The organism is Mucilaginibacter aquariorum (assembly GCF_024498135.1).
Lineage (GTDB): Bacteria > Bacteroidota > Bacteroidia > Sphingobacteriales > Sphingobacteriaceae > Mucilaginibacter > Mucilaginibacter aquariorum.
In genome coordinates, this window is record NZ_JANHOH010000001.1 from 1,210,384 (window position 1) to 1,268,054 (window position 57,671).

General features: G+C 42.3%; 49 protein-coding genes and 1 pseudogene (2 of these 50 only partly in view). 27 read left to right on the plus strand and 23 right to left on the minus strand.

Annotated features, from left to right (window positions below):
• Positions 1 to 858: the 5' portion of a 3'-5' exonuclease gene (locus NPE20_RS05300; RefSeq protein WP_256537565.1), read on the minus strand. 162 nt of this gene lie to the left of the window's left edge; the window shows 858 of its 1,020 coding nt (coding positions 1-858); the start codon lies at positions 856 to 858; its stop codon lies off the left edge, out of view.
• Between the two features lie 119 nt (positions 859 to 977).
• Between NPE20_RS05300 and NPE20_RS05305 the strand changes: the two genes are divergently transcribed.
• Together NPE20_RS05305 and NPE20_RS05310 are read left to right on the plus strand one after the other, a co-directional pair.
• A complete protein-coding gene (locus NPE20_RS05305) occupies positions 978 to 2,948 on the plus strand; it encodes a DUF3858 domain-containing protein (protein WP_256537566.1) in 1,971 nt (656 codons plus the stop codon).
• Positions 2,948 to 4,849, plus strand: coding sequence for a DUF3857 domain-containing protein (locus NPE20_RS05310; protein ID WP_256537567.1), 1,902 nt, complete (start codon positions 2,948 to 2,950; stop codon positions 4,847 to 4,849). Before NPE20_RS05305 ends, NPE20_RS05310 begins: the two co-directional genes overlap by 1 nt.
• On the opposite strand, the gene NPE20_RS05315 is transcribed toward NPE20_RS05310, so the two are convergent.
• Positions 4,850 to 4,972 carry a hypothetical protein gene (locus tag NPE20_RS05315; protein ID WP_256537568.1) on the minus strand — a complete coding sequence of 41 codons (123 nt, stop codon included), beginning with the start codon at positions 4,970 to 4,972 and terminating at the stop codon, positions 4,850 to 4,852.
• A 30-nt stretch (positions 4,973 to 5,002) separates the two neighbouring features.
• Between NPE20_RS05315 and NPE20_RS05320 the strand changes: the two genes are divergently transcribed.
• Complete coding sequence (locus NPE20_RS05320; protein WP_256537569.1) at positions 5,003 to 5,746, plus strand: TMEM175 family protein; 744 nt, start codon at positions 5,003 to 5,005, stop codon at positions 5,744 to 5,746.
• On the opposite strand, the gene NPE20_RS05325 is transcribed toward NPE20_RS05320, so the two are convergent.
• From NPE20_RS05325 to NPE20_RS05335, 3 genes are all read right to left on the minus strand, one after another.
• On the minus strand, positions 5,743 to 6,318 hold the full coding sequence (locus NPE20_RS05325; protein ID WP_256537570.1) for a C40 family peptidase: 576 nt from the start codon (positions 6,316 to 6,318) through the stop codon (positions 5,743 to 5,745). The genes NPE20_RS05320 and NPE20_RS05325 overlap by 4 nt on opposite strands.
• Positions 6,319 to 6,461: 143 nt before the next feature.
• A complete protein-coding gene (gene mutS / locus NPE20_RS05330) occupies positions 6,462 to 9,071 on the minus strand; it encodes a DNA mismatch repair protein MutS (RefSeq protein WP_256537571.1) in 2,610 nt (869 codons plus the stop codon).
• 197 nt (positions 9,072 to 9,268) lie between these two features.
• Positions 9,269 to 10,582 carry a hypothetical protein gene (locus NPE20_RS05335; protein WP_256537572.1) on the minus strand — a complete coding sequence of 438 codons (1,314 nt, stop codon included), beginning with the start codon at positions 10,580 to 10,582 and terminating at the stop codon, positions 9,269 to 9,271.
• A 135-nt stretch (positions 10,583 to 10,717) separates the two neighbouring features.
• On the opposite strand from NPE20_RS05335, the gene NPE20_RS05340 reads away from it, so the two are divergent.
• From NPE20_RS05340 to NPE20_RS05370, 7 genes and pseudogenes are all read left to right on the plus strand, one after another.
• The gene (locus NPE20_RS05340; protein WP_256537573.1) at positions 10,718 to 11,797 is read left to right on the plus strand and encodes a winged helix DNA-binding domain-containing protein; all 1,080 of its coding nucleotides are present in this window, start codon (positions 10,718 to 10,720) and stop codon (positions 11,795 to 11,797) included.
• A gap of 256 nt (positions 11,798 to 12,053) precedes the next feature.
• Positions 12,054 to 12,737 (plus strand): annotated as a pseudogene (locus NPE20_RS05345) (cytochrome c biogenesis protein); the annotation flags it as partial.
• Between the two features lies 1 nt (position 12,738).
• Positions 12,739 to 12,939, plus strand: coding sequence for a CcmD family protein (locus NPE20_RS05350; protein ID WP_256537574.1), 201 nt, complete (start codon positions 12,739 to 12,741; stop codon positions 12,937 to 12,939).
• Positions 12,940 to 13,096: 157 nt separating this feature from the next.
• Positions 13,097 to 14,533: a Glu/Leu/Phe/Val family dehydrogenase gene (locus NPE20_RS05355; protein ID WP_256537575.1), complete on the plus strand. Its 1,437-nt coding sequence runs from the start codon at positions 13,097 to 13,099 to the stop codon at positions 14,531 to 14,533.
• A 155-nt stretch (positions 14,534 to 14,688) separates the two neighbouring features.
• Positions 14,689 to 15,414 (plus strand): XAC2610-related protein, encoded by a 726-nt coding sequence (locus NPE20_RS05360; RefSeq protein WP_256537576.1) that lies wholly within the window; start codon positions 14,689 to 14,691, stop codon positions 15,412 to 15,414.
• A gap of 126 nt (positions 15,415 to 15,540) precedes the next feature.
• Entirely contained in the window at positions 15,541 to 17,115 is a 1,575-nt protein-coding gene (locus NPE20_RS05365; RefSeq protein WP_256537577.1) for a sensor histidine kinase, read from the plus strand.
• On the plus strand, positions 17,108 to 17,797 hold the full coding sequence (locus NPE20_RS05370) for a response regulator transcription factor (protein WP_256537578.1): 690 nt from the start codon (positions 17,108 to 17,110) through the stop codon (positions 17,795 to 17,797). The genes NPE20_RS05365 and NPE20_RS05370 overlap by 8 nt, the downstream gene beginning before the upstream one ends.
• Positions 17,798 to 18,018: 221 nt before the next feature.
• Here the strand turns inward: NPE20_RS05370 and NPE20_RS05375 are convergent, their stop codons facing one another.
• Positions 18,019 to 18,657: an NAD(P)-dependent oxidoreductase gene (locus NPE20_RS05375; protein WP_256537579.1), complete on the minus strand. Its 639-nt coding sequence runs from the start codon at positions 18,655 to 18,657 to the stop codon at positions 18,019 to 18,021.
• 838 nt (positions 18,658 to 19,495) lie between these two features.
• Here NPE20_RS05375 and NPE20_RS05380 point away from each other — a divergent pair.
• Positions 19,496 to 19,909: a cytochrome c maturation protein CcmE domain-containing protein gene (locus tag NPE20_RS05380; RefSeq protein WP_256537580.1), complete on the plus strand. Its 414-nt coding sequence runs from the start codon at positions 19,496 to 19,498 to the stop codon at positions 19,907 to 19,909.
• Positions 19,910 to 19,922: 13 nt separating this feature from the next.
• The gene (ccsA, locus tag NPE20_RS05385; RefSeq protein ID WP_256537581.1) at positions 19,923 to 22,388 is read left to right on the plus strand and encodes a cytochrome c biogenesis protein CcsA; all 2,466 of its coding nucleotides are present in this window, start codon (positions 19,923 to 19,925) and stop codon (positions 22,386 to 22,388) included.
• A 98-nt stretch (positions 22,389 to 22,486) separates the two neighbouring features.
• Here ccsA and NPE20_RS05390 read toward each other — a convergent pair whose 3' ends face one another.
• On the minus strand, positions 22,487 to 23,677 hold the full coding sequence (locus NPE20_RS05390; RefSeq protein ID WP_256537582.1) for a carboxypeptidase-like regulatory domain-containing protein: 1,191 nt from the start codon (positions 23,675 to 23,677) through the stop codon (positions 22,487 to 22,489).
• Positions 23,678 to 23,706: 29 nt separating this feature from the next.
• Positions 23,707 to 24,390 carry a heme exporter protein CcmB gene (locus NPE20_RS05395; RefSeq protein WP_256537583.1) on the minus strand — a complete coding sequence of 228 codons (684 nt, stop codon included), beginning with the start codon at positions 24,388 to 24,390 and terminating at the stop codon, positions 23,707 to 23,709.
• A 143-nt stretch (positions 24,391 to 24,533) separates the two neighbouring features.
• On the opposite strand from NPE20_RS05395, the gene NPE20_RS05400 reads away from it, so the two are divergent.
• Both NPE20_RS05400 and NPE20_RS05405 read left to right on the plus strand, forming a co-directional pair.
• Positions 24,534 to 25,343 carry an SDR family NAD(P)-dependent oxidoreductase gene (locus NPE20_RS05400; RefSeq protein ID WP_256537584.1) on the plus strand — a complete coding sequence of 270 codons (810 nt, stop codon included), beginning with the start codon at positions 24,534 to 24,536 and terminating at the stop codon, positions 25,341 to 25,343.
• 5 nt (positions 25,344 to 25,348) lie between these two features.
• Complete coding sequence (locus NPE20_RS05405; protein ID WP_256537585.1) at positions 25,349 to 25,834, plus strand: methylated-DNA--[protein]-cysteine S-methyltransferase; 486 nt, start codon at positions 25,349 to 25,351, stop codon at positions 25,832 to 25,834.
• Here the strand turns inward: NPE20_RS05405 and NPE20_RS05410 are convergent.
• The 8 genes from NPE20_RS05410 to NPE20_RS05445 form a co-directional block, all read right to left on the minus strand.
• Positions 25,818 to 27,764, minus strand: coding sequence for a response regulator (locus NPE20_RS05410; protein ID WP_256537586.1), 1,947 nt, complete (start codon positions 27,762 to 27,764; stop codon positions 25,818 to 25,820). The genes NPE20_RS05405 and NPE20_RS05410 overlap by 17 nt on opposite strands.
• Positions 27,765 to 27,786: 22 nt before the next feature.
• Complete coding sequence (locus tag NPE20_RS05415; RefSeq protein WP_256537587.1) at positions 27,787 to 28,380, minus strand: chemotaxis protein CheB; 594 nt, start codon at positions 28,378 to 28,380, stop codon at positions 27,787 to 27,789.
• On the minus strand, positions 28,370 to 29,206 hold the full coding sequence (locus NPE20_RS05420; protein WP_256537588.1) for a CheR family methyltransferase: 837 nt from the start codon (positions 29,204 to 29,206) through the stop codon (positions 28,370 to 28,372). Before NPE20_RS05420 ends, NPE20_RS05415 begins: the two co-directional genes overlap by 11 nt.
• 3 nt (positions 29,207 to 29,209) lie before the next feature.
• Positions 29,210 to 32,638, minus strand: a complete 3,429-nt coding sequence (locus tag NPE20_RS05425; RefSeq protein ID WP_256537589.1) for a response regulator — start codon at positions 32,636 to 32,638, stop codon at positions 29,210 to 29,212.
• A 99-nt stretch (positions 32,639 to 32,737) separates the two neighbouring features.
• Complete coding sequence (locus tag NPE20_RS05430; protein ID WP_256537590.1) at positions 32,738 to 33,154, minus strand: hypothetical protein; 417 nt, start codon at positions 33,152 to 33,154, stop codon at positions 32,738 to 32,740.
• Between the two features lie 3 nt (positions 33,155 to 33,157).
• Entirely contained in the window at positions 33,158 to 33,487 is a 330-nt protein-coding gene (gldC, locus tag NPE20_RS05435) for a gliding motility protein GldC (protein WP_256537591.1), read from the minus strand.
• Positions 33,488 to 33,494: 7 nt separating this feature from the next.
• Positions 33,495 to 33,806 carry a hypothetical protein gene (locus NPE20_RS05440; protein WP_256537592.1) on the minus strand — a complete coding sequence of 104 codons (312 nt, stop codon included), beginning with the start codon at positions 33,804 to 33,806 and terminating at the stop codon, positions 33,495 to 33,497.
• The gene (locus tag NPE20_RS05445) at positions 33,766 to 35,130 is read right to left on the minus strand and encodes a DEAD/DEAH box helicase (protein WP_256537593.1); all 1,365 of its coding nucleotides are present in this window, start codon (positions 35,128 to 35,130) and stop codon (positions 33,766 to 33,768) included. The genes NPE20_RS05440 and NPE20_RS05445 overlap by 41 nt, the downstream gene beginning before the upstream one ends.
• Positions 35,131 to 35,367: 237 nt before the next feature.
• On the opposite strand from NPE20_RS05445, the gene NPE20_RS05450 reads away from it, so the two are divergent.
• Positions 35,368 to 36,006, plus strand: a complete 639-nt coding sequence (locus NPE20_RS05450; RefSeq protein WP_256537594.1) for a hypothetical protein — start codon at positions 35,368 to 35,370, stop codon at positions 36,004 to 36,006.
• 75 nt (positions 36,007 to 36,081) lie between these two features.
• Here the strand turns inward: NPE20_RS05450 and NPE20_RS05455 are convergent, their stop codons facing one another.
• Positions 36,082 to 36,882, minus strand: coding sequence for a hypothetical protein (locus NPE20_RS05455; protein WP_256537595.1), 801 nt, complete (start codon positions 36,880 to 36,882; stop codon positions 36,082 to 36,084).
• A gap of 159 nt (positions 36,883 to 37,041) precedes the next feature.
• Between NPE20_RS05455 and NPE20_RS05460 the strand changes: the two genes are divergently transcribed.
• A complete protein-coding gene (locus tag NPE20_RS05460; protein WP_256537596.1) occupies positions 37,042 to 38,376 on the plus strand; it encodes a dihydroorotase in 1,335 nt (444 codons plus the stop codon).
• Between the two features lie 116 nt (positions 38,377 to 38,492).
• Here the strand turns inward: NPE20_RS05460 and NPE20_RS05465 are convergent, their stop codons facing one another.
• The 4 genes from NPE20_RS05465 to NPE20_RS05480 all read right to left on the minus strand — a co-directional run bounded on the left by NPE20_RS05465 (position 38,493) and on the right by NPE20_RS05480 (position 41,028).
• Positions 38,493 to 38,954: a GyrI-like domain-containing protein gene (locus NPE20_RS05465; protein WP_256537597.1), complete on the minus strand. Its 462-nt coding sequence runs from the start codon at positions 38,952 to 38,954 to the stop codon at positions 38,493 to 38,495.
• A gap of 56 nt (positions 38,955 to 39,010) precedes the next feature.
• Entirely contained in the window at positions 39,011 to 39,448 is a 438-nt protein-coding gene (locus NPE20_RS05470) for an SRPBCC family protein (protein WP_256537598.1), read from the minus strand.
• A 12-nt stretch (positions 39,449 to 39,460) separates the two neighbouring features.
• Positions 39,461 to 39,907: an EVE domain-containing protein gene (locus NPE20_RS05475; RefSeq protein ID WP_256537599.1), complete on the minus strand. Its 447-nt coding sequence runs from the start codon at positions 39,905 to 39,907 to the stop codon at positions 39,461 to 39,463.
• 164 nt (positions 39,908 to 40,071) lie between these two features.
• Entirely contained in the window at positions 40,072 to 41,028 is a 957-nt protein-coding gene (locus NPE20_RS05480; RefSeq protein ID WP_256537600.1) for a helix-turn-helix transcriptional regulator, read from the minus strand.
• A gap of 53 nt (positions 41,029 to 41,081) precedes the next feature.
• Between NPE20_RS05480 and NPE20_RS05485 the strand changes: the two genes are divergently transcribed.
• The 9 genes from NPE20_RS05485 to NPE20_RS05525 all read left to right on the plus strand — a co-directional run bounded on the left by NPE20_RS05485 (position 41,082) and on the right by NPE20_RS05525 (position 51,032).
• A complete protein-coding gene (locus tag NPE20_RS05485) occupies positions 41,082 to 41,522 on the plus strand; it encodes a putative signal transducing protein (RefSeq protein WP_256537601.1) in 441 nt (146 codons plus the stop codon).
• Between the two features lie 85 nt (positions 41,523 to 41,607).
• Positions 41,608 to 42,627, plus strand: a complete 1,020-nt coding sequence (locus NPE20_RS05490; RefSeq protein ID WP_256537602.1) for a glycosylasparaginase — start codon at positions 41,608 to 41,610, stop codon at positions 42,625 to 42,627.
• Between the two features lie 54 nt (positions 42,628 to 42,681).
• On the plus strand, positions 42,682 to 43,443 hold the full coding sequence (locus NPE20_RS05495; protein ID WP_256537603.1) for a copper homeostasis protein CutC: 762 nt from the start codon (positions 42,682 to 42,684) through the stop codon (positions 43,441 to 43,443).
• Between the two features lie 248 nt (positions 43,444 to 43,691).
• Positions 43,692 to 45,785: a ferredoxin-like domain-containing protein gene (locus tag NPE20_RS05500; RefSeq protein WP_256537604.1), complete on the plus strand. Its 2,094-nt coding sequence runs from the start codon at positions 43,692 to 43,694 to the stop codon at positions 45,783 to 45,785.
• Positions 45,782 to 46,570 (plus strand): uroporphyrinogen-III C-methyltransferase, encoded by a 789-nt coding sequence (cobA, locus tag NPE20_RS05505; RefSeq protein ID WP_256537605.1) that lies wholly within the window; start codon positions 45,782 to 45,784, stop codon positions 46,568 to 46,570. The genes NPE20_RS05500 and cobA overlap by 4 nt, the downstream gene beginning before the upstream one ends.
• Entirely contained in the window at positions 46,548 to 48,059 is a 1,512-nt protein-coding gene (locus tag NPE20_RS05510; protein ID WP_256537606.1) for a TSUP family transporter, read from the plus strand. Before cobA ends, NPE20_RS05510 begins: the two co-directional genes overlap by 23 nt.
• Positions 48,059 to 48,778, plus strand: a complete 720-nt coding sequence (locus NPE20_RS05515; protein WP_256537607.1) for a phosphoadenylyl-sulfate reductase — start codon at positions 48,059 to 48,061, stop codon at positions 48,776 to 48,778. The genes NPE20_RS05510 and NPE20_RS05515 overlap by 1 nt, the downstream gene beginning before the upstream one ends.
• Positions 48,775 to 49,680 (plus strand): sulfate adenylyltransferase subunit CysD, encoded by a 906-nt coding sequence (gene cysD / locus NPE20_RS05520; RefSeq protein ID WP_256537608.1) that lies wholly within the window; start codon positions 48,775 to 48,777, stop codon positions 49,678 to 49,680. Before NPE20_RS05515 ends, cysD begins: the two co-directional genes overlap by 4 nt.
• Before the next feature lie 101 nt (positions 49,681 to 49,781).
• Positions 49,782 to 51,032 (plus strand): sulfate adenylyltransferase subunit 1, encoded by a 1,251-nt coding sequence (locus tag NPE20_RS05525; RefSeq protein ID WP_256537609.1) that lies wholly within the window; start codon positions 49,782 to 49,784, stop codon positions 51,030 to 51,032.
• Between the two features lie 530 nt (positions 51,033 to 51,562).
• Here the strand turns inward: NPE20_RS05525 and NPE20_RS05530 are convergent.
• Positions 51,563 to 52,147, minus strand: a complete 585-nt coding sequence (locus NPE20_RS05530; protein ID WP_256537610.1) for a hypothetical protein — start codon at positions 52,145 to 52,147, stop codon at positions 51,563 to 51,565.
• A 116-nt stretch (positions 52,148 to 52,263) separates the two neighbouring features.
• Positions 52,264 to 55,218, minus strand: coding sequence for a TonB-dependent receptor (locus NPE20_RS05535; RefSeq protein ID WP_256537611.1), 2,955 nt, complete (start codon positions 55,216 to 55,218; stop codon positions 52,264 to 52,266).
• A 557-nt stretch (positions 55,219 to 55,775) separates the two neighbouring features.
• Between NPE20_RS05535 and proB the strand changes: the two genes are divergently transcribed.
• Entirely contained in the window at positions 55,776 to 56,855 is a 1,080-nt protein-coding gene (gene proB, locus NPE20_RS05540; protein ID WP_256537612.1) for a glutamate 5-kinase, read from the plus strand.
• Between the two features lie 2 nt (positions 56,856 to 56,857).
• Positions 56,858 to 57,671 carry the 5' portion of a glutamate-5-semialdehyde dehydrogenase gene (locus tag NPE20_RS05545; protein ID WP_256537613.1) on the plus strand. The gene runs 431 nt beyond the window's last position, so the window shows 814 of its 1,245 coding nt (coding positions 1-814); it begins with the start codon at positions 56,858 to 56,860; the stop codon falls past the right edge of the window.

Sequence of the window (57,671 nt, forward strand, 5' to 3'; positions counted from 1 at the left end):
ATTTGAAGGTGCTGCAGGCTGTGCAGGTCGGGCTTGTTGGCGTTCGGCTACTTTTTTGGCGTTCCAGCGTTTGTAGATCTCTTCCAGCTTACGTTTGGTGTATAAAGGGAAATCGCCCTGCATCATCCACGAATAATAGCTTGGCTCTACATTTAATACATCTTCTACCCTTTTACCTTTGTGTTTTCCAAAGTTTATCAGCTCTTCGCCTTGTTCATTGTAAACCATGCGGCCCGCAAAATCAACCGGGCGGCTCAGGTTAGTAAATTTATGTAAGGCCTCCACATCACCTACTACCGGGATGCTTTTGTTGCCTTTTTTGTCTTCCCATTCCTGGTTTTCGTAACGCTCTATCTGCGCCAGTAAAACTTCCATGGTAGCACGGGTATCTGCCTCGGCCGAGTGCGCGTTAATTATACTTTTATCGCAATAAAACTGGTAAGCAGCTTTTAAGGTACGTTGCTCCATTTGGTGAAAAATGTTCTGTACATCTACAAAATGGCGGTTATCCAGATCAAATTGCACACCGGCGCGCAAAAATTCTTCCATCAGCATAGGGATATCAAACTTATTGGAATTGTATCCCGCAAGATCGCTTTCATGTATAAAATCGGCTATTTCCTGCCCAAGCTCATGGAAACGTTTCTCGTCCTTTATATGCTCATCGTAAATACCGTGTACTAATGACGATTCCAACGGAATAGGTATCCCCGGATGCACACGCCAGGTTTTAACTTCCTCGCTGCCATCGGGGTTAAGTTTTATAACAGATATCTCTACTATGCGGTCGGCGCCAATATTGGTACCGGTAGTTTCAAGGTCGAAAAAGGCAAGAGGCCGCTTTAATTGTAATTTCATTTTTGTTTATCAGTATTACAAAGGTCGGAAAACTCTCAAAATTATCGGCACACTATTTTATGTATAGAATGTCGTGATAATTTTATATTTTCATAGCTATTGATTACACCCTAAACCACATGCATAAATTTTTACTTAACCTACTGGTATTCATCTCTTTTACAACACTGGTACAAGCTCAAAATTTCCAATACGGCAAATTCACCGTTGAAGAAATGCAGCAAAAAAATTATAAGAACGATACATCAGCCCATGCCTTTGTGCTGGAAGAATTTGGTTCTACCCGGATAGACGTTGGCGCTGATGACGCTATTAAAACCTCTTTTAAATATCACGTACGGATCAAAATTTTAGATAGCAAAGGTTTTGATAAAGGGACTATTAAAATCCCGTTCTATGATAGCGAAGATACACATGATGAAGTTACAGATATAAAAGGCGTAACTACCTATATGGAAAATGACGGATCCATTAAAAAAGCTGAGCTTGAGAGTTCAAAAATCTTCACCACAACCGAAAATAAATATTGGAAACAGATAAAGTTTGCCATGCCTAATCTGCGCAATGGCTGTATTATTGAATATACTTACACTAAAATTATACCGGGTTTCTGGAGGTTTCCATCATGGGAGTTCCAGGATGATATCCCTAAGGCCTACTCCGAATACGAGGTGCACATCCCCGCTTTCTGGACTTATAACGCCATGATACGTGGCAGCCTTAAACTTACCAAAAACAAAGCCGACATTGAAAAGGAGTGTTTTAACAGCCATGGCTCAAAAAGCGATTGTTCTTTTTTAACCTATGGCATGGCCGATATTCCTGCTTTTATTGAAGAGGATAATATGACATCGCCAAAAAATTTTTTATCAGCCATATACTTTAACCTGGAAAGCTGGACCAACCCTTATACAAGCGTTAAAAAGAAGGAAACCAAAGAATGGAAGGATATAGATTATAATCTAAAACATTCCGAGTATTTTGGTTCGCAAATTAAGAAAGATCTGCTTAAACCATACATTGCACCTGTAATTGTGGGCAAAACCACCGAAATGGAAAAAGCCATAGCGGTTTATACTTATATCCAAAAAACTATTAAGTGGAACGAAATACACTCTAAGTATAGTGATGGTGTGCGAAAGGCTCTTGATAAACACACCGGCGACGTAGCCGATATTAATTTATGCTTAGTTGCGGCGTTAAATTCTGCCGGGGTAAAAACCGAGGCCGTTTTACTTTCAACACGTAATAATGGATTAATAAACAGGTTATATCCTGTAGAGAATGAATTTAATTATATAATTGCCAAAGCTAATATTGGCACCGAAGTTTACCTGCTTGATGCCACCGACCCTATGCTGCCATTTGGTATGTTACCCCTAAAATGCCTTAACGACCAGGGGCGGGTAATGAGTTTTGACAAACCATCGTACTGGATAGATCTTGTAGCCAATCAAAAAAGATCAAGCACAAGTGCGCTTGATCTTACCCTACAACCCAATGGTAAGTTAAAAGGGACCATCACTACTTATTCCATGGGTTACGAAGCCTATGAAAAGCGAAAAGCCATTAAAAAGTTTAATACTCTTGATGAATTTATTGAGAACCTAGACGAAAAACTGGGCAAAATAAAGATCCTTAAATCAAACATCACTAACCTGGATAGCCTTGATAAGCCGCTTGGCGAACAATATGAAGTAGAGATTGATGTTTTTGATAATTTAAACCATAACAGGTTAGCCTTTAACCCTGTAATTGTTAACAGATACGTAACAAATCCTTTTAAACTTGAAGAACGCAATTATCCGGTAGATTGGGGCATGCCATCAAGCAGCCGTTATATGTTAGTAATGCACCTGCCCGAAGGATATGGCATTGAAAGTTCGCCGCAAGGCGCTGCTATAAGCTTGCCTAATAAAGGTGGTAAATTTATTACTGAATTTACGGGTGATGGCAGCACTTTCACCTACTCTAACGTGATACAGCTCGATAAATCTATTTACGCGCCCGAGGAGTACCCCTATTTAAAAGAATTATACAACAAAATAATAGCTTCTGAAAAAGCTGAAATAGTGTTCAAGAAAAAGTGATGAGAAAAGTTTTTACAGTTTTACTATTACTGGTGACAACCCTGGCAAATGCCCAGGTTAATTATGATATAAGCCTGATATCAAAAGAGCTGCTACCCTACGCAAGCGCGGTAATAAGGAATCAAAGCGTATATACCGAAGTAAAAGATAACAACACGTTATACCATATAAAAACCGCTATAACTGTACTAAACAAAAACGGCGATGACATTGCACACATTGCGGTTTGGTATGATAAAAGCAATGTTATAAAAAGTATAAAAGGTACCACCTATAACGAGTTTGGTAAACTTACAGGCAAATTTTCAGAAAAGGATTTTGAGGATGTGAATGCCGCCAATGATTTTTCTTTATTTGAAGATTCGCGGGTGAAGCATTTTATACCATCAATAGGTTCGTACCCTTATACTATAGAGTATGAGTATGATGTCAAATCAAAGCAAACCTTGAACTTCAGAGATTGGGAACCTAATCCATATACCGGCCTGGCTGTTGAAAAAAGCTCTTTCACGTTTGCCTGCAAGCCCGATTTCAACATCAGGTACAAAGAGATAAATATGCCCGCAAAGGTTAACACTGGTACAAACAAAGATGGCCTTAAAACTTACACCTGGCAGGTAAGCAACCTTAAAGCTTTAAGGTCTGAGCCATATAGCCCGCTTAGCGAAACTTACCTGAGCAGGGTAAAAATAGCCCCTCAAAACTTTGTGTATGCCGGTATAGCCGGCTCTTTTACCAACTGGAACCAACTTGGCCACTGGAGTTATGATAAGCTGTTAGCCAACCGGCAGGCACTCCCGCCACAAACTATTGAACAGGTAAAAGTATTAACTGCCGGTATTACCGATGTTAAGCAAAAGGCTAAAAAAATATATGAATATATGCAGGGTAAAACCCGGTATATAAGCGTACAGGTGGGTATTGGCGGGTATCAACCCTTTTTAGCTGCAGATGTAGATAAGCTTAATTATGGCGATTGCAAGGCGCTGGTAAATTATACCCAGGCTTTATTAAAAGCTGTAAATATCGATTCCTGGTATTGTGTGGTTTACGGTGATAACAGCAAGGTAAGTATGCTTCATGATTTTGCCAGTATGAACCAGGGTAATCATGTGATACTTTGCCTGCCTATAAAAAATGATACTACTTATTTAGAATGTACCAGCCAAAAAATCCCCTTTGGCTTTTTAAGTGATTTTACTGATGACCGTACAGTACTGGCGTGCACCCCAGAAGGTGGCAAATTATTACATACTCCAAAATATACCTCGCAAGATAACCTGCAAATACGTAAGGCTGGTTTTATCATTGATAAAGATGGTGCCCTTAGCGGTGATATGGTTACCACCTATAAAGGTACACAGTATGATAACCCTGAAGAGTTAGTTGGCGAGCCCTTAACAGAACAGGTTAAAACCTTGCAAAAAATGTATACAAATATCAGTAACCTTAGTATAGAGAAGCTTGATATTAAACAGGATAAAAAGCAAATACCTATTGCTACCGAAAGTATAAAGCTAAGTGCGCGTGATTTTGCATCGGCAGATAACGGTAAACTTTATTTTACTTTAAACCCTGTAAACAAGCAACGAAGCATTCGCGATGTACGCAACCGCACAAACCCTGTTTACATAAACCGGGGCTATACCGATGAAGATGAAATTGTTTATACCCTACCTGCCGGTTACCACCCGGATATGGAACCTTTAAATATAAACCTTACTAAACCATTTGGGAAATTTAAAGTGAGCGCCACTATAAGCGATGGCAAATTGATATATAAACGCAGAATGGAATTGATTGATGGCACTTATGATAAAGATAGCTACCATGACCTGGTTGAGTTTTACCAGACAGCTGCCGATGCTGATAGCTATAATGTAACGCTGGTGAAAAATTGATCAGCTAAAAATGATGATACCCAGTATAATACCAACTATCATGATCACGTACAGCATTATTTCGTTGCCGGCATAACGCTTATATTTAGTCCAGAAAGAGTAATCGTTTTTTTGCTTTGACATCGACACAAAATTATAAATTATATTTAAGTAATGGATATTAAAGAAGAACAGGATATTAAAAGGGAATTTCAGCTGGAAAGGGTAATACTATTCAGTGATGCCGTTTTTGCTATCATTATTACCATTATGGTGTTAGAGATAAAACTCCCTGAAGGTATGCGCCATGCCAGCACGGAAAAGCTTGAGGGATCGTTCATAGAATTATTACCCAAGCTGGCCGCTTATATATTCGCGTTTTTTATAACCGGCATGTTTTGGGCAAAACACCTTAAACTATTCAGTTACTTAAAAGACTACACCAAACAACTCATTATATACAACCTTATTTTCCTGTTTTTTATTACCCTGTTCCCGTTTGGGGTATCTGTAATGGCAGAAACCTTAAGCCCTAAAAATTATGAAGGATTTTACGTTTATCTCACAGTAATTATGCTGGCTTTATTTGCCCATACGCTTCTAACGGGTTATTTAGTGCGTAATGCCCAACAACTCTGCATTAAACCCAACCAGATTAAAATAAACCTGGAATGGAAAGCTCAAAAGTTTAATTTCATAGCAATACCGGCTCTATTTATCTATGCCATTGCCGGGATTCACTACAAATTCAATCCAGAAGTATTTTCTTATGGTTTTTTGTTGTGGGCTATAGCATTTGGTGTTATACGTAAAAGGCTTAATCCAAATCCTCAAAAAGATGGGCCATTGATAGCCCGGATCTTTAAATCAAGAAAAAGGAAACCTGCGAAAGTAGTGGTAGCTGAACCTGCTGATTAATCGGTCTGTGATGAATACACCGGATCGATGATTGATCCCCCGCGCGAGAAAAATTTATAGATACCATTATCATGCAGCCTGGCAATCATAACACCTTTACGTGTACTGGCATGTACAAAGTAACCGTTTTGCAGGTACACCCCAACATGACTAAATTGCTTACCATCAAAATCGAAGAACACCAGATCGCCTTCTTTTAGTTCTTCCTCATACTTACGTTTTATAACCAAAATCTGTTTACTGGTCATACGCGGAATAGTAATACCATATACCTGTTGTTCAAGTAAGGAAGTAAGACCCGAGCAATCTATACCGTTTTTATCTAAACCACCAAAGCGGTAAGGTGTGCCATACCATTCTTCAATAAAGCTATATAGCCTGCCGTTTTGTATTTCGTTACGGTTCACCTCCATTAAAGCAGAATATTTTTCGGCGATATCCTTATCGGGCTTAACCATGGCATATGAGCCACTCCCCCCGTTCCTAACCGTTAATTTTTTTGAATGACAGGATGATAATATAATGGCTACGGCAAAAAATAGCAGTAAGCGTAAATAGCGAGGTATTAGCATACGCTAAAGATATTTGTTAACGCTTAAATGTTACAACAGATGTTTTAAACATTTCAACATAAACCAGATGTGCAGATTTCAAATGTGCAAATATGCAGATGATTGGCGTGCTTCATCTGCACATCTGAAAATCTGCACATCTACTAACCTTTTATCACCCTTTGTATCTCGTCCAGCTTCATTAAAGCTTCAACAGGCGTTAGGGTATTTACATCAAGGTTATTCAGAGTGTCCCGAATTTTAACCAGTACCGGATCATCTATTGAGAACATTTGCATTTGTACGGCCTGCTTCTGAACCTTACGGATGCTTTCTTTTATATGCTCGCCGCCTGTTCGTTCGTTCTCCAGTTTCTTCAAGATCTCATTAGCCCTGCTCAATACTTTCTGCGGCATACCGGCCAATTTGGCCACATGGATACCAAAGCTATGCTCGCTGCCACCAGGAACCAACTTACGCAGGAATATGATCTGCTGGCCAACTTCCTTAACCGATACGTTATAGTTTTTGATCCGGTTAAAACTGTTGCTTAATTCGTTCAGCTCGTGATAGTGGGTTGCAAAAAGTGTTTTAGCCTTTGCTGATGGGTGGTTATGCAGGTATTCACCTATCGACCAGGCAATAGAAATACCATCATAAGTTGAGGTACCGCGACCAATTTCGTCCAGTAAAATCAAACTTCTGTCGCTTAAGTTATTGAGGATGCTGGCCGTTTCGTTCATTTCCACCATAAAGGTAGATTCGCCCGACGACAGGTTATCTGATGCCCCCACCCTGGTAAATATCTTGTCAACCAAACCTATAGAAGCAGCCTTGGCCGGTACAAAACAACCCATTTGCGCCATCAGCACAATAAGGCCGGTTTGCCTCAGCAATGCCGATTTACCAGCCATGTTAGGGCCTGTTATGATAATGATCTGCTGCGACTCCGAATCCAGGAAAACATCGTTGGTGATGTATTCCTCGCCCAACGGAAGGTTCTTTTCTATTACGGGGTGTCGGCCACCTTTTATATCCAGCACACGGCTATCGTTTACATCCGGTTTAACGTAGTAGTTTTTGATGGATATGGTGGCAAAATTCAACAACACATCCAAACGGGCTATCAGGATAGCATTCAGTTGGATAGGCTTGATATATTCGGCAAGGGCGTATAGCAGGTCGTTATAAAGCTTGGTTTCCAGCACCAATATCTTTTCTTCGGCACCCAAGATCTGCTCTTCGTATTCTTTTAATTCGGGAGTAATATAGCGCTCGGCATTTACCAGCGTTTGCTTACGGATCCACTCACTAGGCACTTTATCGCGGTGACTATGAGTTACTTCCAGATAATACCCAAACACATTATTGAACGATACTTTAAGCGATGGGATGCCGGTAGCTTCCGCCTCGCGTTTTTGGATCTCCAGCAGGTAACCTTTACCACCGAAAGCTATTTTACGCAGCCTGTCCAGCTCCTCGTTTATCCCCTCGTTCATCACCGAACCTTTTACCATCATAACAGGTGGTTCGGGGTGCAGTTCGCGGGCAATTCTTTCGCTGATAGATACGCATGGATTTAGCTGTTCACCAATGGCTCTCATTGGTTCGCTGGCCGAACCTTCAGTTAGTTTCTTGATGCTTTCTATAGCAATTAAAGCTTTTTTCAACTGGCAAACCTCGCGGGGGTTAGCTTTTTGCAGGCCAATTTTTGAGATCAGCCTTTCCAGGTCACCAATCTGGCGGATCTGGTTTTGCAGTGTTTCGCGCAGTTCCTCCTGCTCTATCAGGTATTCAACCACACCAAGGCGGTCGTTAATAGGTTTAATCTCTTTAAGCGGCATTACAATCCACCTGCGCAGCATACGTGCGCCCATGGGCGAACAGGTATGATCCAGCACATCAACAAGGGTTAATGCGTTCTCGTTATTAGAACCAACCAGTTCCAGATTGCGGATGCTGAACCTATCCAGCCACAGGTACCTGTCCTCTTCTATCCGGCCAATGGCCGATATATGCTGCAGGTTGCGATGTTCGGTCTCATTCAGGTAATGCAGTGCCACACCGGCCGCTACAATGCCCAGGTTAAGCTTATCAATACCAAAACCTTTTAATGATTTTACACCGAAATGCTTTAGCAGCGTTTCGTAAGCATAATCGCCGCTGTAGGGCCATTCATCAAGGGTGTAGGTGTAAAAGCGGTCGCCGTAGGTATCCTTAAAATCGTGCTGGCGGCTTTTGGGAAATATTACTTCACTGGGTGCATAACTTTGCAGCAGTTTATCTATATAACTTGTACTGCCCTGCGCGGCAATGAACTCGCCCGTAGAAATATCCAGCAAGGCTATACCCACGCTATTTTTTTCAAAATATAGCGAAGCCAAATAGTTATTGCTTTTTTGCTGCAGTATGTTATCGCTGGTGGCAACGCCCGGCGTAACCAGCTCGGTAACACCACGTTTAACAATTGTTTTGGTGGTTTTGGGGTCTTCAAGCTGATCGCAGATAGCTACACGCTGACCTGCACGCACCAGTTTAGACAGGTAGGTATCCAGCGAGTGGTGCGGGAAACCGGCCAGTTCAATATGTGTACCTACCCCATTACCACGGCGTGTAAGTACAATACCTAATATGCCCGAAGCCTTAATGGCATCCTGACCAAAGGTTTCATAAAAATCGCCCACGCGAAACAGCAGCAAAGCACCGGGGTACTTAGCCTTAATAGTATTATACTGCTGCATTAAAGGGGTTTCTTTCGTTTCGCTCTTAGCCAAGGGATTTGCTGTAATTAATAATCGGCTAATTTAATTGATTGAATGCGAATTACAGGGATTGTGGAAAAGTTAAGATTTGTGGATTGCATTTTAGCGCATATGTTCTGGTTATTCCACTTTTTGTTTAAATGGAGCGCCAAAAAAAGGCAAATTTAGGCCTGTAAACGACTTTGAAACGACCTATAAACGACGTATTTCTACTTCACAAACTCCACCAAGTACTCAGATACATAATCGTTCTTTGCATTGTCATTATCTTTATAAAACAACCTTGCATGCTGCCCTAATTTTAACGACGAGTACTCGTTATCTTTATTAGCTGCCGAATTAATAGGCTGCAGAGACGGGTACCATAGCGTATGCCCCTCCTTTTTTGCCAGCAGCTTAGGCTTGCTCCATTGCTGCGAATTATCTGCCAACCCAAGGTCTTTGTTTTTGTTGAACGAGATATAAACGCTATTCCCTTTCCATGATGGCCCTTCGGCTTTTGCCATTAGCATTACCCAGCAATTTAAATAAGTGTTCCAACTTACCGATGGGCCCCAGTAATATTTAGCCGTTGGGGATGATGTTGGTCCGCCGCCTTCTGCAAGCGGGATCTGTAATGATGATACAGGTTTTCCCGCGCCGTTATAAGGTACATTAAACCCTTTGCCATCCCATCTTTTAGCTTTCCCTTCGGGATGATCCAGATCTGTTAATAATATGCGTGCCATGCTAATGCACTGCCCTTTCCATTCATTTTTGGGATTATAAGTAGCCTCATCATAGGTGCCCGGGTAACCGTATTCACCATAAAAAAGGTAAAGATATTTGCCGCCGGCAACCGCCGACGGGTCGCCGGTACCGCCCGCAAAATTGATAGCCGTATTATTGGGCTTAAGTATCATCCGGGGTTGTTCATCTTCAATAAAGATCCCACGGTTAACCCAGCTTTTGCCACCATTTACCGATCTCATTATCCCTATGCGGCACACTGCCGAAGCTGTTGCCGGCCCTCTTAGCCCCTCGGGCCATTTTTCATTTTTATATCCTTTACCGCTGCGTTCATCATAAGGCAATGTTGCCGGGTAATTTTCATTGTGATACAAGGCATAAAGCGTTTGGCCGGTTTGGTCTTTAACATCCTTATAAATAGATTCGAACCATACCGCGCCGTGGAGCCCCGGCTGGCCAGGCGGCACATTGGGTGGTAGCTGTGGCTCAACAAAATCTTTTTCGGCTGTGCCAAAGGCTTCATCTACGGTATTACCCGTGGCGTATTTTAAGTTATTTGATGGCCCCCAAACTGGGTCTTCGCCATACTTACCCGGAAATATCATAAATTTATTGCCAACCCAAACTTCAGACATGTTGCAATCAACAAATGATTTAAACACAAACCTTTTAACCGGGGTAAGCTTTACTGAGGGATGGGAGTCTGCTGTTTTGAGCAGCCAGTTAAAGGAATAAAAAATAACGGACACTGTTAAAACAGCAATAGACAAAAATTGTACTCGTTTTTTTAACATTGTATAAATTATGATACTGTGTTATAGGTATAACAGCTTAGGTTAGTGCAATATACAGTTTTGTACCTGCTTTCACTTTATTGCTTTACGTTAAGCCGCATAATTAATAAATAATTCCAACAGCAAAATATTCAGATGATGGATTTTGATCTTTCTAACCTTCGTTTACAAAACCAGCACCTGGCTAAGCCCGCGTTTAGCAACCCTGCCGATGTGGTTAAATATCTGGGGGCTGTACAATCGCAAGATTATACCGGTGCCAAATGGGCGTTGGGTATGCGGCTGATAAATGGCACTGATGACGGGATAGAACAAGCTTTTGCCAAAGGCGATATCATTCGCACACATGTAATGCGGCCCACCTGGCATTTTGTACACCCCGATGATCTAAGATGGATGCTGGACCTAACGGCTTCGCGAATACAGGCCCTTGCCAAAGGCAGGCATAAACAATTAGAAATAGACCAGGCCGTACTAACAAAAAGCGAGAACATTATAAGCAAAGCCCTAAAAGGCGGTAACCAAATTGCACGCGATAAATTATCGGCCCTGCTTAAGCATAACGGTATCAACACCGATGAACAGCGCTTTGTGCACATTTTGATGCACCTGGAACTCGAACAGTCCATATGCAGCGGCGGCCGCGAGGGCAAGCAATTTACCTACGCGTTATTTGACGACCGCATCCCCCAAAGCAAAAAGCTCGACCATGATGAAGCGGTTGTTAACCTGATGGAACGGTATTTTATATCCCACGGCCCGGCAACACTGGCCGACTTTGTTTGGTGGAGCGGACTTACCATTACCGATGCCCGCGCCGGAATAGATACCCTGAAAGATAAATTTGAAAGCTATGTGTTTGAGAATAATACATACTGGTTTACCGGCAGTCACTCATCCGAAAAGCCCGCAGCAGCCTACCTCCTGCCCAATTACGACGAATACATTGTGAGTTATAAAGACCGCAGCTTTGCTATCAACGCAAACGACATTAGCAAGGCCGACCCGCGTGGTACCATCTTTAACCATACCATCATCCTCAACGGCAAAATTGAGGGCATCTGGAAACGCGCGATTAAAAAGGACACGCTTGAGGTAGAGCTAACACCTTTTAAAAAGTTAAGCCAGTTAAATTTAAAAGCCATTGAAAAAGCCGCGAAAGATTATGCGGAGTTTTTGCAGTTGAAGGATGTATTAATAAAACAAGTATCTTAGTTTATCTAACCCACCATACCATCATGAAGAAAATCGCAAACACCCCTACTTTGTCTTTATTCCGTCATTAAGTAATTCTGTTGGTACCAAAAGTCATTAAATTATTATTGATAGCGTCTTTTAACAAAAGAATTAACAACGTATTAAATGCATCAATGAAACATTGGTAATTTGTGCTAAAAATGCCTTTAATTGTTACTTTGAGGGCTAAATAATGATCACCAATACATAAGTAAATTATTACCTTTGCTGCCATAATTTATATATGAAATTCATTTATCAAACCTGGTGGAAGGTATTAGCCGTTGTAATTATATTTTACACGCTTGTAGCCGGGTTTCTGCTGGGTGTGCCAAGATTGCCCATATTGCACGAAACCATAAGAAATACATATTTCCACGTCCCAATGTGGATTGCCATGTTCACGGTGTTCACTATATCGGTTATTTACAGTATCAAATACCTGCAATCGGGTAAGGAAGAGCACGACCTGATAGCCGTTGAGGCTGCAAATACGGGAATCTTCTTTTTTGTTTTAGGGCTGATAACCGGCATGCTTTGGGCCAAATATGCCTGGGGCGAATACTGGAGTAACGACCCAAAACAGAATAGTGCCGCTATTGCCTTTTTGCTTTACTGCGCCTACCTGGTGCTGCGCAACTCGATAGACGAAGAACAGAAACGAGCGAAGATCTCGGCTATATATAACATTTTTGCCTTCCCCGTTATGGTGGTGCTGATAATGGTACTACCCCGTTTAACCGACTCATTACACCCCGGTAACGGCGGTAACCCTGCATTTGGCAAACTGGATATGGACGACCGCATGCGTATAGTGCTTTACCCGGCTTTTATTGCCTGGGCGCTTATGGCCGTTTGGATCGCAACTATCCGTTACCGTATCCGTTTAATTGAATATAAAAAGAACGCTATCAACTAAGATGAAAAAACTTGTTTCCTTAATACTTATGCTGCTATGTTTTGTTGCCGTTAAAGCACAAGCCGTTGAAATGGCAGACGAAATGCGCAGCTCGGGCAAAATATACGTGGTGATAGGCACTATTGTAATTGTATTTGCAGGGCTGGCCATTTACCTGTTCAGCATTGACAGAAGATTGAAAAAAATAGAGAAAGAAAAATAAATAAAAGAACGGCCTATGTTATTTAAACATTGATTTTGGGCCTAATTTACCACGGGTGTAACGGATACACTAACTTTTAAAATTTGCATTATTGATAAAAAATATACCAAATTTGTGCACTTTTTTAAGGAATTAATTATTTATCCAATTCTAAATTATGAATATCAATAATCCGACTGCTGATCAGGATACCCACTTTTTTGGTGATGTATGTAAAAACTTTGATCATGCAGCACAGTTCACCCACCACGATGCAGGCTTGTTAGACCAGATCAAATCTTGCAACAGTGTTTACCGCTTTCGTTTCCCAATACGCAAAGGCAATGGCTTTGAAGTAATTGATGCCTGGCGTGTAGAACACTCGCACCACCAGTCGCCAACCAAGGGCGGTATCCGCTACAGCGAAATGGTTAACGAGGATGAGGTTATGGCACTTGCAGCCCTTATGACCTACAAATGTGCTATTGTAAACGTACCGTTTGGCGGTGCAAAGGGTGGTATCAAAATAAACCCAAAAAACTACACTGTTGGTGAACTGGAAAACATAACCCGCCGTTACACAGTAGAATTGATCAAAAAGAACTTTATAGGCCCCAGCATTGACGTACCTGCACCAGATTATGGATCGGGCGAGCGTGAGATGGGCTGGATCGCTGATACCTATGCAACCATGAACCCGGGCCAGCTTGATGCTTTAGGTGCGGTTACAGGTAAACCAATTTCATTACACGGTATTGCAGGCCGCCGCGAGGCTACCGGCCGTGGTGTGGCTATTGCTGTACGCGAATGTGTAAGCGTTGCCGAGGATATGCAAAAAATAGGTTTAACTACAGGCCTATCGGGCAAAAAGGTAATTGTACAGGGTTTAGGTAACGTGGGTTACTATTCAGCAAAATTCTTATCAGAGTTTGGCGCGGTGATAGTTGGACTTTGCGAATTTGAAGGCGCTATTTATAACGCTGATGGTTTAGATGTAGAGGCTGTATTCCAGCACCGCAAATCAACCGGCTCTATATTGGGTTATGCCGGTGCTAAGCAAGAGTTTAAAAACACTATGGACGGCCTGGAGCAGCCATGCGATATTTTAGTGCCTGCTGCATTAGAAAACCAGATAACAGCAGAAAACATTGCCAACATCAAAGCAAAAATTATTGCTGAAGGTGCAAACGGCCCAACTTCGCCGGAAGCGGAAGAAGCGTTTTACAAAGCTGGTGGTATGATCATCCCGGATATGTATGCTAATGCCGGTGGTGTTACTGTGTCATACTTTGAGTGGTTAAAAAACCTGAGCCACGTAGCATTTGGCCGTATCAACCGCAGGTTCGAAGAAAACTCAAACCTTAACCTGGTGAATATGGTAGAAGGTATTACCGGTGTGCCATTAACGCCAATACAGCGTGCAACTATCGTTAAAGGTGCATCAGAGCTTGAACTGGTAAACTCTGGTTTAGAAGATACCATGATCCGCTCTTACCACGAAATAAGAGAGATCTACAAAAGCAACCCGGCTATAGGTACCCTGCGTAATGCAGCTATGGTGGGCGCTATCAACAAAATAGCAGTATCATACCAAAACCTTGGTGTTTGGCCGTGATTTATTTTAGAGATTAGAGGGTGGAGATTAGAGATTAGTTTCCATCTTAATATTACAAAGAGCGCCCAAAAAGGCGCTCTTTTTGTTTAAATTCTTTTTTTTACTGATCATTCTATCGCATAATTAATATGTATATTGATGCCAAATTTATTGCTATGCCTAAGGCTTTTTTTCTGGTTTTTATGATGCTGATTATTTCCTGTAAACAAAAGGAAACCGGGAATCAAAGAGTAGTGAAAACTAAAACAGTTAAGCATAAAGCTTTAATTAGTAAAGTAATGCCTGTACCAAAAGTTGTTGATACAATACTTGATATAACCAGGGATGTTGTAGATGGTCAGCATTTTACAATTCAGAGAACTATGCAGGTTGGCCTGTATGTGTTCAATTCAAAAAACGATACTATTTTCCGCGATTCGTCTTACATAAGCAACGCTAAGTTTAAGGATTTTAACAATGACGGCTACAAAGATATCTGGATAGTACATTCAGAGAATGTGCCGGGCATAAGAGGTTTATTGCTGTATAATAAAGCCAGCAAAACCTATCAGGAAGTTATTGGCTTTGAAGCTTTCCCGGCACCCGAGGCAATAGCCAACACAAAATATTACTATTCCTACCATCGCAGTGGATGTGCCGACATGAACTGGACGAGCGACCTGTTCTATATTGATAATTATAAGCCTGTAAAAATTGGCACTATTGAAGGATACGAATGTGCCGACACCGACATTAAAGATGGCGTATATATTTATAAAAAGCGCGGCAAAAAGGAAACCGAAATACGTCGGCTATCTATAAATATCATTAACAATTACGAAGAGAATAAATGGGGCTTTATACAAAGTTACTGGCATAAAAATTATAAGCTGTTTTTATAAATAGTACACCCATAACTTACAGCCCCCAATTTCCCCTACCCATCCTTATTTTACCTTAACGAATGTTAACAGATACCTATGCTTGTATTTGGGCAGATTACTTTTATCTTAAACAACCCAAACAACATGAAAAGGAAACTCATTATTGTATTATTTTTAACCACTTTACTGCTCCTTGGCATTATAGCCATACAGGCCTACTGGAGCTTTAGCGCTTACAAGCTGAACAAAGAAAAATTCGACGGTGATATCAATACCGCTATGCAGCGTGCACTGGATAGCTGTAAAAAGGACTATTTCGACTCGATACGGGTGGTAATGATTAGGCGACTATCGGATACGGGCACGCATATCAAAATAGACACTATGCGTGGTGTGGATACGGCCCATATGCCATTACATATATCCATAACTAATAAATATACGGATCCGGGCAACCCTTACATTACCAGCATCCCCATATATAATTTTTACCTAAAAAAAATAAACCACAAAGCCACAGTGCCCGAATTATTAACAGAAATGTCGTTCTATGTACCCAACTTAAACGATAAATTAATGATGCTATTAGGTATGGAAGATGCTATAAATGACCTAAGGCGTAAACAAGCCTTTCATAGCGGCACCTTTGAACTTCCCAAAAATTACAGGCAGGCCGATAGTATTAAGATTGAACACTATTACCGGGCCGAACTGCATAAATTACACCCCAAGGCAAACTTTGAGCTCCGTTTTTCAGATAAGCCCATCCCTGCAACACCAGCCGATCCACACCATGTTAAGGAGCTTAGATACAGCGAAACCGACCAGTACGCTTATAAATACCATGGTTTTTTGTTTTTACAACATAACGAGAGGAACACCCTATTTGTACGGGCTATTTTTGACAGGGCACAGGTTGGTGTGTTAAAAGAAATGTTAGTAGCGTTATTATTGTCGGGCTTACTCATCGTGTTTACCATTTTTTGCTTTTACTACATCATCCATACTATCATCCAGCAAAAAAAGCTAACGGAGCTAAAAGATGATTTCATCAACAATATGACGCACGAGCTAAAAACCCCCATAGCCACCATAACCGTTGCCATAGAGGGGTTACAGAAATATAATGCACTAAACGATCCCGAAAAAACGCAGCGTTACCTGCAAACCTCCCGCAATGAGCTAACCCGCCTGAATGACCTTGTAGGCAAAGTACTGAATGTAGCTGCCTTTGAAAATAAGGAGGTCCGGCTGAATAAAGAGCGGGTTGATATTGATGAACTTGTGAACGACCTGGTTGCATCAGAGACCTTGAAAACCGACAAAAAGGTAAACGTTAGTTATGACAATAAAGGAAGCATTAAATATATTGAGGCCGATAAACTGCATTTGCGAAACGTATTGGCCAACATAATAGATAATGCCATTAAGTACTGCGATGAGCCTGTGGATATCAATATAAACCTGTACAAACACAATAACAACGCTGTGTTCTCAATAAAAGATAATGGCATTGGCATCCCTACAGCACACGTTAAGCATATATTTGATAAGTTTCATCGTGTACCCACCGGTAATGTGCACAATGTAAAAGGTACGGGCCTGGGCCTAAACTATGTTAAGTATATTGTACAGGCGCATGGTGGTAATGTATCGGTAAAAAGCGAACCCGGTGCAGGCAGCGAGTTTATTATTACTTTACCTTTAAAAAATGGATAAGATCCGCGTTTTACTTGCCGAAGACGAACTTTCGCTGGCGCACATTGTACGCGAAAGCCTGGAAGAAACCGGTTTTGAAGTGATACTTTGCGCTAATGGTGAGCAGGCCCTGCTAAAATATCGCGAGAAAAAACCCGACATTTTAGCGCTTGATGTGATGATGCCCAAGATGGATGGTTTTGAAGTAGCCCGGCATATCCGCGAAACGGATAAACTTACCCCTATCATTTTCCTCACGGCCCGTTCGCAGCCTAAAGATGTGGTTACAGGTTTTGAAAGCGGTGCGAACGATTACCTGAAGAAACCCTTTAGCGTAGAAGAATTGGTTATCAGGATAAGGGTTTTGCTAAGCCATAACCGCTTGCTGGAACGGCCAAAACCGGTGAACGAAAACTACCAGATAAGTAACCTCATTTTCAACTCGGGTAAGAACACACTTCAGCAAGGGATAAATACCTGGCCCATAACCGCCCGCGAAAGTGATATATTAAAAATGCTGTGCAAACATCAGCATGAGGTTATCCCCCGTAAATTATTGCTTACAACCATTTGGGGCGATGACAGCTTTTTTAATGCCCGCAGTCTGGATGTATTCATCACCAAGCTCCGCCGGCACTTACAGGCCGATCCTAATATCCAGATCATTAATATAAGGGGTGTTGGGTATAAATTGGTATGGTAGGTTGGTGATTAGAGGTTAGTTTCATAAAAAAAGAGCGCCTTCTGGCGCTCTTTTTTTATCTCCACCTGTCATTTCGAACGAGCAAGCGTGGGACGGAGCCAGAGGCGCGAGGAGAAATCTTTTACTCCTTGCATCCGGCTACGCATGTGGTTAACTTATCGCTTGTAAAAGATTTCTCCTCGCTATCGCTCGTTCGAAATGACAAGTTTGTTATTTGTGGATTATTTATCCGCAATAAATGGAGCCTGGTTCACAAGCTCTGCACTATTCAGCTGCGCGATCATGAATAAGGCCAGATTAGTGGCGCTAATGTTGTTGCCCGGGCAGTCTGTCAGGCTTACTATAATTTCACCCACATCGTCTGTTTGAATAATAAGCGGTAGGCGCACCATGGTCCAGTTGGTATGGCTATCCGTTAATAGCTGGTATTCTACCTGCCTGTCGGCTGTTGTTGTGGGGAAGTTTTCGTACATCCACCTGGTGCCGAATTGGGTTTGCTCGCTTTTTTGATCGAATGGCGTATCAACGTTTAAACCTGCCGTGGTAATGTACCTGCTGATGTTATGCGCTGCCATAGCCTTCAAAATATTACGGGTAGCATCGCTAAAGATGGTGGGCTCTCCTACCGGCTGGCTTAAACAACTTAGCACCGCATCGCAACCTGCAAGCAGGGAATGTATAGCGTTATAATCGCGGGCATCACCTTTAACTATTTCGATAAGCGGGTTATCGATATCAAGGGTTTCGGGTTTGCGGTGCAATAATTTAATAGCGAAGTTTTGCTTAAGTAATTGCTTAACCAGGTACTTTCCTGATTTGCCTGTGCCGCCAATAACGGCAACTCTATGAATAGGTTTCATTTGTTCTCTTTATAAAAATTGTAAAATAGTAATTGATGGTCTTGCTGTTTTAGTAAGCACAAAAGATACATTGCCGGTAATGGCGCTGTAATAGAATGAGATATTTTATAAAGAGATTTTAATAGTGCTAATGTAGGGAAAATAAATCAACGCGTCATTGCTGTAAGGTACGAAGCAATCTCTCTAGAATAGATAGCAACCCATGCTGGCAAACCTTTCGTGCGGAATTTATTTCGACATTTCTCATGCTACGTGTACGCTAAACATTGGCCCGCTCAATCGCCGCGGGAGGCTGTTACTTTGTCTTGATACAAAGTAACCAAAAATCAAGTCGGCAAAAAGGCTTCTCTGCCGCACAGGGCCTTTGCCCTGCAAACCGGGCAGAACCACGGGCTGGAATCTTTTGCCCCACTGACGTTCGCTCTTGGCCTCGTGCTTCAGCAAAATTTCCTATGCCCCTGCCACGCACAAGGCCACCATCGTTCTGCCCGCTTTCGCCCGAAGCTGTTTTGCCGACGGGGAACTGCAAAACACTCCTCCCTCTGTTCCCCTTTCAGGGGGTTAGGGGGTTGCGTTAAGGATTGAAGCGGATACAGGCCTGTAGCTAATGCCTGTGCAGATGAGCGTAAAGCCCGGGCCGAAGGCAACGCCCTTAAGAAAGATGCAAGATATTAGAATAAAGAGACTATACCTGCAAGTCTTATCTCTTTATTCTTACATCTTGATTCTTTCTCAACTTATTAATAATAATTCTAAATAACATATATCCCTTGTAATAAACTTATTTAGCGCTGCGTTTTGTATTTTTGTAAACTGTAATACAGGAAAATATCAATTAATGAAGAAAAGCTCAATTATAGGTATCGTTGTTATTGCTATCGCTATCGCGGTTATTATCAGCACCTATTCAAATACAAGCACTTACGGTTCTTTTAACGATGCTAAGGCAACTAAGAGTGAATTGCATGTTGTTGGCCAGTTAAATAAAACCAAAGAGTTGTTTTATGATGCCACTAAAGATGCCAATTACTTCTCTTTTTACATGAAAGATAATAAGGGTGAGGAGTGTAAAGTTATTTACAGTGGTACAAAACCGCAGGACTTCGAACGCTCGGAACAAATTGTACTTACCGGCAAAATGAAGGGCAATGAATTTCATGCATCAAAAATATTGACGAAATGCCCGTCTAAATACACCGATGAAAAACTGAAGGTTACCGAGGTAAGCGCCAGAAAAAGCGCCAATTTATAATTAATTTTTTTTAATGGATATAATTTTCAAAGGCGAACACCTGTTACCAGGGCAGTTGGGCCAATTTTTTGTCGTACTTGCATTTGGTGCCGCTCTTTTTTCATTTATCTGTTACTTTTTTGCCACGCAGGAAACTGCCCCTAAAAGCGATAACTCCTGGCTACGCCTTGGTCGTATTGGTTACTGGTTAAATACGGTAGCGATAGTAGGCATGGGTGTTTGCCTGTTCTACATCCTTTACAATCATTATTTCGAATATCATTACGCATGGTCGTACACCTCGCGCGAACTGCCTGTTTACTACCTTATATCGGGTTTTTGGAACGGACAAGAAGGCGGCTTTTTGCTGTGGATGTTTTGGGAAGCCGTTTTAGGTAACATCCTGATATGGCGAGCAAAATCATGGGAAAAACCGGTGATGACAACCCTAGCCTTATCGCAAGTGGTATTAGGCACCATGATACTTGGCTTGCAAATAGGCAGCGCGCATATAGGCAGCTCGCCATTTATGCTGTTACGGAACTCGGGGATTGAAGGCCCGATCTTCCAGAATGCGAACTATCTCGACTTTATAAAAGACGGTAAGGGCATGAACCCTTCGCTGCAAAACTACTGGATGATCATTCACCCGCCAACCTTGTTCTTAGGTTCGGCATCATTGGTTGTGCCATTTGCCTTCGCGGTGGCCGGCTTATGGAAAAGGCGTTACAAAGAGTGGGTGCAGCCTGCTATCCCTTACGCTTTATTTTCGTGTATGGTGTTGGGCACAGGCGTTATCATGGGTTCGTTTTGGGCTTATGAGTCGTTAAACTTTGGTGGCTTTTGGGCATGGGATCCGGTAGAGAACGCCTCTATTTTCCCCTGGTTAATATTGGTTGCCGCGGTACACGTGCTAATTGTTTATAAAAATACAGGTCACTCCTACTTCACAGCAACGTTTTTAACATTAGTTGCTTTTGTACTGGTTTGGTATTCATCATTCCTGGCCCGTAGCGGTGTATTGGGCGAATCATCTGTACACGCCTTTACCGATCTGGGCCTGTTTTGGCAACTGGTTATAGGTATACTTATATTTTTGGCCATTACCGCTTACCTGCTTATTTCCCGCTTTAAGGAAATGCCCATCACCAAAAAAGACGAGGAAACCTACTCGCGCGAGTTTTGGATGTTTGTAGGTGCTATATTCCTGGGCTTGTCATGTTTCCACCTTATTGTTGTAACATCGGTACCGGTTTGGAACCTCATGTTTGGCACTAAGTTCGCCCCGCCAACAGATCCCGTTAAGCATTACAATGTGATCCAGGCATCGTTTGCGGTAGTAATTGCCTTATTGAGCGGCTTTACCCAGTTCCTTAAATATAAAAAGACCGACGTTACCCGTTTCTTTATCACTACATTGATATACCTGGTATTTGCTGCTTTAATTACCGGTTTGGCTGTATACGCCACCGGCTTTTACAAGCTACACTTTGTATTTATTATAGTAATGCTTTGCTCTATATATACCATTGTGAGCAACGGCAAAATACTGGCAGATTCATTTAAAGGCAAATACAAACTGGCCGGTTCGGCTGTAGCGCATATTGGTTTCGGCCTGTTATTGGTTGGCGCGCTGATATCTGCAGGCACGCAAAAGGTAGTATCTGAAAACCTTACCGGCGAGCAATACAGCGTCGAATTTGCTAAGGACGAAAACCCTAAAGAGAATATCCTGCTCTATAAGAACGAGCCGCTTAAAATGGGCGAGTATATGGTGACGTTTAAAGGCGATACCATAGAAGGTGCAAGCCATTTCTTCAATATAGATTATCAGCGTATAAAAGAAGGCAAGGTTACTGAAAGCTTTACGCTTAGGCCAAATGTAATACAGGCGCAGGGCGGCATGTCGTCAACGCCGGATACCAAGCACTACCTGTTCCATGACCTGTACACCCACATCACCATGACCAACGTGATAAGTACCGCGCCACAAGCAGAAGAAGCATCGCATGGCGAGGAAGGTGATGACAAGAACTATGATGCCCCTGTAGCGCATGAGATTGCCATTGGTGACACCATGACCTACCGCGATGGTATAATTGTACTAAAAGGCTTAAACAAGAACGTTAAGCTGCAAAACATACCACTTACTGATAAAGATATTGCCGTAGGAGCGCAACTGGAAGTAATTACCCACGGTAAAACTTACCAAAGCGAGCCTGTGTACATGATAAAAGGCCGCGCCGTTTTTGATTTTGGTAAAAAGATTGAAGATGCGGGTTTAAAACTACGTTTCACCAAGATCATCCCCGGCCAAACGGTTGCAGATGGCAAAGTAGAAATAACCGTTTACCAGCAACCCGAGAGCAAGAAGAAATTTATTGTAATGAAGGCTATCGAATTCCCATACATCAACTTCTTATGGGCAGGTACCATTATTATGATCGTTGGTTTCTTTATGTCGATATTAAGAAGGAATAAAGAAGTAAAAACGGTATAAGTAAAAATCACCACCTAAAAATCCTCAAAAGCCATAAAGTAATTCTTTGTGGCTTTTGCATTTATATACGAAATGATTAGATGCCGTTAAGCATAGGATTAATGAGCCACTAATTCCGATGGTTCATAATCAACCGGAAGCAAGTTGGCCAGCTTAGCTTTTGACCATGTACCTTCGTACAGCGGACTATCAGCCACAACAGATCCATTCATATCAAATACCACCATTGGGTTAAACAGGGTTATTACGCTGGTTTCAAAGTTCTCCATATCCAATGGGCGGTACAGGTCTTTAAAATCTTCGGTTTCGTATTTTTTAGTATAAACCACGTACAGGTAATTAGGGAATGTTAAAACAAACAAACCATCTTGTGGTGGTTTACGCAAAACATCATAAGCGGTTAAAGCGGGCTTGGTAAGGCGTTCTTTATACCATTTGGGCATACTCTCCTGCTGAAGCCAGTAATTGATAGAATCGCGGTTAACGGCCCTGAATTGCTTTATCTTACGTTGTATCAGCGCCTCGGGCTGGCGGTGAGGGTCAATAGCACGGTTAAAATCATAGATCACAAATCCTTCCTGTGCTAACCGGTTCTTATACAACGAACGATAAAAATGCCGCGATGAACCATAATACGCTTCGTCTCGCTTTATTTTCCATTTCTTTTTCTGCGCTTCGGTACCGGGTAATTCTTCAAAAAGTACACGGCCGGCGTAGTTAATAGTTCGCGTTATATCATTACTGCTAAATTCACTTAGTAAAAATTTAACACGATAACCCAGGGCATCATTTTCCATCACCAAAAACTCATCGGTAGATGCCTCTAAAGTTTGTGTTTTGCGTGTATAGGTAAGGTTAAGGATGCGGGGGTTTTCTATTTTACAAAATTTGGCATTATCGGTTGTGCCGATAAAATCTTTTTTAAACTGCTCAAAGTTCTTTTTCCAATCGGCATTACTGGTAATAACAACCTCGCGCATCATCATCACTTTTGGGGTGAGCGATATTTTCAAATTAATAGGCTCTGCACCTACCAGCACCTTTTGGGTGTACTCTTCATAACCAATGGTAGAAACAATAAGATCGTACTGCCCGGGTTTAACACCGCGCAAACTAAATGTACCGTCATCATTTGTAGCAGTGCCAAAAGTGGCATTGTTTAAAAACACACTGGCTTTTTGTACGCCATTATTGGACGCAGAACTAACCACTTTACCGCTAATAACAGCTTGTGCCGATACCGTAAAAGGCAGTATGATACAAATGAACAGGAAGCACCAGCGGCGCATAAATAGTTGAAGGGGGGATATGGAAAACATTAGTCGCGCCACAGATATGGGAAAAGTATTAATGAAGACGCAATTACAATAACGTTTATTGCTAATAACACACCAATGTTACCAAAGCTAAGGCTACGGTCGATACCATCCATGGCGGCTTTGCTCACTTTTACCAACAGCAATATCACCGGGATAATAACCGGGAAGCTTAAAATAGCCATTAGCGTACCATTATTACCGGCTTTTGATGCTATGGCCGATAGCATGGTAAACACGGTTGAAAAGCTCATGCTGCCCAATAACACGGCAACAAAGTAAAAAAGCAGATCGTTTACCGTATTGGGGAAAAACAGCATATAAACCAATAGTGCCAATACGCTTAACAGCGCCATTAGCAAGGTATTATAAATTGTTTTTGATATGATGATAGCCTTCGGATCCGCGATAGAATAATAATAAAGCAGGCGGGCCTTGCTCTCCTGTAAAAAGCTTTTGGCAATAGCGTTTACTGATGCAAACAGCATGATTATCCAGAACAGGATGTTCCAAACTATAGGGTATCCCTCGCTTTCTTTAAACCCGGGGTTTAAGTTGAACGAAATATAACAGACAAACACGGTAGAAACTATATAAAGAAGGATGCCATTAAAGGCGTATTTTGAGCGCCACTCCAGAATCACTTCCTTCTTTAATAGTTCAATAGTTTGCCCCACAAGTTTCATAATGCAAAGAAAGCTAAAAAGTCTGGAAATTGGGAAGTCCGAAAGACGGGTGTTTTGCCGGAATGCGTGTATTGTCAAAATGAATCTTTTCTTCCGGACTTTCGGACTTTCGGACTTTCCGTCTAAAAATATAACTTAGCGACATGAAAAACCTGGCTTTAAATAATAAATGGATATTGGTAACCGGTGCATCGTCTGGCCTGGGGCAGGAAATGGCGAGGCAACTGGCGCACATCCATAAAGCCAACCTTATTATAGCCGCCCGCCGTGCCGATAAACTGGAAGACCTAAAAGCCGAACTGGAGAAAGCAGCAGGTATAAAAGTAAAGGTAATAGTAGCCGATCTGTCTATCCCCGAAGAGGCCGACAGGGTAATTAACGAAAGCATTGCCAACGGTAACCTATATGGCGCAATTTTAAACGCCGGTGTTACCTACTTTGGCAGGCATACCGAACTACCCTGGGATAACTTTGAAAGCATTTTAAAAACCAATGTAATTGGTGTAGTACGCATGACCAACAGCCTGGTAAAACATTTTGATAAACCGGGCAGTGTAGGTGGCGTTATGCTGGTATCAAGTATGGCGGGATTTTTCCCTGTACCCTACCAGGCGGCTTATTCGGCAACAAAAGCTTTTATTACCGCTTTTGGCAATGCCCTGCATAACGAGTTGCAGAACCCCGATTTTTCGATAACCGTGTTCTCGCCGGGCGGTATAGCTACCGAAATGACCGATAATAGTAAATTTAATGAGCTTAAAGGTTGGCTAATGCCAGTTAGCGAGGCGGCAAAAGAAGGCATCCACGCATTTATCACCCGTAAATATAATTATGTACCCGGCCTGCTCAACCGCATTGGCAATGTATTTATGAATTTTTTACCCAAGAGGTTTATCAGCGGAAAAATGAGCAAGGTGTATCTAAAATCGCTTACAAAAGCACAGGAGGAGTAGTTACTATGTATGAAGTTTATCACCGTACACCCGTGGGTATAGCCCTTATTGCTGCAGATGATACCCACATTACCAAAGTATCTATCCGTGATGAGGAGCTGGAAGAAACCACTACAGATTTGCCCCTGTTAAACGAGGCCATTAAACAGCTTGACGAGTATTTTGCCGGGGATAGAAAAGTGTTTGACCTGCCCCTGAACCAGCCGGGCAGCGATTTTCAGCAACAGGTATGGCAGCAGTTATTGCAAATACCTTACGGTACAACTATCACCTACGGCCATCAGTCAAACCAAATGAAAAACCCGCTGGCTATACGCGCTATTGCGGCCGCCAACGGGAAAAATAATTTATGGATAGTTGTACCCTGCCACCGTGTTATTGGCAGCAATGGCAGCTTAACGGGTTACGCAGGCGGCCTTTGGCGCAAGCAATGGCTATTAGAGCACGAAGCCCGGGTAATGGGCACAGGCCAAACTAAACTGGCTTTCTAATCTCTGGCTTACCCTTTAACAGTTTTAACATTTTGGCATATAGTTCATGTGCCTCAAATGGCTTTGGCAAAACATCATTCATACCTGCCGCGATAGCCTCCAGCTGTTCATGCTCAAATGCAGATGCCGACAGAGATATAATAGGCACACTCCGTACGGGCTCTTCAAAATCCATACGTATAATACGGGCGGTTTGGTAACCATTTAATCCCGGCATGTGGGTATCCATTAGTATGAGGTCGTAATTGGCTTGCTTAAGCTTCTCAATAGCTTTGTCACCACTATCTGCTATATCTACCTCAACGTTCCAGTCCTTCAATATTTTTGATACCATAAACTGGTTTATCATATTATCTTCGGCCACTAAAACGCGGGTATTTACAAACGGGGCAAGTTTCTGGTCTGGTTTAACCGGCTTTTGTTCTGGTGTTTCCACTGTAATATCAAACCAGTTAGTAAAATTGAATATACTGCCCTGGCCTGGTTTGCTGCTCACAGTAAGCTCGCCGCCTTTTAGTTCTACCAACCTTTTAACAATGGTTAGGCCCAAACCAGTACCACCATACCGGTTAGCGGTATCGTCTTCGGCTTGCTCAAAAGATTCAAATATTTTTGATAACCGGTCGGCATGGATACCTATACCCGTATCTTCCACACTAAACTTCAGCTTAACCTTTTCATTTACTTTTTGCAGTACCGATACAGTTAGCTTTACATGCCCCCTATCAGTAAACTTAATGGCATTGCTAAGCAGGTTCATCAATATCTGATTAAGGCGCAGCGAATCTGCCATTAAAGTATTGGGCACATCGTTATCAACCTCCAGTATAAATTCAATGTTTTTTTCATTGGCATTAAATTTTAACAGACCCATAACCGAGTTAACAATAGTACGGAGGTTATTCGAGGAGCGTACAATATTAAATTTCCCCGCCTCAATTTTTGAGATATCCAGCACATCATTTATTACTCCCAATAGCGACCGGGATGATGTTTCCAGCATATCCAGCAAATTATTCTGCTGATCGTTTAACGGGGTTTTGCGCAGCAGGTTACTTAAGCCTATAATGCCGTTAACCGGCGTACGCAATTCGTGGCTCATATTTGCCAAAAATGTTTCTTTTACCTTTTTGCCATACTCGGCAGCTTCTTTTGATTTGATAAGCTGCTGCTGATAGCTTTTTTGTGGCGAGCTATCGCTGATATTTATAAATATTGTTTTGTTACGATATGATGCACGGCACTCCGCCCAAATAACGTGTTTATCAAAAGTATTGAACTGAAACTCGAATACCGAAAAGTTCCGGTTATCCTTTATGATCTCTCCCAGCTTTTTTATCAGGCTAGAGCTATCCTTTTCAACAACCAGATCAACTATACTTTTACCAAGTACTTCGGACTGTTTATAGCCCAATATGGTTTCAACTGCAGGATTAACAGATTTTATACGCAAAGTATTGGCGTCAACAGAGCAAGTGATATCGGCGCTGTTTTTTACAACAATGGCAAAGTTCTGCAGCTCCTCATTTTTTTGTTTAACTTCTTCCTGTGCGCGGGCAAGCTGGATAAAGGCATCAACTTTGGCCGAAGTTATGTAAGGGTCAAGTGGTTTGTATAAGTAATCTATCGCGCCTGCGCCAAATCCTTTAACAGCATATTTGGTTTCTTTAGATATAGCGGTAACAAAAATAACCATTATATCCTTTGTGCGTGGGTTAGATTTAAGCATCTCCACAAGTTCAAACCCATCTATTTCGGGCATTTGAACATCAATGAGGGCTATGGAAATAGCGTTATCCCAGGCAATTTTGAGCGCCTCATTCGGGGATGTGGTAGAAAACAAGCGAATGTCGTTTCGGCTCAGCAGTGCTTCAAGTGCTATAATATTTTCCTCTCTGTCGTCAACAATAAGGATATTTATTGGGCTCATCTAAATAAGTAAGTTATGGGCATTAATTCGTATTCTCTAATAGCTCAAAAATATCTGTTGTCCGTAATATGTATTCGGCCGCGTCTATATCAATTGCCGATCGCGGCATTTCGGCCATCTCTGCATCTTCGGGATGCTGGGCTATTGTTAATGCCCCCTCTTGCCGCAATTTTAAAAGCCCCGTTGCTCCATCCTGGTTTGCACCGGAAAACAAAATAGCAGTAACTTTACCTTTGTAAACATCAGCAACGCTTTCAAAGGTAACATCTATTGATGGTTTTGAGTACCAAACCGCTTCTGATACATCCAGGCTAAAAAAGCCTTCGTTTTCAACCAGTGAGTGATAATTTGCCGGTGCAATATAAATTGTATTATTCACAATTGGCTCTTTATCACTAATTTCTCTTAACAACATGCGGCTGTTTTCACCAAAAAGCTTTTCTATTTCGCTAAGAAAGTTCTTTTTACGGTGAATAACTATTATAACTGTTTTATTAAGATTTACCGGCAGCAATTTTACCAGACGAAACAATATTTTAAACGACCCCGCCGAACCGCCCAAAAGCAGTATACGGGATTCCCTCCAACGTCGTTTTATTTTATCGTCAAGAGCCAATTTTTTGGTATATGTTTTCCTTTTGATTGATAACCTTAAACTTTTTCCTAAAAGCGTCTGAGCGAATAGTTTCTTTATTACCCAAACACAGGTACCCCAACGGACAAAGACTTTTATAAAACAGGTCGAGTATCTTGTACTGTAATTCGATCTCGAAATAGATGAACACATTACGACACGTGATCATCTGAAACTCATTAAAGCCGGTGTCAGATATTAAATTATGTACAGAAAACAATGTATTCTGCTTTAATTCGCTGTGTATAGCCGCAGCATCATACATCATGGTAAAGTGGTCTGTCAAAGAACCGGGTAAACCCGTAAACAGGTAATTTTCGGCATAACTTTTTATTTTACGCAAACTATAAATGCCTTTGCGTGCCTCGTTCAGTACCCCTGTATTAATATCGGTACCATAGATGAACGATTTTTTACTCAGTTTTTCCTCATTCAGCAAAATGGCCAGCGAATACACCTCCTCGCCCGAGGAGCATCCCGCACACCAAATTTTTATATGCTGATAAGTTGAAAGATAAGGTACAACCTGGCTGTTAAGCGCTTTGTAAAAAGCCGGGTCGCGAAACATCTCGGTAACGTTAACAGTAATTTCTTCTAAAAACTCCTGGAAAAAACCGGGGTCGTTTACCAGCACGTGTTTTAAATCGTAAAACTCCAGCTTTTTTAGCATCATTATACGTGCAAGCCTCCGTTTAAAAGAAGCCTCTGTATAATCACTAAAATCAAACCCGTGAATTTTTTTTACAATATCTATTAATTCGCTTAGCTGTTCATTCGTAATCGAATCTTTAGTTATCGTCCCCTTCATATATTAGTTATCCAACCACAATTGCATTAATGATATTAGTCTATCCATATCAACAGGTTTTGTAATGTAATCATTAGCACCTGCCGCTATACATTTTTCACGATCATCTCTCATTGCCTTTGCTGTTAATGCAATAACAGGGAGTTTTGCCCATTTGTTTTGTTTACGAATATACCTTGTGGCTTCGTAACCATCCATTTTTGGCATCATAATATCCATCAGCACAATATCAATATCGCTTATCTCTTCCAGCTTGGCTATGGCTTCTTCCCCATCGTTAGCAATTACTACATTAAGCTCGTAACTTTCTAAAGCACTGCTCAGGGCAAAAATGTTGCGCATATCGTCATCAACAATTAACACCTTTTTACCTTTGATGGTATCCTTACCCTTGCTGGTGGTTTTAGGTTTACCCGGAATATAGCTTGATTGCGGCCCCGATTCGCTTATCTTATTCAAAAACAGGTTAACCTCATCTATAAGCCTGTCTGATGATTTACTGGTTTTTATCACCATGGCGTTTGCATACTGCATTAGCCTGTTAACTGATGTTTTATCCAGCTCCATTGCCGTATTGATAATAACCGGCAAGGCAGCAAATTTATCTACCTCTTTTATCTTATCTAACAGGTCAAGACCTGATATATCCGGCAGGTTGAGGTCAAGTATCACACACTGGTATTCGTTCTCGTGCAGCATTCTGAAGGCCGATTCGCCATCAAATGCCTGGTCTACCGTTATCCCCTGGCTTTGCATCAGGTCTTTAAGGGCCTGGCTTTGTGCCTTGTGGTCTTCAACCAATAATATTTGCGTAAACTTAGTACCGTTGCTGGCCATAATATCGCCAAACAGCTTATCAAGTGTTTCGGTATTCACCGGTTTTTTAAGGAAACTGATAGCGCCTTCTTTACGCACACGGTTGGCCGCGGCCTCGCCTGCCGACATTAAGTGCACCGGTATATGCAATGTAGCTTCGTCTTGCTTCAGTTCTTTTAATACCTGCCAGCCATCTTTACCAGGCAGCATAATATCCAATATAACCGCGTCTGGTTGTTGTTCTTTAATTATTTCAACAGCATTTGTACCCTCATTAACCATTACCGATTTAAAGCCATGGTCGCGGGAGTAGTCTTGCAAAATGTTGGCAAAGTTCTTATCGTCCTCTACAATCACTACAAATGGCTCACGATCTGGGTTGGTTGCCTTTTTAACATTATTCAGAAATGTTGCCGGCTTATAAGTTTCAACTGTAAGCAGGGTATCTTCCTGTACTTCTACATACTTAGCCTCAAACGGCAGGGTTAAAATAAATTCACTGCCCTGGCCCGGCTCGCTGTTTACGGTAATGTTACCACCCAATAATGCTGCCAGTTCCCTGCTGATAGAAAGCCCCAAACCGGTGCCGCCATATTTACGACTGGTTGAACCATCTGCCTGCTGAAAGGCCTCGAAAATTATCCGCTGCTTATTTGCAGGGATACCTATGCCCGAATCTTTTATTTTGAAGCTTACGGTATTTTCGCGCGGACCCGGAACAGCAGCAATGGTTATTGTTCCGTTCTCGGGGGTAAACTTAAACGCATTTGATAACAGGTTTTTAATAACCTGCTCTACCCTTACCTTATCCGTATAAATAGTAGGTGGTACATCAGCTAAACTGGTAGAATAATTTATCTTTTTGTTACTTGCCACCTCGGCAAATAACGATTGCATATCGCTTAGGATATCAGAAATGCGGACATTCTCGTTCTGCATATCCAGCTTGCCCGATTCAATTTTTGAAAGGTCAAGAATATCATTTATCAGGGTAAGCAGATCATTACCGGCATTGAATATTACGCTGGCATATTTAATCTGATCTTCTGATAAGTTTAGCGGCTTATTATCTTTTAAAATACGTGCCAACACCAAAATGCTATTTAATGGTGTACGCAGTTCATGGCTCATATTAGCCAAAAATTCTGATTTATACCTGCCTGTTGTTTCCAGTTCGCTGGCTTTAAGGCTTATACTTTGGCGGGCTTCTTCAATGGCCTGGTTTTTCTCTTCCAGCAAACTGGCTTTTTCTTCCAGTTCGGCATTAATGGTACGCAGTTCTTCCTGTTGCACGCGCAGCTCTTCTTCTGATGCCTGCAACATTTCTGTTTTGTTCATCAGTTCCTCATTGGTCACGCGCATTTCTTCCTGCTGTGCTTCCAGCTCTTCAGCCTGTTGCTGGGTTTCTTCAAATAAGTCGTGCATTATGGTGCGCGCCTGTGCTGTGTTTACGGCTATACCAATATCATTAACTACAAGCAAAATGTATTCTTTGATATGCTCAGGAACCTCGTTACGGAAACCAAGTTCGATAACACCTTTTAGTTTTTTATCAAAAAAGAAAGGGACGATGAATGTTTCTATCAATTCATCCTCCAATATAGACGACCCTAACTGCAGCCTGTCATTCAGTTTACCTTTAACAACAGCCGCCCTCTCATCGCGGGCGGCCTGCCCTATCCATCCTTCGGAGATGCGGATAGATTGTTTTAAAGCGCCCGGATCATTGAACGCGTATGAGGCGTACAGATCAAGCTTCTCTTCGTTCTCGTTATATAAATAAAGCGTGCCTGTAAGCGCGTTAGCGTACTTGCTAACTTCGGATAATATATTGTTAGCAATCTCTTTCTCGTTTTGCTGACCCTGCATTTTATCATTAAGGTTACCGCTACCAATTAGCAGCCAGTTTTTAGACTCATTTTCTGCCAGCACCTTTTCAAGCTCAATATTGGCTATCCTAACTTCTTCTTCAACACGTTTTTGACGGTCGAAGGCTGCCTGTATATAGTAAAACATTACTACTACAATCAGCAAGAAAACAGTACAGCCTATAACAATGATTATTACCGCTTGTTGGGATGCTTTATCTGATGCTGCCTTACGTTCGTTTAATAAGGTATTCTCTGTTTCTATAACACGGCCATTAATACCGCGTATACTATCCATATTGCCCTTTCCATTCAAAAACATATGGTTGGCAAGCATGTAATCAAGCCCTTTGGTTTCACGGGTTTCAACGTTAACTTTCAGGATAGCCAATTGGCGGTTAACTATTGTTTTAAGCGAATCAATCCTCTTAAGTTGGGTAGGATTGTCCTGCACAAGTGTAGTTAGCTGGTTTAAGTTTTCGGTAATTCGCGGGATAGCTTCATTGTAGGGATCTAGAAAGCTTTTGTTTGCCGTTGCGCCATAACCGCGCATGCCGGTTTCACTATCAACAAGCAATTGTAATAAGTTATTGGTAGCTTTTATAACCCTTTGTGTATGATTAACCCATACAGTATCATCTTCGAGTTGCTTTATGCTTTTAAAAGAAAGTATACCAATAATTAACACAAGCAAAATAGATACAGCAAAACCTGCTAATACCTGATTGCGAAAATTAAGCTTGAACATAGAATAATGATGTGATTTAATTTATGCCTTACAAATATGTTTAAAAATATTTGCACGCTACAATACTATTGGGTAATAAACATACAGGTTGTAAGCCGGTTATTTACCCTCGGTATAGACACGTTTTTTTGACGCCAAAGCCCCTATAACCGATAGCCCGGCGCCTGTAAATAATACATACCAGCCCCACTTAAACGCTATTTGTTTGGTTAGGAAACCGTTTATGCCCCTAAATGGTATAAAGCTGAAAGTAGTTTTCACTTTTAATATGGCGGCTATAAATAACAATACAACCAACACCAGCGATGCCCAGGCAGCAATGCGGGTTATTTTAGCCTGATTAAGCACTGTACATAGTATACCAATAACACCTACCAGCATGATCACCATACCATAGGGCTGGTTTAGCTTGTAAACATTCCAGTTCATTAAATGAAAAGGGCGTAACATTGGGCAGTAAGTTGCCGCAATAAGTGTAATAAAACCTATTAGTGATAAGAGTGATGCAGGGCGCATAGGTTATTTTTTAATCTCCATTTTATCGGCAAAGTGGGCGCAGTAATCGCGCAGGTCTTCTACAATGTTCTTTTCGCCGGTTGCGCGCAAAAAGGTATCACCCATGGTTTGCAGTGTTTCGTAGAAAAAGCGTTTCATCTCATCAACAGGCATATCCTTTGTCCAAAGGTCTATTTTAAGGGTATTTTGGTAGCTTTTATCCCAAAGTGATAACATCATGGCCTGTACGGGCAGGGCTTCTTTGTTTTTTGAATCGGTTGATTCCCACAGGATGTTTTCAGGAATGTTATTATCGTCGAGCTGTATGGTTAGCTTTATTTCAGCAGTTTTCATCAAAAATTTATTTAACAAGGAAAAAAATTATCAGCACCAAAGTTATAAAGCTTAGCTCTACAATCCATAGTTTTTTGGTTTCGAAGAAGAAATTACGGAAAATTATATCCAGCAATGACACAACTACCCCAAACAGGATAAAGATCCAGCCAATAGTACCGCTCCAGTGCTCGTATGGGCTGCCTGTAATTTTGGCGCCGTTAATAAAAATATAGCCGGCCAATATAAAGAAGGCCGCGGTGGCAAAATTTAAAGGGCTTATCCTGAATTTTACCGGATTAGAATCGTTTTTTTCTGCCAGATCGTTTTGCTCCGCCATATTGTTTAGCTGGTTTCTTGTTAGCACTATTGGGTTGTTTTTTTGCTTTTTCGGCTTCAAATTTCTTGATCTGTGTAAGCGTTTTCTTTTCATGGAAAGCTCCTTTAAAATCAGGGTCTTCCTTGCGCTTTTGCATATCTATTTCACGGGCCTGGTTCTGACGCTCTTCGTAAGGGGTTTCCTCAATAAATACCCCTGCAGGGATGTCATAAACCGGGATGGTTTGCCTTATCAGCTTTTGGATCTTGTTGACATAATACTCTTCTGATGGCACGGCAAAGGTAATGGCCACACCAGAGTTATAAGCCCTGCCCGTACGGCCAATACGGTGTACGTAATCTTCAATTACCACGGGCACGTCAAAGTTTATTACGTGGCTTACATCGCTCACATCAATACCGCGCGAAGCCACATCTGTAGCCACCAGTATTTTCACCTCATCGTTTTTAAACGAATTGATGGAATTGATACGGGTGTTTTGACCTTTGTTGGCGTGCAGCACCTTTACTTCTTTTTCGCCAAACTTGCGTAGCAGAAACTTGTAAACATCCTCGGCAGCTACACGGGTTTTGCAAAATACCATCAGCTTCTTAATGTCGCCCTCGATATCAAGCAACGATTTAAGCAGGTTGATCTTGGTTTTAACATTGGGCACGTGATATAACTGCTGACTAACCGTTTCGGCAGTAGTTGCCTGTGGGGTAACCTCGATCACGGTAGGGAACTCCAGGAAATTGTGCGAAAGCTCCTGGATCTTTTCTGACATGGTAGCCGAGAAAAGCAGGTTCTGGCGTTTTACCGGTACAACTTCTAAAATGCGGTTTATCTGTGGCATAAAGCCCATATCCATCATTTTATCGGCTTCGTCCAGTACCAAGGTATTTATGGTTTTGGTAACGATGTGCCCGGCTATATAAGTGTCAAGGAAACGACCCGGTGTAGCCACAATTATATCAACGCCTTTCTTTATGTTTTCTATTTGTGTTTTTGGGCCAATGCCGCCGTAAAGCACAACAACACGCAGATCGGTATTTGCCGCGAAGGCTCTGATGTTCTCTTCTATCTGCATAGCCAGCTCGCGCGTTGGCGATACAATTAACGCACGGGGGTTATCGCCCTGCGCGTATTTAAGCTTCATTAAAATAGGCAACACATAGGCAGCAGTTTTACCCGTACCCGTTTGCGCAATGCCCATTACGTCCTGCCCGTTCATTATTGGCGGGATAGCTTTTTGCTGGATAGGCGTAGCTTCGGTATAACCGGCATCGGCAATAGCATTCAATATCTGCCGGTTAAAATTAAATTCTTCAAAAGTTACAGCCATAGCCGCAAAGATAAGGTTTTGTTTTTAGTCGGATGTCTGAAGTCCGAAAGTCCGTAAGATAGTTGTCAGCCAGAAGCCTGTCGAAGACTTGTACTCCAGATAATGGTTCAACAAGCTCACCATAATAAACACTCTACAGTAGTATAAGGTGAAGCTTTTCATTTTCTCTGTATCATCCAAACACTATTCTGCGTATAAAGCCCCGAAGAACTATCTTCACTCCCATTAATTTAAAACATGAAAAAACTTTTACTTATCGCAATTACAACTCTTTTTATCGTCGGCTCTGCATCGGCACAAACCGGCAAAGGCCACAAATACCTTGGCGGCAGCTTTACTTTTAGCTATGATGAAGATGGCACAGTTCAAAACTACAACTTTGACACTGGTGTTACCCAGTATCTTAACCACGATATTATTAGCTTTAACGTTAGTCCCGAATTTGGTTTTTTCCTGAGCGATAAATGGGCTATCGGTATTCAGCCGGGTTATTCAAGGGTATCTGGTACCGAAACTTCAAATTTTTATTCGAACACCAATCCGGCAAACAATTACACCTACACCAGAAAATATCACACGGATATTGTTGGCCTGGCGGTTAACCTGCGCTACTATTGCATGCTTACCGATAAATTTGGTATTTATCCGCAAATGGGGATCAGCACTTCACACATCGCTAACGACTTTACCAATGGCCACCTTGCTGCTTATGCAGGTCCTAATGTGGTATTCTTCCCTACTCCTAAGGTTGGCCTTAACATGGGTTTTGGCAACATAAGTTACCAATATAACTACCTAAGCCATGGCAGCTTTGTAAATGCAAGCCTGAACAATAATTTCAATTTTGGTATAAACTATTACTTCGGCGGTAAGTAATAAGTGCCGGTTCAATAAAAAGACCCTGCCAATAAATATTGACAGGGTCTTTTTATTACGTGCTGATATAGCTAATTACTTTGTTTTTATAATAGTAGTATACGTGTAATCAACCTTTCTTACCGCTACCGAGCTATGTACAACTGTCATTTTTTCAGGGTAGCCCCCATCGTTATAAACAAGGTCGTAAACCTCCAGGTTATTAGTGTTTATACGATTATTAATGTGGGTATATATATCATTAAAGGCCAGATATAAAATATAATTATTATCCCGTTGCGACAAAAAAGGGCTGCGCTTTTTATCGTAAGTATAATTGTTTACCACAGTTGCCCTGGTGGGGTTTACATTTTCGTACTGGCTCCGGTTTATTATATTGCCACTGTCATCATATTTAAACATATAAAATTGCCCGTTGCCCTGAACTTTTTCGGGACGCCCCTTACTGTTAACCGTTATAACAATACTACTCTCGCTGGTAGGATATACATAGAGCACCTTTATATCATTACCCGAATAAGTAAAAACCAGTTTATCCCATATATTGTGCTTGCCTCCCGATCTTTGCACCTCGCTAACCTTACCATCATTATATAGAACCGCGTAATTTGTGGTATAGTTTTGTGTATAGCTTTTATAGGCAACGCTGTGTTTTGTTACCTGTCCCGAAGAATTATAAGTAAATGTTTCTGTTTGCGTTACAGGCGAAGGTGTAAGCAACTGGTTGGTTACCATTTTATTTACAAGGTATATCGTATCTTTTACCTTAACCTCTATTTTTGTCGTGTCTGTTGGCTTTTTTATAACAGATTCCTTTTTACAGCCAGCCATTATACCCATTACCATAACAAGCATAATAATTTGTTTACATCTCATAACACACAGGTTTACAGAAATTTATTATTAGTTGCAACAGAAAAATTACATAAAGTTAAATCAATATTCTGATGTTTCCAACAAGTTAATTCAACCGCGTTTTAATGCTATAAAAATTAAATACCATAGCATAAAATTGAAAAATATTACCTTTACGCTATGACAAGTATCCTCATCAAAAACGCCACTATTATAAACGAAGGAAAACAAATACAAGCCGACTTACTTGTGAAAGATGGTTTTATTGAAAAGATAGCGGGCAATATTGATGTAAAAGCCGATAAAGAGATCAACGCCGAAGGCCTGCACCTTTTCCCGGGCTGTATTGACGACCAGGTTCATTTTCGCGAGCCGGGATTAACGCATAAAGGCAACATCGCTTCAGAATCGCGCGCGGCAGTAGCCGGCGGTATCACCTCTTTTATGGAGATGCCCAATACCGTGCCTAATGCCCTCACACAACAATTACTTCAAGATAAATACGATATAGCAGCAAAAAATTCGCCTGCAAACTATTCGTTTTTTATGGGTGCATCAAACGATAACCTGGACGAGGTTTTGCGTACCGATGCTAAAAACGTTTGCGGTGTAAAGGTTTTCATGGGCTCATCAACCGGGAATATGCTGGTAGATAACCCAACCACACTGGAACACCTGTTCGCGCAATCGCCTATGCTGATAGCTACGCATTGCGAAGACGAGGCCACTATAAAAGCCAACCTGGAACATTACAAGCAGTTACTGGGCGATAATATCCCGGTAAAGCTGCACCCAAAGATCCGTAGTGCCGAGGCTTGCTACTTGTCGTCATCAATGGCTATTGAACTGGCTAAAAAGCATAATACCCGCCTGCACATTCTACATATATCTACCGCAAGGGAAACACATTTGTTTAGCAATCAGATCCCGCTGGCCGATAAGCGCATAACCGCCGAAGCATGCATCCATCATTTATGGTTTACCGATGCGGATTATGAAGAAAAAGGCAACCTGATAAAATGGAACCCCGCTGTTAAAACAGAGCAAGACAGAGATGAGATACTAAAAGCCGTTTTAGATGGCCGTATAGATATTATTGCTACCGACCATGCCCCACATACTATCGAGGAAAAGGCACAACCTTACCTGCAGGCACCAAGCGGTGGCCCGTTAGTACAACACGCGCTGCCCGCCATGCTGGAACTTTATCACCACGGTAAAATAACGCTGGAGCAAATTGCCGAGAAAATGGCCCACAACGTGGCAACCATTTTCCAAATAGAAAGACGTGGCTTTATCCGTGAAGGTTACTGGGCCGATCTGGCTCTGGTTAACCTGAACAACCCATGGCAGGTAAATAAAAGCAACATATTGTACAAATGCGGCTGGTCGCCGTTTGAGGGCAGTACTTTCAAGGCAAAGGTGGTAAGTACCATTGTATCCGGCAATCTGGCTTACGAAAATGGCAGCCTTACCAACGAAAAAAGCGGACAAAGAATGACCTTTACCCGCTAATTATAGTATCAATCCGAAATGTCATCCTAAGCCTGTCGAAGGATTAGCTGGTTTGTGAATGGTTCGACAGGCTCACCATGACAAAAAGATTTTGTGTCTTTGCATGACAAGTAGAACTAATCCACCGCTACATAAACTTTCGATTCTATATCTTCAAAAGCTTTCCCGGTAACATCATAAACATCAAAATCAGCGGTATATTTTCTTTCGATACCCGACTGCCAGATGTGTTGCCACGTAGCAGCAATATTAGCCGGGAATTTACCCACCGGTGTAAACACCATATATTTACTTGCCGGGATAGCCTTACCTGTAAAACCTTCGGGCAGGTATTCTATCGAGCTTACTTTGCAACCTAAAATGGCAACGTAGTAATCGTTATGGTCAGATTCGTAATCGGTGTAAACACAATACAACTCATTGCCTTCCCTGTCTTCCAGCTTTTCGGCCATATTATTTTGAGTAAAGGTTTGCCATAAACTGCCAATATCCCGGCTGGCTTGTCCGTTTTTATTGATAGTCCTTACAGATAAACCTGCAACGTAAAACATCGGCAGGTCTTTAATTTCGTGATCCATTATGGTTTTGGTTTAAGTATGTGAAGATAGATTAATATTATTGTTTGTACTTGTAATTACTGATCGCCTTGTTTTTCCAGTATCTTTTTTAAATCATCAAAAACCATATGCCAGTTTTTTTCAGAGTGCTCTTTTGAAGCTTCATCTTTTATGTTATCCTGGGTAATAGTAATGGTAGTAACCCCGTCTTTTTCACTAAGTGCGTAGGTTATATCCGCGTAATTCTCGGGTTTATCTTCGGTACCGCTCATGCTGCTCCAGTAACTATATTTCACGTACCAACCGGGCGTAATTTCTAAAATAGTGCCCTTGTCTTCGTAAGTTTTCCCTTCCCATTCGCCGCTAAAGGTAATAGGACTGCCCACCTGCCAATCAGTTTTTACATTAGTTCCGAAGAAATATTGCTTTACAATTTCGGGATCAGTTAGTCCTTTCCATACTTCGGCCACTGGTGCCTTAATGTCAATTGTGGTTGTTAATGATAGCTTGCTCATAATGTTTTATTGTTAGATATGATTAGTAATTATTGGTTCTGCGTTTATCATGGCCGATTTGATCTGCTTAAAATCATGCTCCTGGATCTCAAAAAAACCAAACCTGAATTTAAATCCCCAGGCCTTTTTGTTTTCAATAAAATTCAAGCTGGGTATCAATGGTTCAATTGGTGTTTCGGTGCATTTGTAAAAATTAACATTGCGCCGATAAGGCACAAAATCGTCACTCATTTTATGTCGATATATTTCATCGCCTTTCACCTGCCCTATCGCCGTAAAAGCCTGCAATGGTTCTTTACCACCATAGGTTTGTTTGGGCGAATAAAATATAACCCAATCACCGGGCTTTAGTTTTTTAAGCGGTGCTTCCTTGCCATGATTTGCCTGCATAAATCCGCCCTTGACCCCGCGGGCCAGGTGATCTTTTGATACTACAACTATCCAATATCGCTGTGACATTTGCCTTGGCTTATTATTTAATACAAAAACTTAGCCACAAAGAAAGGCATGCATATTGACAGCAGTATGTCAACAGGAGTAAAGAAATAAGTTTGTCATAGTGAGCTTGTCGAACTATCAAGCATCAAATATTCAGTCTTCGACAGGCTCAGACTGACGAGGCATTACACTTCCACGGGCGAATTTCGCCTCACAATACCTTCGGCTATTTCTGCTACCCTATCCTTTACTTTATCCGGGCTAATCACTTCAGCATGATCGCCAAACATCATAAACCAACGTGCAAACCCTTCGGTTGATATCGTAAGGAAGGTCATTTCGCGATACTTGGTGAATTGCTTTTCAGATACAAAACCATGGTAATAGCGTTGTTCGTTTATATAATTAGATACTTCGTTATCAACTTTTATAACGATGGTTTCCAATTTATTTTCGCAGGCTGTTTGGGCTATATAATCTTTAAGCGTTGGGTGGTTGCCTTCAAAACACATATCGGTTTCGGCAAGTGCCTGTATCCTGTCCAGTCTAAAGTCGCGGTAATCGTTTCGCATCCGGCAAAAGGCTATCAGGTGCCAGTAACTATCCAGATAAAATATGCCAATGGGTTCGATATGCCGGTTGGTTTTAGTTTGCGTATAACCGGCTGTATAATCTATGCAGAGCACTTTTTTATTGGCTATGCAGTTTAAAATAGTTTGGATATGATCGTTATTATTTACCCTGCGCTGGGTTTGGCTTTTCAATACTTCTATGCTGCCATCCATGCTTTCCAGCAGGTCTTTCTCGGCAGTTTTCAATATCGCCCTGATCTTATACATGGCCGATTTATGCTGCGCGGCGGTAGAAGCATCGGTCATCTTCTCTACAAACTTTTCGGCGGTTAAAAATGCAGTGGCCTCTTCCCGGGTAAACATGATAGGCGGCAGGCGATAGCCATCAACCAATGAGTAACCTACCCCTGCCTCACCAATAATAGGCACGCCGGCTTCTTCCAGCGATCGCACGTCCCGGTAAACGGTGCGCAAACTAATATTAAACCTTGCCGCAATATCGCTTGCCTTTACTACTCTGCGCGTTTGCAGCTGTATTAATATGGCAGATATGCGGTCGATGCGGTTCATGCCCCAAAATAAACAAAAAAACTAATTACCTTAGCACAAATGTTATATTAAAAATGGCAGAACAACCCGAAGATAAGATCATCACCTTTGAACAGTATTATGATCCGATGCTGGCGCACATTATCCGTACCAAGCTGGAAGATAACGGCATACCGTGTTTTATTGCCGATGATAACATTATATCTGCAAACCCCATATACAGCAACGCGGTTGGCGGCATCAAACTAAAAATATTTGAGCGCGACCTGGAGCGCTGCCGCGAGATATTGGCAGAAAGTGGCGATATGCATGAACAAGATCATTTTGAAATTGACGAGGAAACCCACTCGCCGGTCATTTGCCCTTACTGTGCATCAAGTAATGTGCGTTATGGCCCTGCCACTGAAAGAAGAACGCACTGGTTTACTGCCTTACTATTTGTTCTTCTATCGGCATTTCCGCTTTACGCGCGAAAATCCTGGCATTGCTTTAATTGCCAACGTGATTTTGAATAAAGCCTGAAGCCTCACGCATGCTCTCATATTGTATCAAAGCTGATACATTTATACTTATTATTGCCCTATTATTATATTTAGCCATATGTATGATCGCCGCAAATTTTTAAAATTAACCGCAGTAACTGCTTCTTTAACAGCCTTATCAAAATATGCACCTGCAAAGTCTATTGCTTCTAAGGGTGCAGAAAAGTTTCCGATAGTAATTTCTACGTGGGATTTTGGTATTGAAGCCAATAAAGAAGCATGGAAAACACTATCTAAAGGCGGCCGTGCCCTGGATGCTGTTGAGGCAGGTGTTAAGATCCCCGAGGCGGATATGAAAAATCATACTGTAGGCCGTGCCGGTTATCCGGATCGTGATGGCCATGTTACGCTGGACGCCTGTATAATGGATGAGTTTGGCAATTGCGGGTCTGTAGCGGCTATGGAGAATATTGCGCACCCAATTTCGGTTGCGCGTTTAGTGATGGAAAAAACCCCGCACGTAATGCTGGTTGGCGATGGTGCCACACAATTTGCCATTGAGCAGGGCTTTAAAAAAGAAAAATTATTAACGCCCGAGTCATACAAGGCATGGAAAGAGTGGCTTAAAACAGCCAAATATTCTCCTATTTTAAATATCGAGAACAAACAACGCCGCCCGGGCAGCAAATACAACCACGATACGATTGGTATGCTGGCGCTTGATGCAAAAGGAAATATTAGCGGTGCCTGCACTACCAGCGGCATGGCTTTTAAACTGCATGGCCGTGTTGGCGACAGCCCTATTATCGGCGCCGGGCTTTATGTAGATAACGAAGTGGGCGGTGCTACTTCAACCGGCGTGGGCGAAGAAGTGATACGTAATGTAGGTAGCTTTTTAGTGGTTGAATTAATGCGCCAGGGCTACTCGCCGGAGGATGCTTGTAAAGAAGCTGTCAACCGTATTATTAAAAAGAAACCACAAACCGCTAAACAGATCCAGGTAGGTTTTTTAGCTATCAACAAAAAAGGCGAATATGGCGCTTATGCAATTCAGGAAGGTTTTTCGTTTGCTGTATGTGATGATAAAAATCAGGAATTATTAATACCCGGTAAGAGCTTTTATAAAGAAACTAAATAAAACATATTTCATCAACCGGAGTTTTGATAACCATAATCCTACTTTTGCTACATAATGAACCCCGAACGCTCCCCTGTAATACTCGAAGTTTGTGCTAATTCAGTAACGTCGGCTATTGCCGCGCAGGACGGCGGGGCTGCAAGAGTTGAATTATGCGAGAATTTGGCCGAAGGTGGTACTACGCCATCATATGGCCAGTTGATACTGGCACGCAAGCATTTGCATATTAAACTTTATGTGCTTATACGCCCCCGGCGCGGAGATTTCCTTTATACCGATCTGGAGTTTGAGGTAATGCAGGCTGATATCCGGGCCTGTATTGAGGCCGGTTGTGATGGCGTTGTGATTGGCATGCTTAAAGCTGATGGCAGCATTGATAAAGAACGCTGTACCGAATTGGTGCGCCTTGCCCGCCAATGGGGCCTTGGTGTTACCTTTCACCGCGCGTTTGATATGTGTGCCGATCAATACCAGGCCCTTGAAGATATTATTGAAATGGGATGCGAACGCATACTTACCTCGGGTGGTAAAAGCACAGCTATGGAAGGCGCAACCACTTTAACCCATTTAATTGAAAAAGCGGCCGGCAGGATAACCATTATGCCCGGCAGTGGCATTACCGAAAATAACGTTGCCGACCTGATACACTTTACCGGTGCAACAGAAGTGCACTCCTCGGCCCGCATTAACATACCCGGGCAAATGCAGTATAAAAATGATCATATACTGATGAGCAACACCCCCGGCGATGAATATAGTATTGATGTTACAAGTGCCGACAGGGTAAGGAAAATACTAAAAGCAGCCAACAGTTAATCTGCGATCAAAATAATTTAAATGTCACTTCCTGTTTTTTTTCAAATAAATTCTACTAATTCCATATAGTATATATATATTTGGCAATAGAAATGAATAGCACACATTTAACATATTACACCCTCTTAATTTATTGCTGTATGCAAGAGGAGAAACCGTGGCTGTAAGTATGTGTAAATGAGAAATATACGCCTCTTCAGCTTAGCCGAAGGGGCTTTTTTATAAGTTTAAAGTAATCCACCAAAAATATGCAAAGCTTCAGAACAGAACTGGAGAATCCGATAGTAGAACAGGACATTATCGACCTTGAACGGAAGATAAGGGCTTTTCGCGAAGGTAAAATTCACGACGAAAAATTCAGGAGCCTGCGCCTCGCGCGTGGCGTTTATGGCCAAAGGCAGCCCGGCGTACAAATGGTGCGTATTAAATTACCCTTTGGTAAGGTTACTTTTAAACAGCTTTTAAAAATTGCCGATATATCTGACGAGTATGGCAGCAGTAACCTGCACTTAACCACACGCCAGGATATCCAGATCCATTATGTTAGCCTTGACCGCACCCCACAATTATGGGCCGAGTTGGAGCAGGATGACATTACCCTTCGCGAAGCTTGCGGAAATACGGTAAGGAATGTAACCTCGTCCCCTACTTCGGGTGTTGACCCATTGGAACCATTTGATGTTTCGCCGTATGCACAGGCTACGTTCGAATATTTTCTGCGTAACCCAATTTGCCAGGAAATGGGCCGTAAGTTTAAGATCTCTTTTTCATCAAGCGAAGCAGATACCGCTTTCGCTTATATACATGATGTTGGCTTGATCCCTAAAGTGAATGAAGCCGGCGAACGCGGTTTTAAAGTACTTTTAGGCGGCGGACTTGGCGCGCAACCCTTATTGGCAAGTGCGGTAGAGGAGTTTTTGCCGGAAGACCAGTTGATACCTTACATAGAAACAATTATCAGGGTATTTGACCGTTACGGTGAACGCAATAACCGTAACAAGGCCCGTTTAAAATACCTGATACAAAAGATAGGTTTGGATGAGGTTTTACGCCTTGCAGCCGAAGAACGCACTGCCATTAAAGTAAAAACCTGGCCTATTAACCGTGATTCGGTTCCGCAGCCTGTAATTCCACCTTTAACTATCTATCCGCGGGTTCCTATAAGCAACCCGCTGCGCTACGAACAATGGTTGGTAACAAACGTTTTTGAGCAAAAGCAAACCGGTTTTTATGGCGTATATGTAAAAGTGCCTGTGGGCGATATCCCAACCGATATTGCACGTAAAATGGTTGCTGCCATACAACCTTATGCAGCCGACGAGATCCGCATAACCCAAAACCAGGGCTTGTTATTAAAATATGTGCGTAAAGAAGCCTTACCCGCGCTTTACGAAGGTTTAAATGCCCTAAACATGGCTGCACCAGGCTTTGACAGTATTGCCGATGTAACTACCTGCCCGGGTACCGATACCTGTAATTTGGGTATCAGTAACAGCATGACCATGGCTAAGGTACTGGAAGATGTGATATTTAATGAATACGAGGATCTTATTTATAACCGCGAGATCAAGATAAAAATAAGTGGCTGTATGAACAGTTGTGGCCAGCATGGTTTGGCGCATATTGGTTTTCATGGCAGCTCGCTTAAGGCAGGAACAAGGGTTTTGCCATCTGTACAGGTAATGCTTGGTGGCGGTACCGTAGGCAATGGCGAAGGCCGTGTGGCCGAACGGGTAATAAAAGTGCCATCAAAACGTGCAACCCATGTTTTAAGGGCTGTGCTGGATGATTATAAAACATTATCGCCCGAGGGGGAAACCTTTCACGCTTATTACGACAGGCAGGGTAAGGATTATTTCTATCGCCTGCTAAAACCACTGGCCGACCTAACCACCCTTACAGATGATGAATTTGTTGACTGGGGCCACCAGGAAACTTATGTTTCGGCTATAGGTGTTGGCGAATGCGCCGGTGTGATCATTGACCTGGTTGCCACCCTTTTATACGAAAGCGAAGAGAAGCTGGGCTGGGCCAATGGCGCTTATGCCAAAGGTTTATGGTCAGATGCTATCTATCATTCCTACAATACTTTCATTAGCTCGGCTAAGGCTTTGTTGTTGGATAAAGGCGTTAACAGCAGCACACAGGCAGGTGTTATCCGCGAGTTTGATGCGCATTATGTATCAACCGGAGAGATTGATATAAATGGTACATTTAACGACCTGGTATTGCAAATAAATAAAAATGAACCCTCTGAAGAATTTGCCACCGCTTACAAGCAACAGGCAACAGATTTTTTAGAAGCGGTTAAAGTTAAAAGAGAGGCAGTGTTGCAATCATGATATCAAGAAATACAAATAGCATAAAAGAACCACGAATCACTCTTGTGGGCGCGGGCCCCGGCGACGCAGAGCTTATTACCCTAAAAGGTATTAAAGCGCTGCAAACCGCCGATGTGGTTTTATATGATGCTTTAGTGAATGAGGAAATTTTAGCTTTTGCCCCTGCTAACGCTACCAAAGTTTATGTGGGTAAACGCTCTGGCGATCACTCTTTTTCGCAAGAGAACATCAACAAACTGATGGTTGACTACGCCCTTAACTATGGCCATGTGGTAAGGTTAAAGGGCGGCGACCCATTTGTATTTGGCCGCGGGCACGAAGAATTGGATTTTGCTGCCGAATATAACATCCCTACGCAGGTTGTTCCGGGCATTTCGAGTTCTATTGGTGTACCGGGCTTACAAGGCATACCGGTTACCCATAGGGGTTTAAGTGAAAGCTTTTGGGTAGTTACCGGCACAACAAGCGATGGCAAAATATCTGCCGACCTGTATCAGGCGGCTAAAACCAACGCTACCATTGTGGTGCTTATGGGTATCCACAAGCTGGCGCAAATTGCACAGATATTTAAGAATGAAGGCAAAGGTAAATTACCGGTTGCCGTAATACAAAGCGGGACCACCGTTAACGAAAAGGTAGTTATTGGCATAGCCGATAATATTGCAGATCTGGCCGGAGAAAGCGGCATCAGCTCTCCTGCCCTTATCGTTTTTGGCGAAGTGGTTTCACTACACCCTAAATTTAAACTGGTAAAAGACGTTTATGACATTGTTGCCAAAGGATAATAGTTTAACGGACGTTCAGCCGGAGAAAACCCAGGGGAATCAATTGTTCCCGGTGTTTTTAAAGCTGAACAATTTGCATACGGTGCTGGTTGGCGCGGGTAATGTTGGCTTGGAAAAGCTAACGGCCCTGCTTCAAAACAGTCCGGCTGCTACTGTTACCGTTATTTCTAAAACTTTTTTAACAGACGTGCACCTGCTGGCATCAATACATCCGCAGGTAAACATTATTCAAAAACCATTTACAGATACTGATCTGGACGGTGCCGACCTGGTAATTGCCGCCACAAATGATAGTGAGTTAAACAAATATGTAAGGCAATCGGCGCATGACCGTAAGTTACTGATCAATGTTGCCGATAAACCCGAACTATGTGATTTTTACCTGGGCTCTATTGTACAAAAAGGAGACCTGAAGATAGCAATATCAACCAACGGAAAATCGCCCACAATAGCCAAACGCCTTAAAGAAGTTTTAGGCGAGGCTTTACCGGCCGAACTGGATATTACCCTACAGCAAATGAGCGAGGTGCGCAATACCTTAGCCGGCGATTTTACCCATAAAGTAAAAGAACTTAACCGGGTAACCGCTGTATTGGTAGGCACGCAAAAACCACCAAGTAACCTAAACCTCAAACTACTGGTTTGGGGTATGTCTATAGTTTTTTTGCTTATAGTTATTGCTTCGCTTTGGTATAGGGAGCCGGCTTTTAGAGGTTATGTGGAAACCATCCCACCCATGTTTTACTATTTCCTGGGTGCAGGTTTTGTTTTCGCACTGGTAGATGGTGCTATCGGCATGTCGTACGGGGTAACATCAACTACATTCTCTCTTTCTATGGGCATCCCACCTGCTTCGGCAAGTATGGGTGTGCACTTGTCAGAAATTATGAGTAACGGCATTGCCGGCTGGATGCATTACCGCATGGGCAATGTAAACTGGAAGCTATTTAAACTATTGCTCTTACCCGGCATTGTTGGTGCAGTAACGGGCGCATACCTGTTATCGTCATTAGAGCACTATGCCCAATACACCAAACCGGCAGTATCATTATACACATTAATTTTGGGCTGCGTAATATTATCAAAAGCCATTAACCTGAATCGTAAACGCACTAAAGCTAAAATAAAAAACATCTCCCTGCTTGGTTTAGGCGGTGGTTTTATTGATGCAGTTGGCGGCGGTGGCTGGGGGTCAATTGTGTTGTCTACACTGATAGCAGGCGGCCGTCACCCAAGGTTCTCGTTAGGTACGGTAAAGCTTTCACGGTTTTTTATCGCACTGATGGGTTCTTTAACCTTCATTACCATGCTTAACAGTTCGCACTGGGATGCGGTGGCCGGGTTAGTTATAGGTAGCGCTTTAGCGTCGCCCGTAGCGGCAAGGATCTCAAATAAAATATCAGCGAAGGCTATTATGGTTTCTGTAGCTGTTATTGTTATTCTGATCAGCATACGCAGTATTTTTAACTTTTTAATGAAGGTGATATAATGGCAGATATAAGCTACATATCGCAATTAGTAAACGGGAAGGATCCTATAGCTGCATTACAAGCGCTGGCAGGACATTTCCCGGGTGAAATAGTATTTTCTACTAGTTTTGGATGGGAAGACCAGGTAATATCGCACATGATATTCGCCAATGATATCCCTATAAAAGTTTTTACGCTGGAAACCGGCAGGCTGTTCCCCGAAACATATTATGTGTGGAACCGCACTATGGAGATCTACGGCCAACCTATTTACGCATACTACCCTGATCATAACAAGTTAGAAGCTATGGTCAACGCCAAAGGCCCTAACAGCTTTTATGAATCAGTAGCGAACCGTAAAGAATGCTGCGGCATCCGCAAGATAGAGCCTTTGCACCGGGCGCTGGCAGGCAACCAATGCTGGATAACCGGCATCCGTGCCGAGCAATCGCCAAACCGCGAGGATATGAGCAATGTGGAGTGGGACGAAGGCAATCAACTCATTAAGTTCCACCCTATTTTTAACTGGACTTTAGATGATGTAAAAGCATACATCAAACAATATAATATACCGTACAATACATTGCATGATAAGGGTTTCCCCAGTATTGGCTGCCTGCCCTGTACAAGGGCGGTACAACCCGGCGAAGATTTTAGGGCCGGGCGCTGGTGGTGGGAAGACCAAAGCAAAAAAGAGTGTGGATTACATGCAGTAACGTTAAATGATTTAAAAGAATGAGCAAATACCGTTTAGATTACCTGGACGAATTAGAGGCAGAGGCCATATATATTCTGCGCGAAGTAGCGGGGCAGTTTGAAAAACCTGCGTTGCTGTTTTCAGGCGGCAAGGATTCTATTACCCTGGTGCATTTGGCATTAAAAGCCTTTCGCCCGGGTAAGTTCCCCTTCCCGCTGGTGCATATTGATACCGGGCATAATTTTGAAGAAACAATTACCTACCGTGATGATATGGTAGCCCGCATTGGCGAAAAATTGATCATAGGCCACGTGCAGGATACTATTGACGAAGGAAAAGTTATTGAGCAAAAGGGCAAAAACGCCAGTCGTAACCCGCTGCAAACGGTTACCCTGCTGGATACCATTGCCAAACATAAGTTTGATGCCTGTATAGGTGGCGCACGCCGTGATGAGGAAAAAGCCCGTGCAAAGGAACGTATCTTTTCGGTACGTGATGAATTTGGCCAGTGGGACCCAAAACGCCAGCGCCCCGAGCTTTGGGATATTTACAATGGCAGGATCCATAAAGGCGAGAACGTACGCGTTTTCCCGATAAGTAACTGGACAGAGCTTGATGTATGGAACTATATCCGCAGGGAAAACATCCCGTTGCCAACTATCTATTTTGCGCATCAGCGTGATTGTATTACCCGTAATGGGCAGCTAATGGCCGCATCGCCATTCCTTAATATGGATGCCGATGATGTAGTAGAGAAAAAGAATGTGCGTTTCCGTACCGTGGGTGATATGACCTGTACGGCGGCAGTTGAATCGTACGCGTTTGAGATTGATGACATTATTAACGAGATAGCATCATCAAAGATCAGCGAACGCGGCGCACGTATGGACGATAAAGTAAGTGAAGCGGCCATGGAAGACAGGAAAAAAGGGGGATATTTTTGATTTCGACTTTTCGATTTCGGATTTAGCCTTTAATGGTAAAGCCAGAATTGAAAGTTTTAATCAGAATAAAAAATCTAAAATCGTAAATCTAAAATCCAAAAATGGATATATTAAAATTTATTACCGCAGGCAGTGTTGATGACGGTAAAAGCACATTAATAGGCAGGTTATTATACGATAGTGAGGCCATACTGCTTGACCAACTGGAAGCCCTGCATGCATCGAACCGTAAAAACGACGACGGCAGTATTGACCTTGCCATTTTAACCGACGGCCTTAAAGCCGAGCGCGAGCAGGGTATTACTATTGATGTAGCCTACAAATACTTTGAAACTGATAAACGCAAGTTTATCATTGCCGATGCACCCGGTCATATCCAGTATACCCGTAACATGGTTACCGGTGCAAGTAATGCCGCATTGGCCATCATCCTGATAGATGCACGTAAAGGTGTTGTAGAGCAAACTACACGTCACTCCTTTTTGGTGTCGTTGTTACAAATACCGCAGGTGGTGGTTGCCGTTAACAAAATGGACATGGTTGATTACAGCGAAGATGTGTTTAAACAGATCATAGCCGACTTTAAGAAACTGGCTGCAAAGGTTAATCTGGATAATGTAACCTATATTCCGGTAAGTGCGCTTAAGGGCGATAATATTGTATATCCATCGTCAAAAATGAGCTGGTACTTAGGCGATAGCCTTTTGCAGCATTTAGAGAATGTGGAGCTCACCATTGACGATTCATCTGCACATGCAAGATTGCCCGTACAATGGGTAGTTAGGCCACAAACAGATGCCCTGCACGATTATCGTGGTTATGCCGGTCGCGTATCAAGCGGGTCATTTAAGGTGAACGATAAGGTAACGGTGCTGCCATCGGGCTTTAGTTCTACCATTTCCAAGATTGAAGTGTACGATAAGCAACCCGAAGAGGCATTAGCGGGCATGTCTGTAACAGTGCACCTGAAGGATAATATTGATATAAGCCGTGGCGATATTATTGTGAATAGTGCCGGGCAACCGCAACTAAGCAATGTAATAGAGGCCGACCTGTGCTGGATGGATACCCGTCCGCTGGACACCTCCCTCACCTATTTAGTGCAGCACAACACAAAAACTATCCGCTGCAAAATTCAGGAGATCATTTACAAAGTGAACATTAACACCCTGGAGAAAGATTTTGACGAGGAATTTAAACTGAATGATATTGGCCGCATTGTTATTAAAACTGCCGAGCCTTTAGCCTTCGACCCATACCAGGTAAATAAAGCCAATGGCGGCGCTATAATTATTGATAGCCGCACCAATGTAACCGTAGGCGCGCTAATGCTGCGCCAGTCGGTAGAGTAAGAATAATTCCAATTATTATATAAACCGTTAAGTGAAGTAAGAATACCCTGTGCGAGGTGCAACTCGTGCAGGGTTCTTGCGTTTTAGGGGGGGGGGCTGCTTCCCCGACATGTCATTTCGAACGAGGTACGAGGAGAAATCTTTTACACATTGCATTCCATCATGCAAATTCACCGCCTGTCGCTTGTAGAACGATGTCTCTCCCACCATGTCATTTCGAGGTACGAGGAGAAATCTTTTACACTTTGCATCCCATCATGCAAATTCACCGCCTGCCGCTTGTTGAACGATGTCTCTCCCACCATGTCATTTCGAACGAGGTACGAGGAGAAATCTTTTACACTTTGCATCCCATCATGTAAATTCACCGCCTGCCACTTGTAAAAGATTTCTCCTAGCTCCACGCTCTTCCTTCCACATGCTCGTTCGAAATGACAGGTTGGTATACTCGGGCGATATAATCGCAATCCCCTATCAAGCATTCGTAACAGACGAGCAAAATAGATTAGCGAATATCCAGTATCATTGTTTTATGGAGCCTTAATTTCATTTTTGCTCACATACAAAGGAATTGGCAAAGTATCGAGCGCTGTTCTATAAAGTTTAAGACTTTTGTTAGCGGTATCTAAAATCCCGTACTTAAAACCATTATCTCCTCCCCGGAAAGATGCATAGTTTAATTTAAGTGTATCCTTATTAAAAGTATAACTTCCGGTTTCTTCCTCAACACCAAAGCAGACACTTCTCATTTTAAACCTGCCGCTTTCCTTTAGCATAAGGGTAGTCATGCAATTTGCAACTCCTTCTCTTTCTGCTACGAATACATTTTTACTTTCAAATATCCTATAGTTGATCAGGCCAAAAGGGCGCAAGACCACCAAGGTTAAAAGTACTATCACAATACCAACTCTATAGATCCTCTGCTTATCTCTAAATCGTTCTCTTACTGATAAATAGATTTGGTGGAATACTTGAAAAACAAGTATCAGGAAAGTGATTGCGAATACAAGTGTTAGTGGTATCGCAAAACCACCAAGCATCCCCTCCCAAAAATACTGTGTATTTATTAGCAAAAAAAGCGATAGTGTGACAAGAAGCAGCCTGCTTTTAAACATGTTATGTGATATATTTAAGCAGTTAAATATAGGTTTTAAAACCACAAAAAAAGCGGGCAGCTCGCCCGCCCGCTTTTTGAAAAACTAAATTATACCTAAAAAAACAAATAGGATCTTTATTTATTCCCGCTCAACAGGCCATCCAACGTAACCGAGGCATAATAAATACCGCCGATTGTTGGGCCGCCTGCATACTGGATATATCGCTTATTAAATATATCTGTAGCGCCAATTTTAAATGTTGCATAATATACCGGTACGCGTAGGGTTATCTGTGCATCAAGTGTATGGATGGCCGGTACTGTACCGGTTACCAGCGGACTTTCCCACAGGTAGCTTTGCTGCCATTTGTAAACCACATTGAAACCAAGGTTCTTAACCACTTCGCGATTACCGAAAGAGAAATTACCAGACCATTCCGGCGTATTAAATCCAGTCACGAAAATATCCGAGGTTTGCTGCGCTTTCAGCTTGTTAAAACTTACGTTACCCGATACGGTATATTTCTGATAGAAATTATAACTTAACCCTGCAGATGAACCATAGTTGTTATAAATGTTCTTAGCATTGGTATAAACACGATAACGGCTTTGGCCGGCACTTGCCGCATTGTTTGCAGTAGCTGTTGTAGGGTCGCGGTTAATATCAAGCATAGCTAATACCGCGGCATCAGAGCCTACTGTAGTAGCGTTTGGCACAAACACCTGTACCTGGCCCAAAAAGCCATTATAACGGTTAGCATAAGCATCTACATCAAGGAATACCTTGTTATCAAAGAAGATCCCTTTGTAACCCACCTCAAATGATGTGATCTGCTCCGGGCGCGCCTTTGGCAGGTCGGCAACCTGTAACAGGTTTCTGTTTGCTAAAGCTGTAGCGTCATCGCCGGTTGTAGACTGTGCTTTAACCGCCGCGTTAAATGCCGTTACCGATTGCTGGGTATAACTATTATTTAAATATCCTAAGCCTTCGTTTATGAACTCTAAACTGCCCACACGTTTAACACGGCCATTATTTACGTAAGATAAGGCCTCAAACAATGACGGGAAACGGTATCCGTTCTGGAACGTGAACCTAAAGTTATGATTCTGTGTTGGCGAATAAACCGCGGCCAAACGTGGCGTAAATTTCGGAGAGAAGTATGGGTTACGATCCCAACGAATAGAGCCAAATAGTTTCAGCTTCTCGTTAAAAAAGGTTTTGGTAACCTGTGTAAAGGCGCCATATTTTTTATAAGTAACATTCTCGCCAAAACTACCATCTGGCAGTGGTGAGTTCCTATCGGCAATGGAGCGGCTAAAGTCAACAAAGTTATTTCCGTCGGGGATAATATCATAAACACGTACATCGGCACCAACCAACAGATCAACAAATTTTACTCTCTTGGTCAAATCCCATTGTGCTTCCGCATTAAACATATGGCTTTTTTGTACCAAAGCGGCGCCACCTGTTACCGGCGCGTTTGGTATCAGGTTCGATTTTATATCCCAGTTGTTGATACCAATAATGGTTTTGCGAAGATCGTTAAACGCTTGTGTGCCGGGCTCTACCCTGCCTGCATCGGCGGCAGCACGTGCAGCATCATTAGCGGCCGCCAGGTTTGCCGATGTTAAAGAACCGCCATGCGTGTTAGCATAAGCGGTAAGGGCGTTTTTATAAGCCGTTCCCCATGCCGAGTTGCTGGCGTGGTTCAGGTCAAGGTTATCTGCCAACGGTTTAACGTTGAATGATTTGCCGGTGTTCTCTATTGATTCGTAAGCACGAACCAGGAAATCGGCACCCTTTAATTCAACCTTGTGGTTTTGTACAGTTGCACCATTTAATGATATTTTATTACCGCGTTGAAAAACGCCATCCATGTTACCATAGCGGTATGTGTATGATAATTGAGTATTAGGGGTGATCTTGTATGCCAGCGTACCATCCAGTTTTAAGTTGGTAACCTTAGGGTCAACCAAATCAACTTCGTTATATCCGGTACGGGCAACAGTTAGGTTCGGTCTTGCAACACCATCAACTACTATACCTTTTATAGATACTGTATTACTGCCCGCAAGCGCGTCATCGCCATATTTATTCCAGCCATCGTAAGCCGCATTGCTTGTACCGGTAAGTTCCGGATAGGCCGGGTTGGCTGTTTTCAGATTACCGGGGTTCTGATCACGGCGGGTATTTGACTGCCAATCTTTCCCTGTTAAATAGCTGGCATTAACTTTAAAGGCAAATTTATTGTTAAATGCCTTTGCAAAACGGATAGCGGTTTCGTTGATAGCACTTGGACTAACCCCTATACCATCCACATGGTTAATACCCGTACGATGATAAAAACTAAGTCCCTGCGTTTTAAATGGATCTTTAGTGAATAAATTTGATAAACCGTTAATGGCATTTGTACCATACAAAGCCGCGGCAGCACCGGGTGTAAGCTCAATGCTTGCTATATCCAGCTCGGTGGGGCCAATGGCATTTCCAAGCGGTACACCAAGGGTTGCCGATTGCATATCCACACCATCCGCCAGTTGCATAAACCTAAAGTTGTTAGGGCTGTTAAAACCACGTGTATTTGGCACTTTCATGGTGATACTGGTAGTGGTCATTTGCACACCTTTAACGTTTTCCAACGCGTCGTAAAAACTTGGGCCCGGCGATTGTTTTAATGCCGTTATGCTCAGCTTTTCAATAGCTACCGGTGAGCGTAACAACTTTTCTTCCCTGCGGGATGCCGTTACTACTACCTCATTTATAAGTAATGCCTGTGTACTTAGCTGTACATTTAAGGCGCTGTTGCTATTCTTTATCAAAAACTCCTGCGTTTGAAAACCTATAGCACTAAAAACTAATGTAAAGGGCAGTTTAGCATTGGTTTGCAAAGTAAATCTACCGGTACTATCTGTAGCGGTTTTATTATCAGTACCTTTTATGGCTACGGTTGTACCTATCAGTGGCTGCCCGTGTTCGTCGTTAACTTTACCGCTTAACGCGTAGTTGCCGTTCAGTTGAGCCAGGGCCACACTCGGGACAAGTGTTAAAAAAAGAGCAATGAGCTTTAAGAAATTTGTAAAAGATTTCATGGAATAAGGTTGAAAAAATTAAAAATGTGTTGTTACGTATTGTTATCCGGGGTGGAATTAACAACAACAGCATGCAGTGTGGCTCTGCATTCGCGGTATCAAAACTAATGAAGATGTAGATAAATAATACATTGTCTATAGAATAAGTAGACAAAAATATAAAATCTTTTATAGTATCCAAATATTAATGTGAAAAAATAATATTTATAGCTTTAAATGATCAAATTCACTGCAAAACAAATTGTTACTCAGAAAACAGAAACCTTCGTAACTTATTAATAATATGAGCATCTATTAATACTGAATAAACTAACAAAGGTTATCGCCTATGTCATAATTCTGTTTTTCATTCACTATAAAGACAACCAACTGGAAAGTGAAGCAGCGGCCGCTAAACTGCAACTTGCTTCGGTTAAAGGCAATATTTCAGCGGCTGTATGGAAAGCATTGCAGATAGATGAGGCCCCGTCTACTGGCTTATCAGCTTAAAACCTCAATATTTCCATCCAAATGCGGCGGCAAATCGTTAATATTGTCGACTAAATTCATATACATTAATGTCATTCAACTACCGGCGCATCATTATTAAAATAGGTTCGAACGTAATTACCCGTGCAGATGGCCTGCCGGATGTAGCACGTATTGAGCATTTAGTTAACCAGATAGCCGAAATAAAAAAGCAGGGTAAGGAAGTTATTTTAGTATCATCGGGTGCGGTTGCATCGGGCCGAAGTTTGATAAATATTTCAGAAAAGTCTGATGCAGTGGCTGTAAGGCAGTTATTAGCTTCAATCGGCCAGGTAAAACTCATTAACACTTATGCTCACTTATTTGAAAAGTTTAAGATCCTTTGTTCGCAGGTATTGGTAACCAAAGAGGATTTTCGCGACAGGTTACATTACCTGAACATGCGCAATTGCCTGGAGATATTACTGCAGCACCGGGTAATACCCGTAATAAACGAAAACGATGTGGTATCGGTTACCGAGTTGATGTTTACCGATAACGATGAACTGGCCGGGTTAATAGCCTCCATGTTAAACGCGCAGGCCCTCATTGTATTAACCAATGTTGATGGCATTTATACCGGCGACCCCAAACTGGAAACCTCCGCGGTAATTACCGAAGTTAATGATGCCGGGATTGATTTTTCATCGTTCGTAAGCACAGGGCGTTCGCAGTTTGGACGCGGCGGAATGATCACCAAATCAACCATAGCGCATAAGGTTGCTAAGCTGGGCATAGCGGTACACATCGCTAATGGCACCAAAGAAAATATCCTGATAGATGTATTGGATAACAAAGTGGTGCATACCCGCTTTACTCCTACCAAAAAAGCGTCGGGTAAAAAGAAATGGCTGGCCCACTCAGAAAACGCGGCAACCGGTGTTGTACAGGTTAACGAGGGCGCCAAAACAGTGCTTATTTCCAGTAAGGCGTCCAGTTTGCTGCCCGTAGGCATTATTAGTATAGTATCAGATTTTAAAAAGGGCGAGATCATTAAAATAGTTGACGAGAATAACAAAACAATAGGCTTGGGCCTGGCCGAATATGGATCTGACAAAGCCCGGGAACTTACAGGCAAAAAGAACCAGAAGGCACTGGTGCATTATGATTACCTTTATTTACAAGGATAACAATGAACTACAAACAATATTTTGAGAACGCGTTAATAGCCGGCCGAAGTGCGGCTCTGTCACCTGCTGCAATAAATAAAGTGCTACTTGATGTAGCAAAAGCTGCCATTGAACAAACAGATTACCTGCTGCAGGAAAACAAAAAAGACCTGGAGCGCATGGATAGCGCCGACCCCAAATATGACCGCCTTACCCTAACCGCCGACAGGATAAAAGATATATCAAAGGATATAGAAAGTGTTGCGGGGCTGGATAGCCCGCTTGGTAAAGTATTGTCTGAGAAAACCTTACCAAACGGGCTGTATATCAAAAAAGTAAGTGTCCCGCTTGGCGTTGTGGGTGTTATTTATGAGGCGAGGCCAAATGTTACTTTTGATGTTTTCGCGCTGTGTTTTAAAACGGGTAACATCAGCATATTAAAAGGTGGCAGCGATGCCGATTTTTCTAACCGGGCTATTATCAAAATTATCCACGGGGTTTTATCGGCACATCAGATCGATGTAAATACGGTTACACTTTTACCTGTAGAACGGGAAGCTACAGAAGCATTACTTAACGCTGTTGGCTTTGTGGATGTGCTTATCCCCCGGGGTAGCCAAAATTTGATCAATTACGTACGCGGTAACAGCAAAGTACCAGTTATTGAAACAGGTGCGGGTATAGTGCACACCTATTTTGACGAAACCGGCGATTTGGAAAAAGCCACAGCAATTATTGATAATGCCAAAACCCGCCGTGTTAGTGTTTGTAATGCTTTGGATTGCCTCATTATCAACAGCAAACGCCTTGGCGATCTGGTACATATTACAGAACCTC

What these genes read in the sequence shown, in the direction of transcription:
- NPE20_RS05480 (WP_256537600.1), bottom strand. Translation starts at nt 41,028, where the DNA reads ATGAACCGCATCGACCGCATATCTGCCATATTAATACAGCTGCAAACG.
- NPE20_RS05450 (WP_256537594.1), top strand. Translation starts at nt 35,368, where the DNA reads ATGAAAAAACTTTTACTTATCGCAATTACAACTCTTTTTATCGTCGGC.
- NPE20_RS05325 (WP_256537570.1), bottom strand. Translation starts at nt 6,318, where the DNA reads ATGCTAATACCTCGCTATTTACGCTTACTGCTATTTTTTGCCGTAGCC.
- cysD (WP_256537608.1), top strand. Translation starts at nt 48,775, where the DNA reads ATGAGCAAATACCGTTTAGATTACCTGGACGAATTAGAGGCAGAGGCC.
- NPE20_RS05525 (WP_256537609.1), top strand. Translation starts at nt 49,782, where the DNA reads ATGGATATATTAAAATTTATTACCGCAGGCAGTGTTGATGACGGTAAA.
- NPE20_RS05320 (WP_256537569.1), top strand. Translation starts at nt 5,003, where the DNA reads ATGGATATTAAAGAAGAACAGGATATTAAAAGGGAATTTCAGCTGGAA.
- NPE20_RS05390 (WP_256537582.1), bottom strand. Translation starts at nt 23,677, where the DNA reads ATGCGCCGCTGGTGCTTCCTGTTCATTTGTATCATACTGCCTTTTACG.
- NPE20_RS05400 (WP_256537584.1), top strand. Translation starts at nt 24,534, where the DNA reads ATGAAAAACCTGGCTTTAAATAATAAATGGATATTGGTAACCGGTGCA.
- NPE20_RS05350 (WP_256537574.1), top strand. Translation starts at nt 12,739, where the DNA reads ATGAAAAAACTTGTTTCCTTAATACTTATGCTGCTATGTTTTGTTGCC.
- NPE20_RS05375 (WP_256537579.1), bottom strand. Translation starts at nt 18,657, where the DNA reads ATGAAACCTATTCATAGAGTTGCCGTTATTGGCGGCACAGGCAAATCA.
- NPE20_RS05515 (WP_256537607.1), top strand. Translation starts at nt 48,059, where the DNA reads ATGGCAGATATAAGCTACATATCGCAATTAGTAAACGGGAAGGATCCT.
- NPE20_RS05510 (WP_256537606.1), top strand. Translation starts at nt 46,548, where the DNA reads ATGACATTGTTGCCAAAGGATAATAGTTTAACGGACGTTCAGCCGGAG.
- NPE20_RS05460 (WP_256537596.1), top strand. Translation starts at nt 37,042, where the DNA reads ATGACAAGTATCCTCATCAAAAACGCCACTATTATAAACGAAGGAAAA.
- NPE20_RS05365 (WP_256537577.1), top strand. Translation starts at nt 15,541, where the DNA reads ATGAAAAGGAAACTCATTATTGTATTATTTTTAACCACTTTACTGCTC.
- NPE20_RS05535 (WP_256537611.1), bottom strand. Translation starts at nt 55,218, where the DNA reads ATGAAATCTTTTACAAATTTCTTAAAGCTCATTGCTCTTTTTTTAACA.
- NPE20_RS05360 (WP_256537576.1), top strand. Translation starts at nt 14,689, where the DNA reads ATGCCTAAGGCTTTTTTTCTGGTTTTTATGATGCTGATTATTTCCTGT.
- NPE20_RS05405 (WP_256537585.1), top strand. Translation starts at nt 25,349, where the DNA reads ATGTATGAAGTTTATCACCGTACACCCGTGGGTATAGCCCTTATTGCT.
- ccsA (WP_256537581.1), top strand. Translation starts at nt 19,923, where the DNA reads ATGGATATAATTTTCAAAGGCGAACACCTGTTACCAGGGCAGTTGGGC.
- NPE20_RS05490 (WP_256537602.1), top strand. Translation starts at nt 41,608, where the DNA reads ATGTATGATCGCCGCAAATTTTTAAAATTAACCGCAGTAACTGCTTCT.
- NPE20_RS05395 (WP_256537583.1), bottom strand. Translation starts at nt 24,390, where the DNA reads ATGAAACTTGTGGGGCAAACTATTGAACTATTAAAGAAGGAAGTGATT.
- gldC (WP_256537591.1), bottom strand. Translation starts at nt 33,487, where the DNA reads ATGAAAACTGCTGAAATAAAGCTAACCATACAGCTCGACGATAATAAC.
- NPE20_RS05470 (WP_256537598.1), bottom strand. Translation starts at nt 39,448, where the DNA reads ATGAGCAAGCTATCATTAACAACCACAATTGACATTAAGGCACCAGTG.
- NPE20_RS05475 (WP_256537599.1), bottom strand. Translation starts at nt 39,907, where the DNA reads ATGTCACAGCGATATTGGATAGTTGTAGTATCAAAAGATCACCTGGCC.
- NPE20_RS05310 (WP_256537567.1), top strand. Translation starts at nt 2,948, where the DNA reads ATGAGAAAAGTTTTTACAGTTTTACTATTACTGGTGACAACCCTGGCA.
- NPE20_RS05530 (WP_256537610.1), bottom strand. Translation starts at nt 52,147, where the DNA reads ATGTTTAAAAGCAGGCTGCTTCTTGTCACACTATCGCTTTTTTTGCTA.
- NPE20_RS05370 (WP_256537578.1), top strand. Translation starts at nt 17,108, where the DNA reads ATGGATAAGATCCGCGTTTTACTTGCCGAAGACGAACTTTCGCTGGCG.
- NPE20_RS05445 (WP_256537593.1), bottom strand. Translation starts at nt 35,130, where the DNA reads ATGGCTGTAACTTTTGAAGAATTTAATTTTAACCGGCAGATATTGAAT.
- NPE20_RS05495 (WP_256537603.1), top strand. Translation starts at nt 42,682, where the DNA reads ATGAACCCCGAACGCTCCCCTGTAATACTCGAAGTTTGTGCTAATTCA.
- NPE20_RS05410 (WP_256537586.1), bottom strand. Translation starts at nt 27,764, where the DNA reads ATGAGCCCAATAAATATCCTTATTGTTGACGACAGAGAGGAAAATATT.
- NPE20_RS05485 (WP_256537601.1), top strand. Translation starts at nt 41,082, where the DNA reads ATGGCAGAACAACCCGAAGATAAGATCATCACCTTTGAACAGTATTAT.
- NPE20_RS05335 (WP_256537572.1), bottom strand. Translation starts at nt 10,582, where the DNA reads ATGTTAAAAAAACGAGTACAATTTTTGTCTATTGCTGTTTTAACAGTG.
- proB (WP_256537612.1), top strand. Translation starts at nt 55,776, where the DNA reads ATGTCATTCAACTACCGGCGCATCATTATTAAAATAGGTTCGAACGTA.
- NPE20_RS05500 (WP_256537604.1), top strand. Translation starts at nt 43,692, where the DNA reads ATGCAAAGCTTCAGAACAGAACTGGAGAATCCGATAGTAGAACAGGAC.
- NPE20_RS05425 (WP_256537589.1), bottom strand. Translation starts at nt 32,638, where the DNA reads ATGTTCAAGCTTAATTTTCGCAATCAGGTATTAGCAGGTTTTGCTGTA.
- NPE20_RS05465 (WP_256537597.1), bottom strand. Translation starts at nt 38,954, where the DNA reads ATGGATCACGAAATTAAAGACCTGCCGATGTTTTACGTTGCAGGTTTA.
- cobA (WP_256537605.1), top strand. Translation starts at nt 45,782, where the DNA reads ATGATATCAAGAAATACAAATAGCATAAAAGAACCACGAATCACTCTT.
- NPE20_RS05340 (WP_256537573.1), top strand. Translation starts at nt 10,718, where the DNA reads ATGATGGATTTTGATCTTTCTAACCTTCGTTTACAAAACCAGCACCTG.
- NPE20_RS05305 (WP_256537566.1), top strand. Translation starts at nt 978, where the DNA reads ATGCATAAATTTTTACTTAACCTACTGGTATTCATCTCTTTTACAACA.
- NPE20_RS05355 (WP_256537575.1), top strand. Translation starts at nt 13,097, where the DNA reads ATGAATATCAATAATCCGACTGCTGATCAGGATACCCACTTTTTTGGT.
- NPE20_RS05420 (WP_256537588.1), bottom strand. Translation starts at nt 29,206, where the DNA reads ATGAAGGGGACGATAACTAAAGATTCGATTACGAATGAACAGCTAAGC.
- NPE20_RS05380 (WP_256537580.1), top strand. Translation starts at nt 19,496, where the DNA reads ATGAAGAAAAGCTCAATTATAGGTATCGTTGTTATTGCTATCGCTATC.
- NPE20_RS05455 (WP_256537595.1), bottom strand. Translation starts at nt 36,882, where the DNA reads ATGAGATGTAAACAAATTATTATGCTTGTTATGGTAATGGGTATAATG.
- NPE20_RS05440 (WP_256537592.1), bottom strand. Translation starts at nt 33,806, where the DNA reads ATGGCGGAGCAAAACGATCTGGCAGAAAAAAACGATTCTAATCCGGTA.
- NPE20_RS05315 (WP_256537568.1), bottom strand. Translation starts at nt 4,972, where the DNA reads ATGTCAAAGCAAAAAAACGATTACTCTTTCTGGACTAAATATAAGCGT.
- NPE20_RS05430 (WP_256537590.1), bottom strand. Translation starts at nt 33,154, where the DNA reads ATGCGCCCTGCATCACTCTTATCACTAATAGGTTTTATTACACTTATT.